51 protein-coding genes and 1 pseudogene (1 of these 52 running past the window's edge) are annotated in these 56651 nt (G+C 63.6%); 20 read left to right on the top strand and 32 right to left on the bottom strand.

Annotated elements, in window-relative coordinates; all coding sequences use genetic code 11:
- The 4 genes from hpnE to HY852_RS09180 all read right to left on the bottom strand — a co-directional run.
- A protein-coding gene (hpnE, locus tag HY852_RS09195; protein WP_291604196.1) for a hydroxysqualene dehydroxylase HpnE crosses the window boundary here: on the bottom strand, nt 1-1221 show its 5' portion. 39 nt of this gene lie to the left of the window's left edge; 1221 of the gene's 1260 nt are visible here — the first part of the coding sequence; its start codon is at nt 1219-1221; the stop codon falls past the left edge of the window.
- A gap of 9 nt (nt 1222-1230) precedes the next feature.
- Nucleotides 1231-2070 (bottom strand): presqualene diphosphate synthase HpnD, encoded by an 840-nt coding sequence (gene hpnD, locus HY852_RS09190; protein WP_291604195.1) that lies wholly within the window; start codon nt 2068-2070, stop codon nt 1231-1233.
- Nucleotides 2060-2944, bottom strand: coding sequence for a squalene synthase HpnC (gene hpnC / locus HY852_RS09185; RefSeq protein ID WP_291604192.1), 885 nt, complete (start codon nt 2942-2944; stop codon nt 2060-2062). The genes hpnD and hpnC overlap by 11 nt, the downstream gene beginning before the upstream one ends.
- 187 nt (nt 2945-3131) lie before the next feature.
- A complete protein-coding gene (locus tag HY852_RS09180; RefSeq protein WP_291604190.1) occupies nt 3132-3368 on the bottom strand; it encodes a hypothetical protein in 237 nt (78 codons plus the stop codon).
- A 450-nt stretch (nt 3369-3818) separates the two neighbouring features.
- Between HY852_RS09180 and HY852_RS09175 the strand changes: the two genes are divergently transcribed.
- Nucleotides 3819-4313: a hypothetical protein gene (locus HY852_RS09175; RefSeq protein WP_291604188.1), complete on the top strand. Its 495-nt coding sequence runs from the start codon at nt 3819-3821 to the stop codon at nt 4311-4313.
- Nucleotides 4314-4675: 362 nt separating this feature from the next.
- Here HY852_RS09175 and HY852_RS09170 read toward each other — a convergent pair whose 3' ends face one another.
- The 4 genes from HY852_RS09170 to HY852_RS09155 form a co-directional block, all read right to left on the bottom strand.
- The gene (locus HY852_RS09170; protein ID WP_291604186.1) at nt 4676-7048 is read right to left on the bottom strand and encodes an MMPL family transporter; all 2373 of its coding nucleotides are present in this window, start codon (nt 7046-7048) and stop codon (nt 4676-4678) included.
- 161 nt (nt 7049-7209) lie between these two features.
- On the bottom strand, nt 7210-8034 hold the full coding sequence (gene eutC, locus HY852_RS09165) for an ethanolamine ammonia-lyase subunit EutC (protein WP_291604185.1): 825 nt from the start codon (nt 8032-8034) through the stop codon (nt 7210-7212).
- Between the two features lie 4 nt (nt 8035-8038).
- Entirely contained in the window at nt 8039-9625 is a 1587-nt protein-coding gene (locus tag HY852_RS09160) for a B12-binding domain-containing radical SAM protein (RefSeq protein ID WP_291604183.1), read from the bottom strand.
- 158 nt (nt 9626-9783) lie between these two features.
- Nucleotides 9784-11166: an ethanolamine ammonia-lyase subunit EutB gene (locus HY852_RS09155; protein WP_291604181.1), complete on the bottom strand. Its 1383-nt coding sequence runs from the start codon at nt 11164-11166 to the stop codon at nt 9784-9786.
- 285 nt (nt 11167-11451) lie between these two features.
- On the opposite strand from HY852_RS09155, the gene HY852_RS09150 reads away from it, so the two are divergent.
- Entirely contained in the window at nt 11452-13188 is a 1737-nt protein-coding gene (locus tag HY852_RS09150) for a methyl-accepting chemotaxis protein (RefSeq protein WP_291604179.1), read from the top strand.
- An 18-nt stretch (nt 13189-13206) separates the two neighbouring features.
- On the opposite strand, the gene HY852_RS09145 is transcribed toward HY852_RS09150, so the two are convergent.
- From HY852_RS09145 to hpaR, 11 genes and pseudogenes are all read right to left on the bottom strand, one after another.
- Nucleotides 13207-14727 (bottom strand): FAD-dependent oxidoreductase, encoded by a 1521-nt coding sequence (locus HY852_RS09145; RefSeq protein ID WP_291604177.1) that lies wholly within the window; start codon nt 14725-14727, stop codon nt 13207-13209.
- Between the two features lie 27 nt (nt 14728-14754).
- Nucleotides 14755-15381, bottom strand: coding sequence for a GTP cyclohydrolase I FolE (gene folE, locus HY852_RS09140; protein WP_291604175.1), 627 nt, complete (start codon nt 15379-15381; stop codon nt 14755-14757).
- A 216-nt stretch (nt 15382-15597) separates the two neighbouring features.
- Complete coding sequence (locus tag HY852_RS09135; protein ID WP_291604174.1) at nt 15598-15828, bottom strand: LapA family protein; 231 nt, start codon at nt 15826-15828, stop codon at nt 15598-15600.
- A gap of 65 nt (nt 15829-15893) precedes the next feature.
- Nucleotides 15894-16499, bottom strand: a complete 606-nt coding sequence (locus HY852_RS09130) for an HdeD family acid-resistance protein (RefSeq protein ID WP_291604172.1) — start codon at nt 16497-16499, stop codon at nt 15894-15896.
- A 147-nt stretch (nt 16500-16646) separates the two neighbouring features.
- The gene (locus HY852_RS09125; RefSeq protein ID WP_291604170.1) at nt 16647-17168 is read right to left on the bottom strand and encodes a GNAT family N-acetyltransferase; all 522 of its coding nucleotides are present in this window, start codon (nt 17166-17168) and stop codon (nt 16647-16649) included.
- Nucleotides 17169-17342: 174 nt separating this feature from the next.
- Nucleotides 17343-18239, bottom strand: a pseudogene (locus HY852_RS09120) (3-hydroxybutyryl-CoA dehydrogenase); the annotation flags it as partial.
- Nucleotides 18240-18313: 74 nt separating this feature from the next.
- A complete protein-coding gene (locus tag HY852_RS09115; RefSeq protein WP_291604167.1) occupies nt 18314-19207 on the bottom strand; it encodes an alpha/beta hydrolase in 894 nt (297 codons plus the stop codon).
- Nucleotides 19208-19533: 326 nt separating this feature from the next.
- Entirely contained in the window at nt 19534-21057 is a 1524-nt protein-coding gene (locus HY852_RS09110; protein WP_291604165.1) for a UxaA family hydrolase, read from the bottom strand.
- Between the two features lie 96 nt (nt 21058-21153).
- Entirely contained in the window at nt 21154-21930 is a 777-nt protein-coding gene (locus HY852_RS09105) for an aldolase/citrate lyase family protein (RefSeq protein WP_291604163.1), read from the bottom strand.
- Nucleotides 21931-22058: 128 nt separating this feature from the next.
- Entirely contained in the window at nt 22059-23144 is a 1086-nt protein-coding gene (locus HY852_RS09100) for a malate/lactate/ureidoglycolate dehydrogenase (RefSeq protein WP_291604161.1), read from the bottom strand.
- Between the two features lie 161 nt (nt 23145-23305).
- Nucleotides 23306-23833: a homoprotocatechuate degradation operon regulator HpaR gene (gene hpaR / locus HY852_RS09095; protein ID WP_291604159.1), complete on the bottom strand. Its 528-nt coding sequence runs from the start codon at nt 23831-23833 to the stop codon at nt 23306-23308.
- A 114-nt stretch (nt 23834-23947) separates the two neighbouring features.
- Here hpaR and hpaH point away from each other — a divergent pair, with 114 nt between their 5' ends.
- From hpaH to HY852_RS09070, 5 genes are all read left to right on the top strand, one after another.
- Complete coding sequence (hpaH, locus tag HY852_RS09090; RefSeq protein ID WP_291604157.1) at nt 23948-24754, top strand: 2-oxo-hept-4-ene-1,7-dioate hydratase; 807 nt, start codon at nt 23948-23950, stop codon at nt 24752-24754.
- Nucleotides 24755-24781: 27 nt separating this feature from the next.
- Nucleotides 24782-25180: a 5-carboxymethyl-2-hydroxymuconate Delta-isomerase gene (locus HY852_RS09085; protein WP_291604155.1), complete on the top strand. Its 399-nt coding sequence runs from the start codon at nt 24782-24784 to the stop codon at nt 25178-25180.
- A complete protein-coding gene (hpaE, locus tag HY852_RS09080) occupies nt 25173-26714 on the top strand; it encodes a 5-carboxymethyl-2-hydroxymuconate semialdehyde dehydrogenase (RefSeq protein ID WP_291604153.1) in 1542 nt (513 codons plus the stop codon). The genes HY852_RS09085 and hpaE overlap by 8 nt, the downstream gene beginning before the upstream one ends.
- Before the next feature lie 65 nt (nt 26715-26779).
- Entirely contained in the window at nt 26780-27649 is an 870-nt protein-coding gene (locus HY852_RS09075; RefSeq protein ID WP_291604151.1) for a fumarylacetoacetate hydrolase family protein, read from the top strand.
- Between the two features lie 28 nt (nt 27650-27677).
- Nucleotides 27678-29303: a thiamine pyrophosphate-dependent enzyme gene (locus HY852_RS09070; RefSeq protein ID WP_291604149.1), complete on the top strand. Its 1626-nt coding sequence runs from the start codon at nt 27678-27680 to the stop codon at nt 29301-29303.
- A gap of 17 nt (nt 29304-29320) precedes the next feature.
- Here HY852_RS09070 and alkB read toward each other — a convergent pair whose 3' ends face one another.
- Nucleotides 29321-29974 (bottom strand): DNA oxidative demethylase AlkB, encoded by a 654-nt coding sequence (gene alkB, locus HY852_RS09065; RefSeq protein ID WP_291604147.1) that lies wholly within the window; start codon nt 29972-29974, stop codon nt 29321-29323.
- A gap of 12 nt (nt 29975-29986) precedes the next feature.
- A complete protein-coding gene (locus HY852_RS09060) occupies nt 29987-30736 on the bottom strand; it encodes a 2OG-Fe(II) oxygenase (protein WP_291604145.1) in 750 nt (249 codons plus the stop codon).
- Between the two features lie 140 nt (nt 30737-30876).
- Here HY852_RS09060 and HY852_RS09055 point away from each other — a divergent pair, with 140 nt between their 5' ends.
- The gene (locus tag HY852_RS09055) at nt 30877-31626 is read left to right on the top strand and encodes a transglycosylase domain-containing protein (protein WP_291604143.1); all 750 of its coding nucleotides are present in this window, start codon (nt 30877-30879) and stop codon (nt 31624-31626) included.
- A gap of 13 nt (nt 31627-31639) precedes the next feature.
- Here HY852_RS09055 and HY852_RS09050 read toward each other — a convergent pair whose 3' ends face one another.
- Together HY852_RS09050 and HY852_RS09045 are read right to left on the bottom strand one after the other, a co-directional pair.
- Nucleotides 31640-32326 carry a DUF2848 domain-containing protein gene (locus tag HY852_RS09050; protein WP_291604141.1) on the bottom strand — a complete coding sequence of 229 codons (687 nt, stop codon included), beginning with the start codon at nt 32324-32326 and terminating at the stop codon, nt 31640-31642.
- Nucleotides 32319-33668, bottom strand: coding sequence for an amidase (locus HY852_RS09045; protein WP_291604138.1), 1350 nt, complete (start codon nt 33666-33668; stop codon nt 32319-32321). Before HY852_RS09045 ends, HY852_RS09050 begins: the two co-directional genes overlap by 8 nt.
- Before the next feature lie 199 nt (nt 33669-33867).
- Between HY852_RS09045 and HY852_RS09040 the strand changes: the two genes are divergently transcribed.
- From HY852_RS09040 to HY852_RS09025, 4 genes are all read left to right on the top strand, one after another.
- Nucleotides 33868-34281 (top strand): Zn-ribbon domain-containing OB-fold protein, encoded by a 414-nt coding sequence (locus HY852_RS09040; protein WP_291604136.1) that lies wholly within the window; start codon nt 33868-33870, stop codon nt 34279-34281.
- Nucleotides 34282-34286: 5 nt separating this feature from the next.
- Nucleotides 34287-35426, top strand: coding sequence for a thiolase (locus HY852_RS09035; protein ID WP_291604135.1), 1140 nt, complete (start codon nt 34287-34289; stop codon nt 35424-35426).
- Nucleotides 35427-35604: 178 nt separating this feature from the next.
- On the top strand, nt 35605-36519 hold the full coding sequence (locus HY852_RS09030; protein WP_291604134.1) for an SDR family oxidoreductase: 915 nt from the start codon (nt 35605-35607) through the stop codon (nt 36517-36519).
- Nucleotides 36520-36644: 125 nt separating this feature from the next.
- Nucleotides 36645-37817 carry an SMP-30/gluconolactonase/LRE family protein gene (locus HY852_RS09025; RefSeq protein WP_291604132.1) on the top strand — a complete coding sequence of 391 codons (1173 nt, stop codon included), beginning with the start codon at nt 36645-36647 and terminating at the stop codon, nt 37815-37817.
- Between the two features lie 67 nt (nt 37818-37884).
- Here the strand turns inward: HY852_RS09025 and ppc are convergent, their stop codons facing one another.
- From ppc to HY852_RS09005, 4 genes are all read right to left on the bottom strand, one after another.
- Entirely contained in the window at nt 37885-40665 is a 2781-nt protein-coding gene (gene ppc / locus HY852_RS09020) for a phosphoenolpyruvate carboxylase (RefSeq protein ID WP_291604131.1), read from the bottom strand.
- Between the two features lie 137 nt (nt 40666-40802).
- Complete coding sequence (locus HY852_RS09015; protein WP_291604121.1) at nt 40803-41618, bottom strand: enoyl-CoA hydratase-related protein; 816 nt, start codon at nt 41616-41618, stop codon at nt 40803-40805.
- Between the two features lie 57 nt (nt 41619-41675).
- Complete coding sequence (locus HY852_RS09010) at nt 41676-43223, bottom strand: acyl-CoA synthetase (RefSeq protein WP_291604119.1); 1548 nt, start codon at nt 43221-43223, stop codon at nt 41676-41678.
- A gap of 156 nt (nt 43224-43379) precedes the next feature.
- Nucleotides 43380-44192 (bottom strand): crotonase/enoyl-CoA hydratase family protein, encoded by an 813-nt coding sequence (locus HY852_RS09005; RefSeq protein ID WP_291604118.1) that lies wholly within the window; start codon nt 44190-44192, stop codon nt 43380-43382.
- A 107-nt stretch (nt 44193-44299) separates the two neighbouring features.
- Here HY852_RS09005 and HY852_RS09000 point away from each other — a divergent pair, with 107 nt between their 5' ends.
- Both HY852_RS09000 and HY852_RS08995 read left to right on the top strand, forming a co-directional pair.
- The gene (locus HY852_RS09000; protein WP_291604117.1) at nt 44300-45172 is read left to right on the top strand and encodes an SDR family oxidoreductase; all 873 of its coding nucleotides are present in this window, start codon (nt 44300-44302) and stop codon (nt 45170-45172) included.
- Nucleotides 45173-45368: 196 nt separating this feature from the next.
- Nucleotides 45369-46949 (top strand): fatty acid--CoA ligase, encoded by a 1581-nt coding sequence (locus HY852_RS08995; protein WP_291604115.1) that lies wholly within the window; start codon nt 45369-45371, stop codon nt 46947-46949.
- A 59-nt stretch (nt 46950-47008) separates the two neighbouring features.
- Here the strand turns inward: HY852_RS08995 and HY852_RS08990 are convergent, their stop codons facing one another.
- Complete coding sequence (locus HY852_RS08990; protein ID WP_291604113.1) at nt 47009-48283, bottom strand: acyl-CoA dehydrogenase family protein; 1275 nt, start codon at nt 48281-48283, stop codon at nt 47009-47011.
- Nucleotides 48284-48494: 211 nt separating this feature from the next.
- On the opposite strand from HY852_RS08990, the gene HY852_RS08985 reads away from it, so the two are divergent.
- Nucleotides 48495-49274 (top strand): enoyl-CoA hydratase-related protein, encoded by a 780-nt coding sequence (locus HY852_RS08985; protein WP_291604111.1) that lies wholly within the window; start codon nt 48495-48497, stop codon nt 49272-49274.
- Nucleotides 49275-49407: 133 nt separating this feature from the next.
- Here HY852_RS08985 and HY852_RS08980 read toward each other — a convergent pair whose 3' ends face one another.
- Genes HY852_RS08980 through HY852_RS08970 form a run of 3 tightly spaced genes read right to left on the bottom strand, consistent with a single transcriptional unit; the run spans nt 49408 to nt 51568 of the window.
- On the bottom strand, nt 49408-49791 hold the full coding sequence (locus HY852_RS08980) for a DUF6285 domain-containing protein (RefSeq protein ID WP_291604109.1): 384 nt from the start codon (nt 49789-49791) through the stop codon (nt 49408-49410).
- Between the two features lie 2 nt (nt 49792-49793).
- Nucleotides 49794-50780: a phosphotransferase family protein gene (locus HY852_RS08975; RefSeq protein ID WP_291604108.1), complete on the bottom strand. Its 987-nt coding sequence runs from the start codon at nt 50778-50780 to the stop codon at nt 49794-49796.
- Nucleotides 50777-51568 carry an enoyl-CoA hydratase/isomerase gene (locus HY852_RS08970; RefSeq protein ID WP_291604106.1) on the bottom strand — a complete coding sequence of 264 codons (792 nt, stop codon included), beginning with the start codon at nt 51566-51568 and terminating at the stop codon, nt 50777-50779. Before HY852_RS08970 ends, HY852_RS08975 begins: the two co-directional genes overlap by 4 nt.
- A gap of 164 nt (nt 51569-51732) precedes the next feature.
- Here HY852_RS08970 and HY852_RS08965 point away from each other — a divergent pair, with 164 nt between their 5' ends.
- From HY852_RS08965 to HY852_RS27900, 4 genes are all read left to right on the top strand, one after another.
- A complete protein-coding gene (locus HY852_RS08965; RefSeq protein ID WP_291604103.1) occupies nt 51733-52512 on the top strand; it encodes an SDR family NAD(P)-dependent oxidoreductase in 780 nt (259 codons plus the stop codon).
- A gap of 31 nt (nt 52513-52543) precedes the next feature.
- Nucleotides 52544-52921: a VOC family protein gene (locus HY852_RS08960; RefSeq protein ID WP_291604101.1), complete on the top strand. Its 378-nt coding sequence runs from the start codon at nt 52544-52546 to the stop codon at nt 52919-52921.
- A gap of 141 nt (nt 52922-53062) precedes the next feature.
- Nucleotides 53063-54337 (top strand): acyl-CoA dehydrogenase family protein, encoded by a 1275-nt coding sequence (locus HY852_RS08955; RefSeq protein ID WP_291604099.1) that lies wholly within the window; start codon nt 53063-53065, stop codon nt 54335-54337.
- A gap of 176 nt (nt 54338-54513) precedes the next feature.
- Nucleotides 54514-55239 (top strand): N-acetyltransferase, encoded by a 726-nt coding sequence (locus HY852_RS27900; RefSeq protein WP_367116354.1) that lies wholly within the window; start codon nt 54514-54516, stop codon nt 55237-55239.
- Nucleotides 55240-55256: 17 nt separating this feature from the next.
- Here HY852_RS27900 and yghU read toward each other — a convergent pair whose 3' ends face one another.
- Nucleotides 55257-56150 carry a glutathione-dependent disulfide-bond oxidoreductase gene (gene yghU / locus HY852_RS08940; protein ID WP_291604097.1) on the bottom strand — a complete coding sequence of 298 codons (894 nt, stop codon included), beginning with the start codon at nt 56148-56150 and terminating at the stop codon, nt 55257-55259.
- Between the two features lie 251 nt (nt 56151-56401).
- Here yghU and HY852_RS08935 point away from each other — a divergent pair.
- A partial coding sequence (locus HY852_RS08935) for a nitronate monooxygenase (RefSeq protein ID WP_291604095.1) occupies nt 56402-56651 on the top strand: 250 nt, incomplete at its 3' end.

Genomic DNA, 56651 nt, shown 5'->3' with positions numbered 1-56651 from the left:
GTCTCCCGATCGCACCGATCCTTCGATGGTTGCCGGCAGTCCGGTATCGGTCCAGTCGCCGGCGAGGAACAGGTTCTTCAGCCCGGTGACTACCGGCCCGGGACGCAGGCCATGCTGCTCGGGGGTGGCGGCGAAGGTGGCGCGGCGCTCGCGTACGATCTGCCATGCGGGCAATTCGCCGGCCACGCCCCCCGCCTTGCAGACATCCCGCCAGATTGCCTGCGCGAGCTCCTCGCGCGGCATGTCGACCAGCCGGTCGCCGTTGCTGATGGTCACGGAAAGCCGGTTCGGAAACGCGAACAGCCATTCGACCACTCCGCCGATCACGCCCAGAATCGGAGGCGCGCCAGGCGGCGGATCGAAGCGGAAATGCGCGTTCACAATGGCGCGAAACTTGGTCGGCGTCTTCAGGCCCGGAAGCAACGACGATGCGGCGCGCGGCGGAACGGCCATCACCACCGCGTCGTCGGGCCCGATCGCGACGGTATCGCCGCCGCCAAAATCGAGGGTGCCGATTCGCTCTCCCGAAGCCGCGAACTCGCGCAGCTCATGGCCGAACTGGACCGAGGCGCCCTTCTCCTTCAGCAGCTTTACAGCAGGCTCGATCAGGACCGCGCTCAAGCCGTCGCGCGCGATCAGCGGCCGGCAGGCCTGCCCGCCCGCGAGCAGCGTCTCCCTTACCACCGCGCCGGCAAGCCCGGCCGAGCCTTCCGGCGGATCGACATTGAGCGCAGCGAGCAGCAGCGGCTGTACCAGGCGATCATAGAGCGTGCCTTTGCAGGGAATGGCGTTACCCACCAAGGTGCTTTTCGATGCCCAGACCAGCGGTGCCAGGGCGAGATAGTCGCCCAGCGTCGTGTCGGGCACGCGCTTGGCCTCGTCAAACACCCACAGCGGCAAACGGCTGTCGCCGAGGTCGAGTTGCCAGCGCTGACCGGTCGTGAGGTCGACGAAGGGAAACTGGGCATGCTTTGGCCCGACCAGACCCGCCTCGCTGCCGATGGAGCGGGCATAAGCCAGGGCATGGCGGTTGCCGGACAACAGCAGGTGATTGCCGTTGTCGATGGTGAGATTGGTCGCGGCGTCAAAGTAGGACCGGCAACGGCCGCCGGCCTGCTGCGTCGCCTCGTGCACATGCACGTTGAAGCCGGCGTTGAGGAGCCGCACGGCAGCAGACAGGCCGGAAATTCCAGCGCCGATAATGTGGACGGATTTCTGCATCAGATGAAATCAGACAAAAGCATAACGGAGGATAATGCCGATGCGGGCGAACTTGCCGACGCGAACTGGAGGTCGCGGCGGCGCGAAGCCCCTTTCGATCAGGAGGTCGAGAATAGCATTGTAGTACTTGGACATGATCCGCGGCGCGCGTACGGCACGGCGCTTGTTGCGGTTCATGATCTCCTCGGCCTGTTCGAAATGCGATTGGGCGCGTTGGGCGAGCGGAATGCAGACCCGAGGCAGTGCGCGGTCGGCGATCACCTTCCTGGGATCGTCGCTGGTGATGCCGGCATGCAGCAGCGCCTCGCGCGGCAGATAAAGACGGCCGAGAAGGGCGTCTTCGTCAAGATCACGAAGGATATTCGTCAGTTGCAGCGCTCTTCCAAGGTGATGGGCGAGGAGGATGCCATCCTCCTCGGGCATGCCGAACACCCGTACTGACAGCCGCCCGACGGCGCTGGCGACGCGGTCGCAATAAAGGTCGAGCGTCGCAAGATCCGGCGCCCGGATGTCCTGCGGCACGTCCATTTCCATCCCATCGACGATGGCGAGGAAATCCTCGCGCTTGAGGCCGAACCTTTCCACGGAGGCGACATAGTCATTCAGGCGCGCGGGTGGGCGACCCTGATACAGCGCCTCGATATCGTCCCGCCATTGCTGGAGCGCGGCCAGCCGCTCCTGCCGCGGACCATCGGAATCGGCGATGTCGTCGACCTGGCGGCAGAAGCTGTAGATCTGGAACATTGCATCTCGCTGCGCGCGCGGCAGGATGCGCATCGCGGCATAGAAAGAGCTGCCGGATGCGGTGGTGCCGTAATCGGCACTCGGCTGTGCGACCTCAAGCGTCATGCGCCGGCCCCGGATTGGAAACGGGTCTGCGTCCCACCGCGCGGCGAATCACCTCGCCGCCGATGCCGCTGATGCTGAAGGCGAGCAACTCGGCGCCGTTGAGATGCACCCGCTCGCTCAAGGGATCGCGCGCCTGCAAGAGCCTCACGATGCGATCGGCGAACGCCTGAATGACCGAAATATCAATGGCAAGGCGGAAGTCCTTCACTTCCGCGCTGAAGGCTTTGCTTTGCTGAAGCAACTGCGCGTTGCGCGCGGCCACCGCATGCAGGCACTGCAGCAGGACCGGAGGCGATCTCTCGAGCGCGAGCTGCTCGACGGATGCGCCGGCGGCCTCCAGCGCCTCGCGCGGCAGATAGACCCGGTTGAGGTTCTTGTAGTCTTTTCCGCAATCTTGCAGGTGGTTGTTGATCTGCAATCCGGCGCACAGCGCATCCGAGGCCGCCCAGGTCGAGGCGCTCTCGCCATGGACGTCGAGCATGAAGCGGCCGACCGGCATGGCCGAATAGCGGCAGTAATGAATGACCTCGTCCCAGGTCTCGTACCGCAGCTTGGTCACGTCCATCCGGAACGCGGTCAACACGTCCAGCGCATGGCGCGGCGGCATGCCACGATCGGCGAGCGCATGACGGAGGGCAATAGCCTCCTTTTGTGTCTCGCCCCTGCCGAGCAATTCGGCTTCCAGCAAGTCGAGATAAGCAAGCTTCTTGTCTGGTGAGAGCGTGGCGTGATCGGCGACGTCGTCGGCGGTCCTGACGAAGTTGTAGAATGCCAGGATCAGCGCCCGGTGACGCGGGCGAATGATCCACGACGCGACGGGAAAGTTCTCGTCGCGGTCGGTCTTGCCGGATCGCAATTCGCTCGCAGTGGCCATCAAGAACTGATTACAATCGTCTGAGCAGAAAGATCTTTTCTCGCCGCAAGGTCTCGTACGGCGAAGCGGTCGCGGACCCCATATAGGGGAATACGACCGCAAAACCAATCCTGCCGGCGACTACCGTTCCCTCCCGGTCGGCCTCAGAACGGACCGGGCCCCCCCCGCAAAGGCGCACCAATGGGGCCTATTGCCCGTTATTTTTCAAGACCTGGTTGCACTCGGCCGAGATCTTCGAGCGATTTTCCTTCAGGCACGCCAGAATGGTGAAATCGCCCTGGTCGATCACCGCGCGGCAATGGCGCTGTACGTCGCGTGTGCAGGCCTTCTGCTCTTCCGGAGTACCGCTGCGCTGGGCTTGGGCAGATGCCGCGGATGCAACCGACAGCGACGCGAGTGTAAGTGCCAGGATGTACTTGCGCATTTCATTCCTTCCGTATCGGGGCAGAATCGCTCCGATCCCGGACAGCACAGGGCAGACGCCGGAACGGATTGTTCTGATTGCAGGTGCCGCGATGTGCGGCAGCCAGGTTGATACAAGCGCTGGCAAATGCGGCCAAATTTTCGCCGAACGACCAAATCACACTTGTTCTTTGCGATTCAATGGCAGATGCAAGCACTTGATGCCATGACATTATTCGAGGTGCCGGCGTTTTGCTATTTAGCTGTTGCAGACCTGCATCGCCCACCGTTAGATCGAGGTCCGCGCGGCGCTTTGCCTGGGTGAATGACAAGCCTGGGCGGCTTAAGAGAAGTGGCCGCGGCGAGCGTGTCGGCTTGAGATTTGAACCTCGCGTGGCATGGCAACACTAAACCTTCGATGCGGCGAGACGCCTCTAACAGACGGACGTCAATTCAAAACGGGATAGTCGACATGAAATTCTTCGGGCTCTCTGGACATGCGATCAAGGCGGCCGGAATCGGCGCTGCGCTGATCTTTTCTGTTTCGGCTAGCCATGCCCAGTCCGGCCCATTTGCGGGCTTCGCTGGCGCGTGGTCGGGCACGGGCACGGTTGCCCTTGCCGATGGCACGACCGAACGCATCCGCTGCAAGGCGGATTACAAAGTCGGCGGCGGCGGCCTCAACCTGAAGCAGAACCTGCACTGCGCCAGCGACAGCTACAAATTCGACCTCTCCAGCGACGTCACCAGCCAGGGCGACCGGATCTCCGGCAACTGGAGCGAGGCGAGCCGCAACGTCTTCGGCAATCTGCAGGGCACCGCCGGCGGCGGCCAGATCGACGTGTTCGTAGAGGCTGCCGGCTTTGCCGCCAACCTGACGCTGCGCACCAACGGCAGCAAGCAGACGGTGCAGATCAGTTCCAAGGGCGAAATCCGGGGGGTCAACATCACCATGGTGAAGAGCTGACGCTGTTCGCGCTCGGCTTGCCCGCAGTCAAAGGAAGGCCCACCCCTGGTTCTCGCGAACCGGGGGTTTTGCTTGCATGGATCGCAGAACTCTGCTGGCGGCAATGTTCTCGACCGGCATCTGGTCCCACGGAACCCACCCCGATTGGCCGGCACTTTGAACGGGCAGCTGCCATGTCACGATCCAGGGTAAGGCCGCGTCACGTCCTTTGCTTCATCGGCGACGACGATTTGTCGCACCTGTCGGAAGCGGCAGAAGCGGGGTATCGCCACCTTCTACGCAGAGGACGACTTCAAGTACAATCCCTAGGGGATCGTCCACATCGAGGCTTAGCCGCCCACAGACTTCGCGGTCGCCGCGCGCTATCTCGCCACTTCGCCCCGGCGGGCGCCACGGATGCGCTCCGACACATTGATCAGCCACATCGCCGTCGGCCGCAGGATGAACAGGTCGGCGAGAAGCGCGGCCACCATCGAGAAGGCGCTGAGCCAGCCGAACAGACGTAGCGAGGGCAGATCGGAGAAGACGGTCACCACGAGACCGCAGGCGAGCACCACAGTGGTCAGGATCAGCGCCGGACCGACGAGAACAGTGGCGCGCTCGACCGCCAGCGCCGAACCAACGCCCGGCTTGCTCTCCAGCCGCAAGCGGTTGAGGAAGTGGATGGTCGCGCTCAGGCCGAGGCCGAAAGAGACGGTCAGCGCCACCACGGAAGCGAACTGCAGCCCCTCCCCCAGTGCCCACAGCACGGTGCCCGAGAGCACCACCGGGAAGATGCCCGGCAGGATACAGGCGAACATCACGACCCAGGAACGGAATGCGAGCCCAATGAACATGGCGACGAGGGCGAATTCGATGGTGAGCCCGTGATTGAGCTTCGCGATCATGCTGGCCGAGTTGCGGGCGGCGATCGCTGAGAGACCGGTCACGGCGACCTCATAGCCCGGATGCTTCTTGCGTAGCGTGTCGAGCTCGTGATCGAGCTTCTCGATAACCGGCAGGAGCTGGCTGGAATCGAGGTCGGGCACGCGGCCCGACACCACCACGGCGTCCTGTTCCTTGGCGATGAAACGGCGCACCAGGTGCTCAGGGATGACGTTGACGTATTCCTGCAGAGTCGCAACGTCGCTCGATCCGGCCTTTTCCGCCAGCCAGCGCCGCAACGTCTCGACCGACCAAACGTTGCCGACACCAGCGGTCTTCTCGACCGTTGCATGCACGTCGGCGATCGTCTGCAGCGTCTCCGCCGAATAAAGCGCCGCACCCTGCGGGAACTGAATCAGCACGTCGATCGGGTTGGCGCCGGTCAGCTTGGCATCCAGCCGCCCGCTTGCCGCCACCGCCTGGCGCTTGTCCGGCACCTGGTCGGCGAGCCGGTAGCGCGGCTCAAGGCTGGCGTAGATGACGCCAAGGCTGCCCACGAACAGCACCGCGAGCAGGCTGAACAGCCCGGGCCGGCCGACCATGCGCACGGCGATCCAGTAACAGAAGTTGCGCAGCGCCTGGACGCCGGCATCGGCGCTCTGGAACTTGACGGCGAAGATCTTCTCGTTGCGCACGAACAGGACACCGAATACCGGCACCAGGGACAGAACCGCGAGCAGCGCGATGATGGTCGCGGCAAGGCCCGCCTCGCCGAATTTCCGGATCAGGTCGGAATCGGAGAACTGCAGTGCGATGAACGAAATGCCGGCGGTAGCGTGGGTCAGCACGCAGGCCGGACCCACCACCCGCACCGCATTGGTGAAGGCGGTGTACTTGTCCTGGCCCGCGATCAGCCGGTCGCGCGCGGCAAACGTGAGCTGCATCGAGTCGGAGAAGCTGATGACCATGATGAGCGGGGTCATCACGTTCAGGAACATGTTCAAATTGAAATTGGCCCAGCCGAGGGCACCCAGCGCCAGCAGGATCGCGATCAGCGGGGGAAAAGCTGCCACGACCATGAACGAAATCTTACGGAAGAAGATGATCGCAATGATGCAGCCGGCGAGAATGCCGAGGATGTTGTAGGTCAACCCGTCGCGCTCGACCGCGTTGCGGATCTCGAGTTGCATCACCGGAACGCCGGACAGCTGCACACTGAGACCGGTATCGCCGAGACCGTCCTTCATCAATTTGCGGATCTCGCCGACGGTCTTGCGGAGTTCTTTGCTGGCGACGACCTTGGGCTCGATCGACAACACGATCAGCGCCAGCGTGCCGTCTTCAGAGAGCAATTTGCCGCGGATGATCTCGTTGCTTTTGACGGTCTGGATGAACCTGTCGTAGTCCGCGCCCTGCGGCAGCTCCTGCGGGAACAGCGCCGCCGGCAATCGGCCCGGTGCCGGCGCCTGGCGCGCCGAGAACAGCGACACCAGTCCGCGGGTGCCATCGACGAGCTGCAGGTCGGTGACGAAGTCACGCAGCTTCTCCAGATTGTCGCGCGCCAGGAGGTTCCTGCCCTCGATCACGACCAGCACGTCGAACTCGGTCGCCGGAAAGCGCCTGGTGACCTCCTCGTACTGCCGGTATTCCTTCGAGTTGGAGCGAAACAGCTGGCTCAGAGAATCGTCGATCTTGATCCGCTCGATTCCGAAGATCGCCGCGATGATAAGGCCGACGAGGACGATGCAGGACAGGATGGGGGCCTGCACCGCGATGAGACCGATGCGCTCCAGCCCGAAGGCGATGCTCGACGCAGGCCGCTGCTCGACCTTGTCGACATGAACTTCGTTCTCGCTGTGCTTTTCGAGCATGCCCTGTCCAGTTCTACATCGCTCAGTTGTACGGCTTGTGACGCGGCGGGCCCGAGAAAGTCATATGAATCAATGTCTTGCCTTGAAAATAGGCAGAGAATGGCCACCGCCCGTTTAGCAGGTCTTCGCGCCGCCTCGCAAGCGCACCCCCACCACACCGATCATTTGTAGGTGATTCGGCCACAGGGGTTCGAAAAGTCCTGTTGTTCCGGCCCGGCCGCGATCCGCTGCGGCGCGCGCTCGCCGCTTTCATCCTTGAGTGCAACCCCACTGACCTCCCGCGCCAGACCCTCGCGGATCAACCAGGCGATCTTGAACGCGGCTTCCTCGTAGGTGAGGCCGGCGCGGTGAATGTTGGACACGCAATTGCGCTCCGCATCAAGGCGGCCGACCTTGGGCGCGAAGGTGAGATAGGCACCCAGACTGTCCGGCGCGGACAAGCCCGGGCGCTCGCCGATCAGCACCAGGACCATACGCGCGCCGAGGATCGCGCCGATTTCATCACCGAGCGCGACCCGCGCGCCCGCGGCAATGACGAGGTGACCGGCCTCGACCGGCTCGCTTGTTGCAAGCAAGGGCAGCAGGTTTCGCAGCAGCGCCGTCGCGTGCGCATGGACTGCGGTCGGCGACAGCCCGTCGCCTATCACGATTGCGAGCTGGCACGGCTTGCCGGCACGCTCGGCGAGAAGCCTTGCCGAGTCCGGATCGAGGCTGCGCCCGAGGTCCGGCCGTCGCAAGTAATCGGCCCGATCGCCGGCGCGACTGTTGACCTCGCAGGCATCGATACCGAACTCGCCGGCCTCATCGAGCAGCCGCCTCGCATCGAACGCGGCATGTACGGCATCGCGGGCGCGGGCATGGTCGAGCGTGAAATCGAGCAACGCCCTGGTCGGCAGGCTGGCCCCGCTGCGCCCGAGCGCCACGCGCGCCGGCGTGAATGCCTTCAGGTCCAGGGTTGCACGCGGCGGGGCGGAGGGCAACGTCACGGGATCACTCGGCCGGCATGGTAGCTTCGCGGAGCCTGATCGAATAGTTCGAGGCGTTGTGATGGCCGCGTGAGGCCCCGCGCGCGAACTCGATCAGATGGTGTGCGATGATCGCCGACCCGATCAGGCCTTCCATGTCGCCGCGCCGCAGGCGTCCGAGCGCGAATTTCCAGAACACCCGCTTGTAATCGCCGAGCACGCCGATCTGCCAGAAGATATTGCGCAGCATGATCAGGCCGCGCTTGATGTTGGCCCAGCTCTTCAGTTCGGGGCTGATCGGCACCTTGATGCGGTTCGCGTAGGTATACTCGCATTGATGCTGATAGCGCGCATAGAGCCGTTCCGGCTGGTAGGCGACCTCCATGCATCGCTTCCACGCACCGATGACCTGGTCGTAGGGCAACATGAACTCGACGTTGGAGTCGCGGCTTTCGTCGTGAACGAGACGCCCTTCCCGCTCCAGCCGATCCCACAGCGGCGTCTTGGGCAGCGCCTGCAGCAGATTGATGGTGAGCAGCGGAATCCGGGACTCCTCGACGAACTCGAGCAGCGAATCTCCGGTGTTCGGGGTGTCGGTGTCGAGCCCCATGATGATGCCGGAGACGACCTCGATGCCGTAGGAGTTGATGGTGCGGACTCCTTCCAGGATCGGCACCATCATGTTGTGGTCCTTCTGGATCGACCTCAGCGCCTCCGGATCGGGCGTCTCGATGCCGCAGAAGATCGTGACGAAATAGGCCTCTCGCATCTTCTCCAGGATCTCGGGGCGCTTGGCGATGTTAAGCGTCGCCTCGCAGGCAAGCCGGACCACGTAGCCGGTGCGCTGCTGCCATTCGACCAGATGCGGCAGAAGGTCCAGCGCCGCCTTGCGGTTGCCGATGAAGTTGTCGTCGACGAAATAGACCGTGTCCGTCATGCCGCATTCACGCAGGCGGTCGAGCTCGGCGATGATCTGCTGCGGCGTCTTGATGCGCGGGTTGCGGCCATACAGCCCCGGAATGTCGCAGAACTCGCACTGATAGGGACAGCCACTCGAATACTGGATGCTGCCGAGGAAGTACTTCTTCATCTCGGCAAGCTCGTAGGACGGTATCGGGAAATCCGTCATGGCCACGCGGTTGTTCGTCTTCAGCACGACCTGCCGGGCGGGACGCGCAACGTTGCGGGCGAGACGGGCGATCAACTCGTCCGTCGCATCCCCGAGCTCGCCGACATGAAGGTAGTCGAACGTTGGGTAATAGTGGGGACAGGTGCTGACCGACGGCCCACCGATCGCGACCGGCAGGTCAAAGGCATGGGCGCGGCGACAGATGTCGTTGAGCTGCTGGCGCTGGATATGCATGCCGCTGACGAACACGGCCTCCGCCCACTCGAAATCTTCGCTGGTCGCGGGCGCGATATTCTCGTCGATGAAGCGGACCGGCCAGTCCTCCGGGAGGTAGGCAGCAATCAGGAGCAGCCCCTGCGGCGGCATGAAGGCCTGCACGCCCACGGTCAGGGGATAAGCGTGCTCGAAGGTGCCGAACGCGGACGTGTAGCGCGGGAAGATGCAGAGAATGCGTCGGACCGTACCGTTACTCTCAGCTCTCATCAAACTTCCTCAGGCGACCCCCTGCCCCTGCAGAACACACAGCCTAACGGTGGGCCAGAAATTGCTCAAGATTGTGGCAACCGGGCCAAACGCTTAGACGCGCCGAAGGTTGCATCGGTTCACCTCGGGCGCGGGCGACCAACTGTCCTGGACGGGACTCATGCAATGAGGCGTGCCGCAAAATCGGGCAGCAGCCCCGCGTCGGCCACAAGTCGAAGGTCGGAGCGCGCGATCCCGGCACGGACCAGCCAGTCATCGAACTCCGGCGCTCGTTTCAGGCCGAAGACCTCGCGGACATACAGTGCATCATGAAATGAGGTGGATTGATAGTTCAGCATCACGTCGTCGGCTCCGGGCACGCCCATGATGAAGGTCACGCCGGCGGCGGCAAGAAGCGTCAGCAGGTTATCCATGTCGTCCTGATCGGCCTCGGCGTGGTTGGTGTAGCAAATGTCGACGCCAAGCGGCAGGCCCAGCAGCTTGCCGCAGAAATGGTCCTCCAGGCCGGCCCGGATGATTTCCTTGCCGTCGTAGAGATACTCCGGACCGATGAAGCCGACGACGCTGTTGACGAGCAGCGGATCGAAGGCGCGGGCCACTGCATAGGCGCGGGCCTCGCAGGTCTGCTGGTCGACACCGTGATGGGCATTGGCCGAAAGCGCGGAGCCCTGCCCGGTTTCGAAATACATGACGTTGCGGCCGACACTGCCCCGCTGCAGCGACAGTCCCGCCTCCTGCGCCTGCCGCAGCAGCGCCAGGTCGACCCCAAAGCTGCGGTTGGCCGCTTCCGTGCCGGCGATCGACTGGAATACCAGGTCGACCGGAACGCCCTGCTCGATCAGCCCGAGCGTCGTGGTCACGTGGGTCAGCACGCAGCCCTGCGTTGGGATCTGAAGCCGCGCGATGAGTTCGTCGAGCAGCCGCAGCAATCCGGCGATCACCGCCGGATCATCGCTCGCCGGATTGATGCCGATGCATGCGTCGCCCGAACCGAGCAGAATGCCATCGAGGATCGAGGCGGTGATGCCCTTGGCATCGTCGAAGGGATGATTGGGCTGCAGGCGCGTGCTCATCCGCCCCGAAAGCCCGATGGTGTTGCGGAAGGCGGTCACTACCTCGCATTTCCTGGCCACCAGAACCAGGTCCTGGTTGCGCATCAGCTTGGAGACCGCGGCCGCCATTTCCGGGGTAATGCCGCGCGACAATTGCCGCAACGCCTGCGTGCTGGCGGCCTCCGAGAGCAGCCAGTCACGGAAGCCGCCGACGGTGAGCGAAGCAACCGGCGCGAACGCGCGGGCATCCTGGGTGTCGATGACAAGGCGGGTGACCTCGTCGGCCTCGTAAGGAACGACGGTCTCCTGGAGGAACTGGGCCAGCGGGGTGTCCGCAAGCGCCATCCGGGCCGCGATCATCTGCTCGGCGCTGTCGGCCGCGATCCTCGCCAACCTGTCGCCGGAGCGCGCCGGCGAGGCCTTGGCCAACAGATCGCGCAGACTGGAGAAGGTGTATGTCGTGGCACCGATGGTGTGGCGATAGCCCATGGCTTCTCCGAAACGGCCGGCACCGAACTTCCCGATGTGGCTCTGTCGACCAAGATAGGCGCTTGCCGCTCCCGGTGCATGCCCATGGTTGCGGCAGTCGCGACCGGATCGCGCCCGTGGTAACGGTCCGTACGCCCAAGGTTCGCAATCCACTGATTATAAGGACGATTTTCGTTCAACGCAAAATTGCAGAACATTCGCGTATTAACCGGTCGTCCATAAAAGGATGCGCATAGTTTTCAGTAGCTTAGACGACCGAACTCACCGCTCTCTCGCGCAGACCCCATGACATTCAAACAGCCTGCAAACTCCAGCTTCGCATCGCGGCTGTCGCTTGCGACCAAGCTCTACTCGATCTTCGCGCTGTTCGCGCTGCTGACCGCGGCGATTGCCGCTCTGTCCGACTACAACAGCCGTCGTAGCGCCGAGCTGACGGAGGCGATCGAGACGGCGAACGCGGCCGCGCTCAATGTCGAACGCGCCAATTCGCTGGTTTATGCGGTGGTGATGGAATCGCGCGGCATCTACATGTCGACCGATCCCGCGGTCGTGAAGAAATACGGCGAGGGACTTCTCAAGTTCAACGACCAGATCCTTTCCGTGGTCAAGAAATGGGAAGGGATCGTCAAGGCCGACGACGCCGAACAATTCACGAGCTTCAAGAAGCGCATCGAGCAGTTCGTCGACTTCCGCAAGGAACTGGTCCGCCGCGCCAACGAGATCAGTCCGGCTGCCGGCCGCGAATGGGGCGACAACGACGCCAACCGCGCCGTGCGCTCTGCGCTGAACAAGGATCTCGAAGCGCTGTCCAGGGTCTATGCCGAGCGCGGCCGCGACATCGCGCGGCAGGCCGAGATGAATCGCATATTATCCTTCGTCCTGACCTGCCTTGGCGGTGTCGCACTGCTGCTGGTCATCGTGGGCGTGGTCATCATCGCACGCTCGATCGCCCGGCCGCTGTCGCTGATCACGGCGACGATCGAGCGAGTGGCCAACGGCGCCGAAAACGTCGAGGTTCCCCATACCGGCCGCGCGGACGAGATCGGCGCGTTGGCGCGTGCGATCCAGATCTTCAAGGACGCGATGGACCGCAACCGCAACCTCAATCTGCAGGTCTCGCGGGAATCGAGTTCGCGCGAGGAACGTGCCCGCCAGATCGAACGGGCGGTCGAGGAATTCGGCCAGACGATCGGGTCGGTGCTTCGCGGCCTCACCGACAATGCGGCGACAATGCGCGAGACGGCCCAGACCATTACCCGGGTTACGTCCGACGCCAACAACCGCGCGAAGACGGCGGCGGGGGCGACCGAGCAAGCCGCGCACAACGTATCCGCGGTCGCGGGCGCTGCGGAGGAGCTATCGGCGTCCGTCGAGGAGATCGGCCGTCAGGTACGGCAATCTGCCGGCGCAGTCGAACAGACCGAGCAACGCACCGGAAAATCAATCGCGGAGATCGAGAGTCTCGCCGCGGCGACGCAGCGCATCGACGGCGTGCTCAACCTGATCCAGGCGATCGCCGAACAGACCAACCTGCTGGCGCTCAACGCGACCATCGAGGCGGCCCGCGCCGGCGAAGCCGGGCGGGGCTTTGCCGTCGTCGCCCATGAGGTGAAGGCGCTGGCCGGCCAGACCGCGAAGGCGACCGCGGAAATATCCGAGAACGTCGGGCTGATCCAGAACTCGACCCGCAACGCGGTGGAAGCGGTGCGCGAGATCGGCGGCGCGGTGCGCGAGATCAACGCGGTCACGTCGAACATTGCCGGCGCGATCAGCCAGCAGGACGCGGCCACCCGCGAGATCTCCGTCAACGCGCAATCGGCGGCGCAAGGCAACGAAACGCTGGTGAACAACATCAGTTCGCTGCGTGACGCGATCCACGAAACCGACACCGCCGCAGCGTCAGTCCTGTCCGCCTCCGGCGATCTCACCGACACGGCCCAAACGCTGTCGCGCGAGGTGGAGAAGTTCTTCCATGACCTGCGCGCCGGCTCGGAAGGCCAACGCATTGCTAAGGCTTCCTAGTATCTGGGACCGAATGCCCTACGAGCCACCTCGCTCCATCGCAAGCTCCACCTCGAGATTGGCGAGGTCGCGATAGATCGAGGCTACGGCAAGCACGCGGCCGCCATGGCGGTATTCGAGCAGGCAGTCCCTTGCCTCGATGCTGCCGTCGATCTTGATCTCGTCCCATGCTTCAGCGTGGCCAAGATAGTTGATCGGGACATCGTAGTGCTGGCTCCAGAAGAATGGCACCGCCTGGTAGCGTTCGTGCTGACCCAGCATGTTTCGCGCCGCCGTCTGGCCCTGCCGCTCGGCAACCACCCAATGCTCGACCCGGATGTTCGAACCTGAATGCGGGTCGGGCCAGCGGGCGATGTCGCCGGCGGCGAAGACGCCGGGCGTGCTGGTCTCGAGATAGGCGTCGACGGTCACGCCGTGGTCGGTTGCAAGCCCTGCTTGTTCCGCCAACGCAACGCGTGGCCGCACGCCGATGCCGACCACCACGAGATCGGCTTCGATCACCTCACCACTCTTCAAAATCGCGCGCTTGCCGTCCAGCTGCGCCACGGTGTCCTTGAGGTGGAAGATCACGCCATGCTGTTCATGGAGCGCGCGGACGAAATCGCCCATCGCGGCGCCGAGAATCCGCTCCATCGGCCGCTCTTCGGGCGCGACCACGTGCACCTCGAGCTCGCGGGTCCGCAATGAGGCGGCTACTTCAAGTCCGATAAAACTGGCGCCGATAACCAGCGCCCGCTTCGCGCCCGCCGCCGCGGCGATGATCGCGCGGCTGTCGGCCAGCGATCGCAGCGTCTGAATGTGCGGCTGGTCGCTACCCAGGATTTGCAGCTTGACCGGCTCGGCGCCCGTCGCGAGCAGGAGGCGGTCGAACGACACGTTGCCGCCGTTCACCAGCGCAACGCTGCGGCCCTTTGCATCGATCGAGGCCACGGCGGTGTTGAGCCTGAGATCGATGCCGGAATCTCTGTAGAAATCATCCGGCCGCAGCGGAACCCAATCTTCAGGCGCAGTGCCGGCAAGATAATCCTTGGACAGATTTGGCCGGTCGACCGGTGCCGCACCATCGTCGCTGAGCATGGTGATGGCGCCGGCAAATCCTTCGCGCCTCAGCATCTCGGCCGCGGCAAATCCGGCCGCGCCGCCGCCGACGATCACTATTCTGTCGGGTGACGGTGTCGTGCGGCGCGTTCCGGCCGCCGATACCCCGCGCTTGCGCCGCACGACGATCCGGCCCTGTTCGAACTCGACCTCCCAGACCGAAAGTGCATTCAGCGCGGGTGGACGCACCGCCTCGCCAGTTCGCAGCGAGAAGCAGGCGTGATGCCAGGGACAGCGGACGGTGTCGTTGACCACGAGACCTTCGGCAAGCGGCCCGTGATAATGGCTGCAGTGGGCGTCGATGGCGAGCACTTCGGCGCCAAGCTGCACCAGAAGAACTTCTTCTTCACCGACATGGCCGAGCAGCTTGCCCTCGGTGAAATCGGAGAGCGACACGCCCAGCGTCAGATCCGGACCGCCCGGTTTCTTCTCGTCAGTCATGGCGTTTTCTCCCTTCGCAAGACCCCTTCAATCGTGCGAATTGGCAAGTCCCAACAGCTCCTGGCGCGTCAGCCCGTTGCTGCGGAAGACGCCAAGCATGCGGCTGGTGACGAGGTCGGTGCCGGGTTTATGCGTGCCGCGCGTCGTCATGCAATGATGGGTCGCCTTGATGATGACGCCGACGCCCTGCGGCCTGAGCACGTCGTTGATCGTGTTGGCGATCTGCGCCGTCATCTTCTCCTGGATCTGCAGACGCTTCGCATAGACGTCGACCACCCGCGCGAGCTTGCTGATCCCGACTACGCGTCCCTGCGGAATATAGGCGACCCATGCGCGGCCGACGATCGGCGCCATGTGGTGCTCGCAATGGCTCTCGAAGCGAACGCCCCGCAGCACGATCATCTCGTCATATCCTTCGATTTCCTCGAAGGTCTTCTGCAGGATTTCGGTCGGATCGTGCGTATAGCCGGAGAAGTACTCCCGGAACGCGCGCGCCACCCGGTCGGGTGTTTCGCGCAAGCCGTCGCGGTCCGGATCGTCCCCAGCCCAGCGGATCATGGTCCGGACCGCTTCCTCCATCTCCGCGCGGCTCGGTCTGGCGGTGGGCGCCTGCGCTACGGCTACCCGCTCCAGCGTCCTCACCTGTCCGCTCATTGGCATTCTCCCCTGTGACAAGCCGCAGGACGCCCGCGGCATCACAGCTTGGACGGTCGTGGCTGCGAAAGGTTCCCGAGATGACACGAAAAATCGAGAGCGCTGGCCGCGCAAATTCAGCGGAGCGACGTGCCGTCGCCGGCCAGCCGGCCGAACAGCAGGGCTCTTGCGGCATTCCTGCGAAAGATCCGGTACCAGCGTCTAGCGCTGGATCTCTTACGTGCCCATACCGCTTCGCCGCGATCCTTCATAGGATCGCCTCAGCAACGCAAACAGGCTGCCGCCCGTTGCGGCGCCGAGAAGGTAGACTACAATCGCCAGCAGTGCGAGCGGCGCGCTCGCGCTGAACCTGAAGAACGAGACGGTGACGACGTCGTAGTTCTGTACCGCGAAGATAATCGTCGCGGCGGCGAACAGAATGATGATGGCGAGATGAATCCAACGCATGCAGGTCTCCTTCTGCGGCGCCGCGCATAGCGCTCAGACCTCGCGACAAACGATCGGAGCCGATGCTACGTGGCCGGCGCCTGCGCCGTTGATGAGGACTGGCCGCGACGCAGACTGAACCCGACCCCGACCCAGCCTGCACCGGCGATGATAAGGTCGATGCCGAGAAACAAGCCGAGGATGTAGACGCTGTTGATCGGCCAGCGCGCCAGAATCAATATGCCGAGTAGCAGCGTGATCACGCCCGAGAGCGCCACCCACCCCCAGAATGTCCCGCGCTTCATGCTCAAAGCCAGGAAGATTCTCAGGATGCCGGAGACAACCAGAGACGCGCCGAGCAACAGGGTGAGCAGCACCGCGGCGAAAAGCGGATTCTGGAAGGTGACGAAACCGGCGACAACATAGAGCACACCGAGCAAGGCCCAGATCAGGAACTTGCCCCAACTCTTCATCTGGAAGGCGTTAATGACTTCCGCAACGCCGGCAATGATCATCATCACGCCGACCATGAGAACGCTTGCGACCGTCGCGAGGAACATGCTGCCAAGCGCAATCGTGCCGCCAAAGATGTAGACAACACCGAGTGCGACGATCCAACCCCACTTAGCCCGCAGAGGCGCGACGTTCGAACCAGCCTGAAGATTTTGCGAAACGTCCGAAGCATTTGTCATGACGGTCCTCCGTTAAGCGAAACCCATCTGACGTCGATGCACGCCAAGATAGCGCACCAGGGACATCGGCCACAATAGTGGAGGCCCGCTGGCGACCCGACGCCTGTTGAGCAGATCTGGAAGGCGCAGTTTGCTGCGGATGGCTGATTACGCCAGTCGCCGGACGAGATGAATCGTTTGCGGGTCCTGCGCGGGGGCGATCTCAAAACCCTGCTTCTTCAGCACGTTCAACATGCCGCCGTTCTCGGCCAGAACGTCTGCGACAAGCTCGTGAAGCCCGGATTCACGAGCAATCTGCACGAGATGCCGGGCCAGGATCGAACCGACGCCACGTCCTTGAAATGCATCGACCACGAAGAAGGCGACCTCGGCGCTGCCGGGACTGGTGACGATATATCGTGCACCGCCCACGATTGCGGGACGGCCATTCTCTTCCGAACAGCCGACCAGAGCCACCTGGTTCCTGAAATCGACGTTCATGAAAAAGGCGATTTCCTTTTCGGAAAAGTGCCGCCTCGCAACAAAGAAGCGCCTCCGCAGGGATTGCAGGCTGCTAGCGGCCAATACCGCAAGCATTTCCTTCTCGTCCTCGGGTCGGAGTGCCCGGATCACGATCTTGCGACCGTCGCGCAGAATTTCCGTAGCGGAGTAATGTGCTGCCTCTGCCATCACGATCTCCGGTTCCAAAAGGCACGGCGCGAGGGCTAGCGATGAAAGGTCGCCATTGCCTGACCGGCACCAACCGGCGCGCGGCCTGAGCGCGAGGCTCAGGTCCGCGCTCACACGGAGGTGCGACCAGCACTCTGTTCAGGATCGTCTTGTTAAGCCCAAGCACAAGACCGCTTAGCCGTAGTCGTAGAAGCCCTTGCCGGCCTTGCGGCCGAGACGGCCGGCATCGACCATTTCCTTCAGCAGTGGCGCCGGACGGTATTTCGGATCGTTGAAGCCGTTGTAGAACACCTCCATCACCGACAGCATGGTGTCTAGGCCGATCAGGTCGGCGAGCGCCAACGGGCCGATCGGGTGGTTGCACCCGAGCTTCATGCCGGCATCGATCTCCTCGGCGGTCGCGATCCCTTCCTGAAGCGCGAACACCGCCTCGTTGATCATCGGGCACAGGATGCGGTTGACGGCAAATCCAGGGCTGTTCTTGGCGGTGATCGGCACCTTGCCGACGCGCTTGGCGAACGCTTCGGCCTTGGCCTGGGTGTCATCGGAGGTCTGCAGGCCGCGGATCAGTTCCACGAGCGCCATCACCGGGACCGGGTTGAAGAAGTGCATGCCGATGAAGCGGTCCGGACGGTCGGTGGCGGCAGCCAGCTTGGTGATCGAGATCGAGGAGGTGTTGGTGGCGAGCAGCGCCCGCGGCTGCAAGCTCGCGCAAAGATCCTTCAGGATCTTCACCTTCAGTTCTTCGTTCTCGGTCGCCGCCTCGATGACGAGATCGCAGGACGTGAGCTTGGAGTTGTCGGTGGTCGCGGTGATGCGCGCAAGGGCGGCCTCGCGATCTTCCGCCGTCATCTTCTCCTTCTTGACCAGGCGCTCCAGGCTGCTGCCCACCGTCGCCAGCCCCCGCGACACCGCGGCGTCGGAAATATCGACCATCACAACCTTTACGCCGGCCGCCGCGCAGATCTGGGCGATGCCGTTACCCATGGTGCCCGCCCCGATGATGCCAACGGTGTCGATCATTGTTCCAATCCCTCTCATCTCCTGAGCCGCGTCACGCGGCCCGTTACCGGTTCGAAGATTGCGGCCGTGAGCCGCGCCGGGGTCTCTTTATCAGGATGGTCCGGCCGCCGATACAGCGCAGTTCACCGTTCCTGCGCCGCTCGCACGTCGAGCACGGCCTGAGCCCATTCGGCCGGGCACTCCTGCGGCAAATTGTGGCCCGCATCGCGAAAAACCCGCCGCTCGAAACGGCCCTCGAACATGCGGGCATGGTGGGCCGTGCCCGGATTAACCCCATCAGAACCCCCGTCGATAGCGACGGTGGGCACCCGGATCGGCGGCTGGGCCGCGAGGCGCTCCTCGATATCGGCATAGGCGGGATCGCCTTCGACGAGCCCAAACCGATGTCGGTAGGAGTGAATCACGACGTCGACGAAATCCGGGTTGTCGAACGATGGCGCCGTCTGCTCGAAGGTCGCCTCGTCGAAGGCCCATTTCGGCGACCACATCGACCAGAGCTGGCGGGCAATACCGCGCCGGTTCCGTTCCAGGCCGCGCCGGCCGCGTTCGGAATGAAAGTAGTACTGGTACCACAGCGCGGCCTCCTCCGGCGGCGAGACCGGCTCCATGGCGCGGGCGATGTTCTGGATATTGTAGGAATTGCCAGAGACCAGCCCCACGACCCGTTCCGGATGAAGTGCCGAGACAATGCAGGCGGCCCGCCCGCCCCAGTCATAGCCGCCGAGCACCGCGCGTCCGATCTTCAGGCCGTCCATGAACGCCAGCAGATCGGCGCCGAGCGCAGCCTGCTCGCCCGAACGCGGGGTGGACTCAGAGAGGAACCGCGTCGGCCCGTAGCCGCGCAGCCATGGCACCAGCACCCGCGCGCCTGCCCGGGCGAGAAGCGGCGCGGCTTCCGCATAGGCGTGAACGTCGTAGGGATAGCCATGGCCCATGATGCAGGGCCAGCCGTCCGCCAGACCGTATTCGAGATACGCAATCCTGAGAACACCGGTCGTTACCGTCTTCGGCTCCATGCGGGCCCTCCCTCGACACCTTTGAATTCCAGGCCGCACCAGTCCGGCGCGTCGAGCGCAACCGCGCATGAACCATCCCGCGGTTAGCCTCGCTGAACATCGTGGCAATTGGCATATGAGCAAACGGCATGTTCGTCACCAAAACCCGTTCGAGGCGACTGAGCTTTGGCGCGCTTGCGCTTGTCCTCGCTTTTCGCGCCCAGTCGCCTTGGGCCTGCTAGGAGCCGGCCGATATGATCGCATCCTCGCTTCGATTGGGGGGCATGTCCCGATCAGGCGGCCAAACGCTTTGGTGGCGCTATCAGAACGGCGGTCGGTTGGACGCCTCACATCGTCGCGCCCAGCACCCAGGGAGCGAACTCGGCGCCGCCGAAATCGAACATTTCGCTCTTGGTTGGCTGGCCGGACGCAGTCTTCAGCATCAGCTCGAAGATACGCTGGCCACATTGCTCGACCGTCTCCTCGCCGTCGAGAATGGTGCCGCAGTTGACGTCCATGTCATCTTCCATGCGCCGATACATCGGCGTGTTGGTCGCAAGCTTGATCGAGGGCGCCGGCTTGCAGCCGAACACGCTGCCGCGTCCGGTGGTGAAGCAGACGAGATTGGCCCCGCCCGCCACCTGTCCGGTCGCCGCCACCGGGTCGTAGCCCGGCGTGTCCATGAAGACGAAGCCCTTCTTGGTCACGGGCTCGGCATATTGGAGCACGTCGACGAGATTGGTGGTGCCGGCCTTCGCCATCGCGCCCAGCGACTTTTCCAGGATCGTGGTGAGACCGCCGGCCTTGTTGCCTGGGCTCGGATTGGAGTTCATCTCCGCGCCTTCGCGCGCGGTGTATTCCTCCCACCAGCGCATTAGGCCGACGAGCTTTTCGCCGACCTCGCGGCTCACAGCGCGCCGTGTCAACAGATGCTCGGCGCCATAGGTCTCCGGCGTTTCCGAGAGAATGACGGTGCCGCCGTGCCGGACGAGAAGATCGCTCGCGGCGCCCAGCGCCGGGTTGGCGGAAACGCCGGAATAGCCGTCCGAGCCGCCGCATTGCAGGGCCACCGTAAGCTCACTCGCCGGAACGGGCTCGCGCCTGGCATTGTTGGCATCAGCGAGCGCCTCGCGCACGAACGCAATGCCCGCCTCCACCGTCTTGCGCGTGCCGCCAACCTCCTGGATGTCCATCGCGCGAAGGCGGCCGGCCAGCTTCTGCTCCTCGATGAAACCTCCGATCTGATTGATCTCGCAGCCCAGCCCGAAAACGATCACGGACGAAAAGTTCACATGCCGCGCATAGCCGCCGAGGGTACGACGCAGTACCGCCAGCGGCTCGTTCTGCGTCATGCCGCAACCGGTCTTGTGGGTGAGCGCGACCACCCCGTCGACATTCGCAAAGTCGGCGAGCGGATTGTCCCCCGTGAACGGGTTCTTCTTGAAAACATCGGCGACCAGGCTAGCTACATGCGCGCTGCAATTCACCGAGGTGAGAATGCCGATATAGTTGCGCGTGGCGACGCGGCCGTCGGGACGGCGAATGCCGTCGAAGGTTGCCGGCAAATCGAAGTTCGGGGTCGGCTTCACATCGACGCAATACGCGTAATCCTTGGCGAAATCGCCCATCCCGCAGTTCTGCACATGCACGTGCTGGCCCGGCGTGATCGGTATGGTCGCAAAGCCGATGATCTGGCCGTAGCGCCTGATCGGCTCGCCCACCGCAATCGGCTTGATGGCGACCTTGTGACCGGCCGGAATGCGTTCGGCCGTCGTCACGCCCTTGGCGACCACCATGCCTGGCGGCAGGCTGGCGCGCGCGATCAATACACTGTCATCGGGGTGCAGGCGAATGACCGGAGCTGGAGTCATAGGAGTCTCCTTTTGGAGGCGAATAGCGAATGGCGAGCGGCAAGTGACAGAGGATCAAGAACTATACGCTACTCCCTATCCGCCATTCGCCGGCGATCACGCCTTTCCGCCGGAGTCTTTCCGCGTCTGCGCGACCTGCATCTTGGCATAGGTCATCATCAAGCCGCTCTCGTTGGAGAGCGTGACCAGCTTGAACCCCATGTTGATGGCGCGCACCGCGCCTTCGGCGCCGCTGCAATGAATGCCGGGGTAGAGATTGCGCTTGCCGCACTCCTTGATGATCTTCTCGTAGATCTTCAGGATTTCCGGCTCGTCGCGATCGAGCTTCGGCACCAGCCCGTAAGAGAAGCCGAGATCGGAGGGGCCGATATAGACGCCGTCGATGCCTTCGACGTCGAGGATCGATTCCATGTTCGCGACCGCGGTCCTGGTTTCCATCATCGGCAGGCAGACGGTGTCCTGGTTCGCGGTCTGCTGATAGGTGCCGGCCGAGCCATACATGCCGGCACGGATCGGACCGTTCGAGCGCGTGCCGCGCGGCGGATACTTGCAGTAGGAGACGAAGTTCTCGGCTTCCTGCCTGGTGTTGACCATCGGACAGATCACGCCATAGGCGCCGCCGTCCAGCACCTTGCCGATCATGCCTGGCTCGTTCCACGGCACCCGCACCATCGGCGTCACCGGATGCGCCTGCATCGCCTGGAAGCATTGCACCATGGACTGATAGTCCTGCACGCCGTGCTGCATGTCGACGGTGACGCTGTCGAAGCCGCACTGCGCGATCACCTCGGCCGAGAAGCCGGACGGAATCGCGAGCCACGCGTTCACCACGGCCTTGCCAGACGCCCAGATCTGTTTGACCTTATTCGCCACGTTGCTTTCCTTCCCTGTTGTCATCACTCTCCGTCATTGAGAGCGAAGCGAAGCAATCCAGGCATTTCGCCGCGGAAATACTCTGGATTGCTTCGTCGCTACGCTCCTCGCAATGACGGCCAAAAATGTTAAGCAGTTGCGCTTTGGATGCTGACCTCGCTCACGCCGACTTCGCGAGCGGTGTTCACTATCGCCGCCCAGGTATCATCGGGCAAGGGTATGCCGTTTCTGGTGCGCTCGGCCCGCGTCTTCCGCTCGGGATCGCCGGGGATCAGGACCTGTTCAACGCCGGCAACCGGCTTGGTCGCCCTGATGAAGTCGACGTAGCGCGAAACCTCGCAGTCGAAAACACTGCTGGTGTCGACCACCTTGGGATCGACGTAGAAGGCAAGCATGCCGTTGGCAAAGCGCCGGTTCGGCGCGGTCGCTCCCGTTCCGGTGAGCGCGCCGCCGAGCAGTTCGCAAATGAACGCGAGGCCCGAGCCCTTGTGCTCGCCGAAGGCGCGGATGGCGCCCGTCCCTTTGGTGTGGTCGCGAGGGCCGTCCGGCGTGTGGGGCCCGTAAAGCACAGTCGGATCCTCGCTCAGGGTCCCGTCGGAATCGATCAGTGCGCCTACCGGCAACTTCTTTCCGCCGCGGCTTGCGACCAGCACCTTGCCCTCGGCCACGATGGAAGTGGCAAAGTCGAGCACGATCGGATCGTGGCCCTGTCGCGGAATGCCGACACAATAGGGCGCGGTCGACAGCCGCTTCTCGACGCCGCCGAAAGGCGCGACCAGCAGCGAGCCCGCGGCGTTGACGAAATGCACGGATACCAATCCCTCGGCCGCGGCCATCTCCGCCCAGTCGCCGACGCGCCCGATATGGCCGGCGTTGCGGAGCGCGACCGCGGCGAGCCCCGCCTTCCTGCATTTCTCAATGCCTATTCTGACCGCTTGCGGCGCGACCGTCTGGCCGTAACCGAACTTGCCATCGACGACCGCGAGCGAGGGCGTGTCGACGACCACTTCGGCATTCTGATTGGGCACGACCGAGCCCATCTTCTTCCAGCGGATGTAGACCGGCACGCGGATCACGCCGTGACTGTCGTGCCCGGTGAGATTGGCCGTGGTCAGATAGGTGGCGATACGTCGCGCCTCCTCGGGTGAAGATTCCGCATGCGCAAACACCTCGGCGACAAAGTCGATCAGTTTCTGAACTTGAATCGTAACCATCTGGGGGTTTCTGCCTCTGCCTTGTTCCCTTGTCGCGGAGCGGGCCTAACCGACGTTGTCCGTCCCGGCGCCGATTTCATTGGATCGGCTTGGCAAACACTTTGAGCGAAAAACGGCTGCCATGTCCATGGTCCTCCGCGCATGGTCGCGCATATCTGCCTTCACTCGTCCGCTGTTGCGTCCGTCTCCTCCTGAGGCCTCAGTCCGGCGAGGCTATTCTCCAGTTCGCCCAGCATCTGCTGCAGCTCAGCCAACTTCCGGGCGCCGTAGCGCCTGGTGATGTCGGCATAGATGGCTTCCGAGCTCGGCGCGACGGCAGCCATCAGTTTCAGGCCCTTCTCCGAGATCGATACCGTGCTGCGGCGCTGATCCGTCTTGACGGTCCTCCGCTCGATAAGATGACGCGCTTCCAGATCGCGCAGGATCCGGGACAGGCTGGGGCCGAGCAGAAAGGCGGTGCGCGCGAGTTCCGTGACCTCAATGACCTCGATCGCCGCGAGCGCCCGCAGGATGCGCCATTGCTGCTCGGTCAGGCCGTGCTGGCGAAGCGAGGGCCGGAACTGGCGCATCACGGCTTCGCGGGCCCGCAGCAGCGACATTGGCAGCGAACGGGAAAACTCCCGCATCGGCACGCTGCGGCCGGCCGGCGCGCCGTCGTCGGAGCTGTCATGCGACTTCTTCTTTGCCATTTCAGCTATCCGTTGCGGCACCCGCAAGAGTTTGCACTGCAACAAGCGCGATTTCGATTTGACGGATACATTTAACATGTTAAGTATCGTTTGCCACCTGTTTAGTTGATCTCCATGACCCTTTCCAACGACGACATCCAGAGTTGTGCAAACCGCCTGCACCAGGCGGAAAAGACACGCACGCAGATCCGGCAACTGTCGCAGGACTATCCTTCGATCACCATTGAGGATTCCTATGCGATCCAGAAGGCGTGGATTGACCTCAAGCTCGCCGAGGGCCGCATCGTCAAAGGCCACAAGATCGGACTGACCTCGAAGGCGATGCAAAGCGCGCTGAACATTGACGAACCGGATTCCGGCGTGCTCCTCGACGACATGTTCTTTGCCGACGGCGGTCTCGTTCCCTCGGACCGCTTCATCGCCACGCGCGTGGAAGCCGAACTCGCCTTCATCATGAGCAAGCGTCTGGTCGGACCCGATTGCACGATGTTCGACGTGCTCAACGCTACCGATTTCGTGGTGCCCGCGCTGGAAATCCTCGACACGCGCATCGAACGGGTTGACCGTGAGAACAAGGCGACCCGAAGGATCTTCGACACCATCGCCGACAATGCGGCGAACGCCGGGATCGTGCTCGGCGGCCGGCCGATCCGCCCGCTGGAGGCAGATTTGCGCTGGATCGGCGCGCTGTGCTTCCGCAACGGCCAACTCGAAGAAACCGGGCTTGCCGCCGGCGTGCTGAATCATCCGGCGACGGCGGTCGCCTGGCTCGCCAACAAGATCGCCCCGCTCGGCTTAGCGCTCGAGCCCGGCCAGGTGGTTCTGGCCGGGTCCTTCATCCGCCCGATCGAGACGCGCAAGGGCGACACAATTCAAGCCGACTATGGAGCCTATGGCTCGGTGAGCTGTTACTTCGCCTGACCGCGCGAAGAGCGGGAGTCAACCGTCATGCCGCATTTCACGATCGAATATTCCGCCAATCTCGAGGACCGCGTGGATATGGGCGCGGTGTGCGAGGTGGTGCGCAAGGCGGCGACCGAGACCGGCGTCTTTCCGGTCGGCGGCATCCGCGTCCGGGCCATCAAATGCGAGCATTATGCGATCGCCGACGGCGGCACTCATTACGGCTTCCTGGCCATGCTGCTCCGCCTCGGCGAAGGCCGCGATCTCGCCACCAGGAAGAAAGCCGGCGAGCACGTTTTTCGCGCGCTTTCCAGCCATCTCGATCCGGTTTTCGCCTCCAGCAAGTTCGCCTTGTCGTTCGATATACAGATCAACGACAAGGAAACGAGCTGGAAGCGCAACAACATCCACGACGCCATGAAAGCGGAGGCCACCCATGGATAAGGTCACGCCCAAATCAGCCGATGTCTTCAAGGCCAACTGCGAGCGCGCCGAACCGCTGCTGAAGAAGCTGAAAGCCGACGGCATCGGTCACATGATCGACGGCAAGATCGTGCCGGCGATTTCCGGCGCCACGTTCGAAACCAGGTCACCGATCGACGGCTCGGTGCTGGCGACGGTGGCACGCGGCAACGCCGAAGACATCGACCGGGCCGCGACCGCAGCGGCGCTTGCCTTCAAGGCCTGGCGCGACATGTCGGCCGCGATGCGGCGGAAGCTGCTGCATCGCGTCGCCGACGCGATCGAGGACAATGCCGACGATATCGCGGTGCTCGAATGCATCGACACCGGACAGGTTTATCGCTTCATGGCCAAAGCCGCGATCCGAGCAGCCGAGAACTTCCGCTTCTTTGCCGACAGATGCGCCGAGGCTAGAGACGGCCTCAACATGCCGAGCGAAGAGCATTGGAACGTTTCGACGCGCGTGCCGATCGGCCCCGTCGGCGTGATCACGCCCTGGAATACGCCGTTCATGCTCTCGACATGGAAGATCGCCCCGGCGCTCGCCGCCGGCTGCACGGTCGTGCACAAGCCCGCGGAATGGTCGCCGGTCACCGCCGCTTTCCTCGCGAAGCTGGTCAAGGAGGCCGGCGTTCCGGATGGCGTCCTGAACACGGTGCAGGGGTTCGGCGAGGAAGCCGGCAAGGCGCTGACCGAGCATCCCGCCATCAAGGCGATCGGCTTTGTCGGCGAAAGCGCGACCGGCGCGGCGATCATGGCGCAGGGCGCGCCGACCTTGAAGCGCGTGCATTTCGAGCTCGGCGGCAAGAACCCGGTCATCGTCTTCGACGACGCCGATCTCGACCGTGCGCTCGATGCGGTGGTCTTCATGATCTACTCGCTCAACGGCGAGCGCTGCACCTCCTCCAGCCGCCTGTTGATCCAGCAGAGCATCGCCGAGCGGTTCATCGAAAAGCTGACCGCGCGGGTAAAGGCGCTGAAGGTCGGCCATCCCCTCGATCCCGCAACAGAGATCGGACCATTGATCCACGAGCGGCACCTTGCCAAGGTGTGCTCCTATTTCGACGTCGCCCGGCAGGAAGGCGCCGTGATCGCAGTCGGCGGCAAGGCGCATGAGGGACCCGGCGGTGGGCATTATGTAGAGCCGACCCTGGTCACCGGCGCCAACGCCAAGATGCGCGTTGCGCAGGAGGAAGTGTTCGGGCCGTTCCTGACCGTCATTCCCTTCCGCGACGAGAGGGACGCCGTCGAGATCGCCAACGACGTGCGTTACGGCCTGACTGGCTATGTCTGGACCAACGACATGGGCCGGGCGCTGCGGGTCGCCGACGCGCTGGAGGCCGGCATGATCTGGCTCAATTCCGAGAACGTCCGCCACCTGCCGACGCCGTTCGGCGGCATGAAAGCTTCCGGCATCGGCCGCGACGGCGGCGACTATTCGTTCGATTTCTACATGGAGACCAAGCACGTCTCGCTGGCGCGGGGCACGCACAAGATTCAGAGGCTTGGCGTTTGATGGAACGTCGTTCCGGGGGGCGCGACGAAGTCGCGAGCCCAGAATGACGAGCTGAGAGGAAGTACATGACACACCCTCGCCTCGCCGCTTACTCCATCAACGGCATCACCGGGTACGGCGCTGTGACCGACAGCGGCATCGTCGATCTGTCGGCGCGCCAGGGCAAGGACTATCCGAGCTTGCGCGAAGTGATCAGTGCCGGCGCACTGATGAAGCTCGCCGAAGAGGCCGCCCGGCATTCGCCCGACCATGCGCTTTCCGAGATCACCTGGTTGCCGCCGATCCCCGCGCCGGAAAAGATCATCTGTATCGGCGTGAACTATCCCGATCGCAACGCCGAGTACAAGGATGGCCAGGACGCGCCGAGATATCCGAGCATGTTCATGCGCACGCCGCGCTCCTTCGTCGGCCACGAGACGCCGCTGGTGCGTCCGCGCGCTTCACCGCAGCTCGACTACGAAGGCGAGGTCGTTCTCGTCATCGGCAAACCGGGCCGGCACATTCCGCAAGCCACGGCGCTCGACCACATCGCCGCAATCACGCTGTGCAACGAGGGCAGCGTTCGCGACTGGCTGCGGCATGCCAAGTTCAACGTCACCCAGGGCAAGAATTTCGACGCGAGCGGCAGCCTCGGGCCCTGGCTCGTGCCCTATAGCAGTGAATCGCAAATCGCCGACATCCGCCTGATGACGCGCGTCAACGGCGAATTGCGGCAGGATGACCGCACCTCGCGGCTGATCTTCGGCTTCCGTTATCTCATCAACTATATCTCAACCTTCACGACCCTGGTCGCGGGCGACATCATCGTCACGGGTACCCCAACCGGCGCCGGTGCGCGCTTCGACCCGCCGCGCTATTTGAAGCCTGGCGATCTCGTCGAGGTGGAAGCCGAAGGCATCGGCACCTTGCGCAACGGCGTGGTAGACGAAGCCTGAACCACACACTCACCGATTGGAAACTGCAATGACCTCCCAGACTGGCGGCGAAGCGATCGTAAGCGGCCTTGTCGCACACGGCGTCGACACGGTGTTCGGCCTGCCCGGCGCGCAGGTCTACGGCCTGTTCGACGCATTTCAGCAGGCCCAGCTCAACGTGATCGGCGCGCGCCACGAGCAGGCCTGCGGTTACATGGCTTTCGGCTATGCGCGCTCGAGCGGCAGGCCCGGCGTGTTCAGCGTGGTGCCGGGACCCGGCGTACTCAATGCGGGTGCGGCGCTGCTTACCGCCTTCGGATGCAACGAGCCGGTCCTTTGCCTCACGGGTCAGGTGCCGACGGACTATCTCGGCAAGGGCCGCGGTCATCTGCACGAGATGCCGGACCAGCTCGCAACCCTGCGCACCTTCGTCAAATGGGCCGAACGGATCGAGTATCCGGCCTCGGCGCCCACGGCGGTCTCGCGCGCGTTCCAGGAAATGCTGTCGGGCCGGCGCGGCCCGGTTGCGCTGGAAATGCCGTGGGACGTGTTCACGCAGCGCGCCGAAACCCGCTCCTCAGAGCTGCTCGACCCCTTCCCCGCGCCGGAACCGGATCCCGACCGCGTAAAAGCTGCGGCGGCGCTGATCGCCGCCAGCAAGACGCCGATGATCTTCGTCGGCTCAGGCGCGATCGACGCGCGCGAGGAAGTGCTCGAACTCGCCGAACTGATCGATGCGCCGGTGGTCGCCTTTCGCAGCGGCCGCGGCATCGTTTCCAACGCCCATGAGCTCGGGCTCACCATCGCTGCCGCCTACCGGATGTGGCCCACCACCGACCTGATGATCGGGATCGGCACGCGCATGGAATTGCCGACCACGTTCCGCTGGCCGTTCCAGCCGCAAGGCATCAGGTCGATCCGCATCGATATCGATCCCGCCGAAATGCGGCGCTTGAGCAGCGATGTCGCGGTCGTGTCCGACGCAAGGAGCGGCACCGGCGCATTGCTGGCCGCCTTGCGCAAGGCCGGCAATCGCAAGACGAACGGCCGCCGTGCGGCGATCCGCGAGGCTTCGGCCGCGGCCCTTGAGGAGATCCAGAAGGTCCAGCCGCAGATGGCCTATCTCAACGTCCTGCGCGAGGTGCTGCCGCACAACGCGATCGTCACCGATGAATTGTCGCAGGTCGGTTTTGCCTCCTGGTACGGCTTTCAGGTGTACGAGCCGCGCACCTTCATCACGTCAGGCTACCAGGGCACGCTTGGGTCTGGCTTTCCGACCGCTCTCGGCGCCAAGGTTGCCCATCCGGACAAGCCGGTGGTGGCGATCACCGGCGACGGCGGCTTCATGTTCGGAGTGCAAGAGCTTGCCACCGCCGTGCAGTACGACATCGGAGTCGTGACTTTGGTGTTCAACAACAACGCCTACGGCAACGTGCGGCGCGACCAGCTCCAGCTCTTCGATGGCCGCGTGGTGGCGGCCGATCTCGTCAATCCGGATTTCGTCAAGCTCGCGGAGTCGTTCGGCGTCGCGGCGTCGCGCGTCACCTCGCCCGATCATTTCCGTCCCGCACTGGAGAAGGCGCTGGCCCATGGCGGGCCTTATCTGATCGATATCGAGGTGCCGCGGGATTCGGAAGTCAGCCCGTGGGCGTTCATACACCCGGCTAAACCGTAAACCTGAGAGGCGCCCCGTCACCGCGCCTTGCGGAAAGTCAGGTTGATGCGCTGGCGGCCGAGCAGCGGATGTTCACCGTCGGCCAAAGGGGCGATGCCATGATAGGCAAGCCGCACCGGACCGCCCCACACCACCACATCGCCGTGCAGCAGCCGGAAACGGCGGGGCGTGTCGCTACGCTTCATGCCGCCGAACAGGAAAATCGCCGTCAGCCCCAGCGATACGGATACGATCGGCGCACCAAGATCCCTCTCGTCCTTGTCCTGATGCAGGGACATGCGCGAGCCCACCTCGTAGCGATTGATCAGGCAGGCATCGGGCAAGAAGCCGGGAAAGCCCACCTCCTCCGCAGCCTCGGTCGCGAATTGCCGCAGCCATTGCGGCATCGCCGGCCACGGCTTGCCCGATTGCGGATCGGTTGCGTCATAACGATAGCCGGCGCGGTCCGTGACCCAGCCACAATTCCCGCAACTGGTCATCGCGACCGACATCTGGTGGCCGCCCGGCGTGATCATCCGGCGGAAAGGCGCTTGCGCCGTGATGTCGCGCAATACAGTCACGAGCTGCTGCTCGAACGGCCGGGCGAAGCCACGCAGCAGCACGGCGCCCTCCGCGATCACCTCGCGCGAGGGGCCTTCATCCGCGATTCCTTCAAACAGATCCGCCGTCAAGAAAACTCGCACTCACTTCGAATCATGAAAGATGACACCCAGCGTGTGGCGACGGCCCGATCGAATCCGGCTGACGCCGTGGCGCATGTTAACGCGGTACGTCCCCCGCGTCCCCTGCACCGGCCGGTAGTGCACCGCAAAGACAACGCCGTCTCCTTGCGCGAGCGGCATGACCTCGGCGCGCGACTGCATGCGCGGGCGCTGCTCGGTCAGCACGAATTCGCCGCCGGTGAAATCGCGCCCGGGTTCAGACAGCAGGATCGCGACCTGTAAAGGAAAAACGTGCTCGCCATAGAGGTCCTGGTGCAGGCAATTGTAGTCGCCGGCTTCGTATTGCAGCAGCAGCGGCGTCGGCCGGGTCTGCCCCGCGTCGTGGCAGCGCTTGAGGAAAGCCTCATGGCGATCGGGATAGCGGATGTTGATCCCCATCGCTTCGTTCCAGCGATCGGCCACGTCCTTCAGTCGCGCGTAGATCAAAGGCCGCAGCCCTGCGATCAGTTCGGGAAGCGGATAGGAAAAGTACTTGTATTCGCCGCGGCCAAAGCCGTGGCGGCTCATGACGATGCGGCTGCGGAAGTGTGCATCGTCCGGATAGAGGGAGGCGATCGCGCGACATTCGTCGGGCGTCAGCAGCCTTTTCAGAAGGGCACAGCCGTGGGCGTCGAGTTCTTCGGTGATTTGCGGCCATTTCAGCGCGTCCACCCGCGCGCCAACGTTTGAGGACGGAACCGGTTGGGTTGGTTTTCTGACAGTTGCTCTCATGACTCAGAGATAATGCAAACGAAGCGCATTCGGCCACCCGATTTCCGACCGGATCTCGGTGGTCATTGAGTATTCCAGTCTCGATTTCCGATCGCATCAACTAGGATGATTCACCAAGATCGATTCAGGCTCCAACGGGCATGCAGAATGTTTTCGTCGTAATCGGCAAATCCGTGCTGGCCCTGCTCTCTGTCGCCGGCACTGCACTGCTCGTGTTCACCGGCTGGTTCGTCTGGCATTCTGAATATGATCTTGGACTTCCCGATGAGAGCAAATTAGCGGCACTTTCTTCCACGGAGCGCGTATGCTCGGCAGGTGGTCAGCGCTTGTACACTCCACTCGCCGAAATCCCGCCGCTGGTCCGCAAAGCAGTCCTCGCTTACGAGGACCCCGATTTCTACGAACGACCTCACGTGAACCCGCTGGCAGCCGTCGTGCTTGCCGCACATGCCAATCGCAGGCCATGGTCTTACATTTCAGTGTCGGTTACGTACTGCTTGATGCGGCTGAGTTCCGAATGCTGCAGAGGGCTCGACCGGCACCTCGGCAATCTGATCCTTATGGGCCGCATCGAGAGAGTCTTATCCCGAGACCGTATTCTCGAGATCTACCTTAACGAGAGGTATTTCGGTCGTGACGCATATGGCGTCAGTGCCGCGGCCGAGGCTTATTTCGGCAGGCCGCTTGGCGAGCTTGGGATCGAGGAGACGGCGTTCATCGTCTCGCTTCCCAGACACCCCTATCGACATCATGATGCAGGCCCACGAGACGTCGTTCTTGACCGCATGCTGAAGGCGGGTCTCATCAACGAGGCCCAGGCGCTATCGGCAAAGAGTCAGCCTCTGTACATCAAGCCGCTGAGCAGGCCGGGCAATTCCGATAGCTTGTGAACCGCGCGAGCCTTCAGCCCAGCACCGGCAGCGTGATTACGTCGTAGGCGTGGCGAATGCTGCGCCTCAGCACGGGATCCTCCAGCTCGAACTCGAAGCGTTCGGCGGGGCGGATGCCGCCCTTGGCCGCGAAGGTGCCGCCGAACATGGCGCAGCCGTCCGGCAGGCGCTTGCTCGCAAAGCCGCGCTCTATCAGTTCTGGAACCGGCAGCATGGCATCGAGGGTGCCTTCCTGGTAGAGCACGCGCGCGCCGCCGATCACCGCATGGGAGCGCAGGATCAGCTGGTCCCAGTGACCGGCGACCTCGTCGAATTCCCACAAGGTCGGCGCGACCACCTTGTCGCACATCTGCTTGGAAACCGTGACATTGTAGGCCTCGACCTTGCGATCGGTGTGATCGGAACCCACGCCGACGAAGATCCGGCCCTGCCAGCCAATCAGGACGAACTCGACCTCACCGCTGGAATCCCCGCCGCTGACCTCGATGCTGTCGGCCGTGGTCAGGCGCCTTGCCGCGACGCGATAATAGATCGGCGTCGAGGCCGGCCGAGCAATGCCGACGGCCTCAAGTTCCGCAATATGCTTGTCGCGCGCAATCGGATCGCGGCCGGTCCAGCCGGCGATGACGGCCTGGTCGATCGGAAGCGTCAGCGGCGTTGTCGTGCCTCGGACATCGACGGTGAAGGCCAGATCAAACACGGATCACGGCCTCCAAGCCGGCGGCAAGCTCGAAAATGCGACGATCCGATCCGCCCACTCCCGCCAGCATGAGGCCGACCGGCACCTCGCCCTCGCGATGCGCCGGCAGCGAGATCGCGCAGCCGTCAATCATGTTGATCAACGTGCAGTTGCGCAGCGAGCGCAGGTTCGCGGTGGTGAAGGCCTTGTCGTCGGCAAGATCGGCAATACGCGGCGGCGTGTTCGCCGTGGTGGGAAGAACCAGCGCGTCATAGGGCGCGAGCCGCGCATAGGTCCGCGCGATCAGCGAGCGTCGGGTGTTTATGAGATCGACATAGTCGGCCGCGCTTTGCGCCTCGCCGCGCATGATGCGCACCGCGACGCGGGGATCATAGACATCGCCCTTGCTGACGATGAGGTAGCGGTGCCAGGCATAGCTCTCGGCGGCGGCAAAACCGCCCTTGGCATTCATCGGCCCGATGTCGAGGAACTCCGGCACCTCGATGCGCTCGATGACGGCGCCGTGGCTGGAAAGGTTCTTGAGCGCGCGCTCGAAAGTCTCGGCAACGGCGGGATCGAGATCGTCGAGCGCGATGGTCGTCGGAACGGCGAGGCGCATGCCCGGAATCGGGCGGGGGTGCAGCGGCTGGATAGGCTCGCGTGCGAGCACGGAATCCAGCAGCGCGCAGCAGGCAACGCTGCGCGCCAGCGGGCCGATGCTGTCGAGAGTAAAGGACAGCGGTATGGACCCATCGAGCGGCACGCGGCGCTGCGTCGGCTTGAAGCCGACGATGCCGTTGTACGCCGCCGGGATCCGGCACGATCCGCCCGTGTCGGTGCCGATCGCGCCGTGCGCCATGCCGTCCAGCACCGAGACCGCCGCGCCTGAAGAGGACCCGCCGGGCACGTGCCCTTGGCTGCGATTCCAAACGCCCTTCGGCGTGCCGTAGTGCGGGTTGATGCCGATCCCGGAATAGGCGAACTCGGTCATGTTGGTGCGGCCGATCAGGACAAAGCCTGCCCCGCGCAGCCGCGATACTGCCGCGGCATCGCTCTCTGCCGGGGGCGAATCGTCGAGCGCGCGGGAGCCTGCGCGCGTCACCTGCCCCTTGATGTCGAAGAGGTCCTTGATCGAGATCGGAATACCGGCGTAGCGCGACGGCGCGGCATCGACCTTGCGCAAGCGGTCCATCGCGTCTGCTGCCGTGAGCGCTGCATCCTTGTCGACATGAACAAAGGCGCGGGCGCCCTCGCCGGCCGGATCGGCGATCTTCTCAAGGCACTTCTCGACCAGTTTGCGGGCCGTGGTACGGCCGCTGTCGAGATCATCGGCCAGCGTGGCAAGGCTCGGCGTATTGGGCATCTTCGTTCGTCCGGTTTGGGGCAGGCAATCTATCGCGCAAGGCTGAACGGGATACAAGCGCTGCAGGCTCAATTGTGCGCGTCATGGAATACTTACCATGCGCGCGCCTTGCTGGACCGTTGACGGGCGATAGTCAATTGTCGCATCAAGACCGCAACGATCGGGCTTGGCGGCCCGAACTCCCGGAGGAAATGGCAAGATGGCCGAACCGCAGCGTGCGCGACCTAAACCGACACCCGAAACCCAGCATTTCTGGGACGGCACCAAGGCGGGCGAACTCCGCCTGCAGCGCTGCGACGCCTGCGCCCACGTCTATTTCCCGCCCCGCCCGTTCTGTCCCTCGTGCGCCTCGCGCAAGGTCAGCATCTTCAAGGCGAGCGGCAAGGGCATGCTCTACAGCTACGTGATCAACCACCGGCCTCCAGCCCCCGGTTTCACGCCGCCCTACGCCATCGCGGTGGTCGAGCTGGACGAGGGGCCGCGCATGATGAGCAACATCATCGATTGCCCGCAGACGCCGGAGGCGCTCGAGCTCGACATGAAGCTGGAGGTCGCGTTCGAAAATCTCGACGACAAGATCACCCTTCCCGTGTTCCGTCCGGCGAAGGGATAAGCGAGATGCGCAGGAACCAGGTTGCCGTCGTCGGCGCGGCCGAAACCACCGAGCTCGGCGTCATCCCCAACATGTCGCAGATCCAGCTGCATGCGGACGCGGCGCTCAATGCCATCGCCGATGCCGGGCTGAAACTCTCCGACATCGACGGCTTCGCCACCGCGGTCGAGACGCCGCAGCAGGTCTGCCACTATCTCGGCATCAAGCCGACCTGGGTCGACGGCACCTCGGTCGGCGGCTGCTCGTTCATGCTGCACGTCCGCCACGCCGCGGCGGCAATCGAGGCCGGCCTGTGCAAGACCGTGCTGATCACCCATGCCGAAAGCGGCAAGTCGATGATCGGCAAGCAGCCGCGCTATACGCCGCCGGACAGCCTGAACGGCCAGTTCGAGTCGCCGTTCGGCGTGTTCGGGCCGCCCAGCATGTTCCCGATCCCCGTGCTGCGCTTCATGAAGACCTACGGCATCACCCACGAGCAGCTTGCCATGGTCGCCGTGGTGCAGCGCGAATGGGCGGCGAAGAACCCGCGCGCCTCGATGAAGGACCCGATCACCGTTTCCGACGTGCTCAACTCGCGGATGATCGCCTATCCGTTCCGCCTCCTGCAATGCTGCCTCGTCACCGACGGCGGCGGCGCCCTGATCCTGACCTCGGCCGACCGCGCCAGGGATTTTCCGCGCAAGCCGGTCTACATTCTGGGCACCGGCGAAAGCGTCGAGACGCCGATGGTCAGCCAGATGGAGACCTTCAACTCCTCGCGCGCCTTCAAGGTGGCGGGTCCCCTCGCCTTCAAGGAGGCCGGCATTACGCACAAGGACGTCGACCATCTGATGATCTACGACGCCTTTGCCCATCTGCCGCTGTTCGGCCTCGGCGACCTCGGCTTCATGCCCTATGAGGAGACCGGCAAGTTCATCGCCGACGGCAACACCCGGCCCGGCGGCAAGCTGCCGCTCAACACCAATGGCGGCGGACTCTCCTACATGCATTCGGGCATGTACGGCATGTATGCCTTGCAGGAGAGCGTGCGGCAGATGCGGGGCATCGCGCCGGCGCAGGTGCCCAACGCGAAGATCTCGGTGTGCCACGGCGTCGGCGGCATGTTCGCCGCCAGCGGCACGATCATCTTCACGAACGAGAGATAGCAGCCGTCATTCCGGGGCGGAGCGGAGCGATGAGCCCGGAATCCATACTCCCGATCGTGGTTATGGATTCTCTGATGTGCAATTGCACATCATAGCCTGCGCCTTCGGCGCATCTACGATGCGCAATTGCGCATCGGAGAATGACAGCAGAAATTGGGATCGATAGCGGAGAAACAAAATGGCAAGATCACTCGAAGGCAAATCAATCGTCGTGACCGGCGCAGGGCGCGGCATCGGCCGCGAAATCGCGCTGCTGTGCGCCGCCGAAGGCGCCAAGGTCGTGGTCAACGATCCCGGCGTCGCCGCCGACGGCTCGGGTTCGAACGCGGCACCCGCCGAGGAGGTCGTCGAAGAGATCAAGAAGCGCGGCGGCACGGCAGTCGCCAATTTCGAAAGCGTGGCGGACGCGATCCCGGCCAGCAAGATCGTCAAGGCCGCGGTCGATCATTTCGGCAAGCTCGACGGTGTCGTGAACAACGCGGGCATCCTGCGCGACATGATCTTCCACCGCATGAGCGTGGAAGCCTTCGAGGCCGTGATCAAGGTCCATCTCATGGGCTCGTTCTACGTCAGCCACGCCGCCGCGCGCCTGTTCCGCGAACAGGAAAGCGGCTCTTTCGTGCACTTCACCTCGACGTCGGGCCTCGTCGGCAATTTCGGTCAGGCCAACTATGCGGCGGCCAAGCTCGGCATCGTCGGCCTGTCGAAATCGATCGCGCTCGACATGAACCGCTTCAACGTGCGCTCGAACTGCGTCTCTCCCTTTGCCTGGAGCCGCCTGATCGGCACCATCCCGACCGAGACCGAGGAGGAGAAGGCGCGTGTTGCGAGAATCCAGCAGATGGGCCCGGAGAAGATTGCGCCGATCGTAGCCTATCTGCTCAGCGATGCGTCCAAGGACGTCACCGGTCAGATCTTCGCGGTGCGCATGAACGAAATCTTCCTGATGGGCCAGTCACGCCCGTTGCGCTCGGTGCATCGCGGCGAGGGTTGGACGCCGCAAACCATCGCCGAGCACGCCATGCCGGCGCTGAAGGGCTCGTTCTACAAGCTCGACCGCTCGGCCGACGTGTTCTGCTGGGATGCGATCTAGCATGGCCTGGTAAGAAGCTGTCGTCCCGGATTCGCCGGGACGGCAGAACTATCTCAGGTTGCTCGCCCGCTTTATGCCGGAATGCGGGCCGATGGTTTGCTCCCAACTATAAGTGGGAGGAAACCATGACAAAATCCCTGACCTATCCCGGCGACAATAATGAATCGGAACCGACCGGTGTCGATCGCCGCGGCCTGTTGAAGGGCGCGGCGGCGTTCGCTGCAACCGCTGCGACCATGACCGCGGCCTCCGCCGCGACCGTAACGCCCTTCGGCCAAACGGCCGCTCCAACCCGGTCAACCGACCGGCTGCCATTGGGACCGCTCCCGGGGAGCCGCTATCCGGATTCGCATTTGGAATCGATGAAAAAGCCTGGCGTTTCGTTCGGGCCTACCGGCTTTCCGGCCTTCGCCGGCACGATGGCGGTAGAGCGCGTCGCAACGGGTTTCCGCTGGGCCGAGGGCCCGGTATATTTCGCGGCTGGACGCTACGTGCTGTTCAGCGACATTCCCAACAACCGCATCATGCGCTTCACGGAGGATGACGGTCACCTCAGCGTGTACCGCCAGCCGTCGATGAACTCGAACGGCAACACCATCGATCGGGAAGGACGCCTGATCACTTGCGAACACAGCGGTCGACGGGTCACCCGGACCGAACTCGACGGCTCGATCACGATCATCGCCGACAAGTACAACGGCAAGAGGCTCAACTCGCCGAACGATGCGGTTGTCACTTCCGACGGCGCGATCTGGTTCACCGATCCGGTCTACGGCATCGGCGGCTATTACGAAGGCATCAAAGCCGAGCCTGAGCAGGAAAAGCGCAACGTCTACCGGGTCGATCCCAAGTCCGGCGACGTCAAGGTTGTCGTCGATGACTTCGTCGAGCCCAATGGCCTTGGCCTCTCGCCCGACGAGAGGAAGCTCTACGTCTGCGACACCGGATTCACGGACGGGCCGGACAATCCGTCGCATATTCGCGTGTTCGACCTGGATGTTGCGGCCGGAAAGGCGTCGAACAGCAAGGTCTTTGCGGACATGCCCAAGCCCGGCATTACCGACGGGGTGCGCTGCGACACCGCCGGGCGTGTCTGGTGCTCCGTCGGTTGGGGCGATCCGAACGAGGACGGTGTGCGCTGCTACACGCCGGAGGGCGATCTGCTCGGCAAGATCCACATCCCGGAAACTGTCGCGAACCTGTGCTTCGGCGGTCAGCAACGAAACAGGCTTTATATCTGCGGCTCGACATCGCTCTACGCCGTCTACACGAGTGTGCAGGGCGCGATGAAGCCGTGACAAAAGCGAATAGCGAGTAGGGAGTGGCGATCGTTGGCAGCTGACATCCTACTCGCTACTCACCTCCTCACCCCGTATTCCTCAGTCCCGCCGAGATACCGTTGATGGTGAGCTGGACGCCGCGCAGGACCTGCTCGTCCCCATTCTGCGCGCGGTGTTCCTTCAGAAGCTCGACCTGCACATGGTTGAGCGGATCGAGATAGGGAAAGCGGTTGCGCACCGAACGCTCCAGCAAGGGATTACCCTGCAGCAGCCGATTCTGCCCCATGATGTCCAACAGCGACTCGATGGATGAATGCCATTCGCGGCGGATGCGGGCGAAGATCTTCTCGCGCAGTGCCGCATCCGGCACGAGTTCCGCATAGCGCGAGGCGATCGCGATCGAGCTTTTCGCCAGCACCATGTCCATGTTGGACAGCAGGGTGCGGAAGAACGGCCATTCGCGATAAAGCTCCTTCAGGAACGGCATGCCCTTGTCGGGATGCTGCGCGATCCACGCCTCGACCGCGCTGCCGAAGCCGTACCAGCCGGGCAGCATCAGGCGGCATTGCGCCCAGGAGAACACCCAGGGGATGGCGCGCAGGTCTTCGATCGCGCGGGTCTTCTTGCGCGATGCCGGACGGCTGCCGATGTTCAGCGTCGCGATCTCGTTGATCACGGTGGAGCACCAGTAATAGTCGACGAAGCCGTCGGTCTCATATACCAGGCCGCGATAGGCCTTGAACGCCAGCGCCGAAAGTTCTTCCATCGCGGTGAGGTATTCTCGGCTCGGTGCGCCCTGACGCGGATGCAACAGGCTCGCCTCCAGCGTCGCCGCCGCCAGCACTTCGAGATTGGCGCGGCCGACTTCGGCATTGGAATATTTGCTGGAGATGATCTCGCCCTGCTCGGTGATCCGGATCTGGCCGTTCACGGCCCCGCCCGGCTGGGCGATGATGGCGTCATAACTTGGGCCGCCGCCGCGGCCGACCGAGCCGCCACGGCCGTGAAACAGGCGCAGGCGCACGCCGTGGCGCTCGAACACTTCGACCAGATTGATCTCGGCCTTGTACAGCTCCCAGCCCGAAGTGACGAACCCGCCGTCCTTGTTGCTGTCGGAATACCCGAGCATCACCTCCTGCACGCCACCGCGGCTGTCGACCAGGCGCCGGTAATCGTGCAGCGACAGCATCCGGTCCATGATGGCAGAAGACGCCTGCAGGTCCTCGATCGTCTCGAACAGCGGCACGATGTTGATGGCGCTGCGGCCGGAGGGATGAACCAGGCCGACCTCCTTCAACAGGACCGCCACCTCGAGCATGTCGGACATGCCTTTGCACATGGAGATGATGCATTGGGCGATCACATCACCGCCGAATTGGGCGTGGGCCTCGGCGGCGGCCCGGAACACGGCCAGTTCGCTTAGCGTTTCGTCGCTGTATTTCACGAATTGCGATGCGAGCTGACGCGTGTTGCCCAACTCGCTGGATAGCAAGGCGACGCGCGCCTCTTCGCCAAGCGACAGATAGGACATGCCGGGCATCGCGGCATCGATCAGCTCGGCAAGGGTGCGCTCGTGCACGGCCGAATTCTGGCGGATATCGAGCCGCGCCAGGTGAAAGCCGAAGCAATCGGCGGCGCGGCGCAGCAGCCGCAGCCGACCGCGGGCGATCACCCGCGCATTGTTCGCGATCAGCGAGCGATGCAGCACGTCAAGATCGGCCTGGAATTCACTGACTCGGGCGTACGGAGCGGCCTCGCCGACCGGCCGTCGCGTGATCTCGACTTGGAGCTTCTCGGCGGTGGCTGCAAGACGCGCATAGATGCCCGATACCGCGAGCCGGTAGGGCTCGTCACGGCGGTGCGGCGAGATATCGGGCGAGCGCTCGGCGAGCGCTCGCAGATCGTCGGAAAAGTCGGCGAGGTGCCCCGCGATCGACAGCTCCGAGCCGAGCACATGCAGTTCCTCAAGGTAGAACTGCATCACCCGACTGGACTGCAGCCGCAGCGTGCCACGCATCACCTCGGCGGTGACGAAGGGATTGCCGTCGCGATCGGCGCCGATCCAGCTTCCCATGCGCAGGAAGGACGCGAGTTCGCCTGCCGCCTCATCGACCTCGTTTAGCCCGTCCTCCAGCGCGTTAATGAGCCGCGGCACCTCGCGGAGAAAGGTGTAGTCGTAGAAGGCGAGTCCGTTGGTAACCTCGTCGAGCACGGTGAGCTTGGTCCGGCGCAACAGATTGGTCTGCCACAGCGTCAAGACCTCCCGCCGCAACTGCTCGTCGCTCGCAACGGCCTCTTGCGGCGTCAGTGCGACGCGCTCGCGCCGGTCGAGCAGCGCGGCGATCTCCATCTCGCGATCCATCGTGCTCTTGCGCCGAACTTCGGTCGGATGCGCGGTTAATACCGGGCTGACCAGCGCATCCTTGAAGAAGGAGCGCAGATCAGCCGCGGTGAAACCCGCGGCCCGGGCGTGGCCCAGCGTCTCGGCGAGCGTACCGGCACCTCTCCCGTTCGCTGCGCTGCGCGCGCGCATCTGTCGGATGTTGTTGTGGTCCTCGGCGATGTTGGCAAGATGCGAGAAATAGCTGAAGGCGCGCACGATGCGCACGGTGTCGGAGGTCGACATGCTGTCGAGGATGGCTTCGAGCTCGCCCCTCGCGAGCCGATCCTCGTCGCGATGGAACCGGATCGAGGTCTGGCGGATGCGCTCGACCAGATCGAAAACACCCTCGCCCTCCTGATCGCGCACGGTATCCCCCAGGATGCGCCCGAGCAGCCGGATATCATTCCGCAGCCTGGTGTCTTCCTCGATCGCCAGCGCTTCCTCGGCGCGATCGGCATCTGAAGGCATGGTTTCGGCGGACATGGGTTCCTGCTAGCAAGAGTGCCCGACTTTATCGAGTGTGCAATAGTTTTGCACCTGCGCAAGATGAAGAAAGAAGCGTCCGGTCCACCCGGATGCCTCTTGTGAAGCAGGTGTCGCTGTCCTGAAGCTGAGGACCTCTAGCGGCCTTCGAACTTTGGCTCGCGTTTCTCCATGAAGGCCTTCATGCCTTCGGCCATGTCCCTGGTCTTGAACAGCGGCAACAGCTGCAGATAGACGTGGTGCACGTGATCGGGAAACGTCTCGTTCAACCCCATACGCATCATCCGCTTGGAGGCCTGCACCGCGAGCGGGGCATTGGCGGCGATCTCGCCTGCCAACGCCCGGGCGCGGTCCGTCAACTCGCTGTCCGCGACGACCTCATTGGCAAGTCCCCAGTCGAGGCATTCCCGGGCGCTCAAGGTGCGGCCGGTGAAGATCAGTTCCGAAGCCTTGGCCCAGCCGATCATCCTGGGCAGCAGCCATGTACCGCCCGATTCGGGCACCACGCCGCGCTTGACGAACGCCGCGGCAAACTTGGCCGACTCCGCCATGAGGCGGATATCGCAGCCCAGCGCCGTGTCCATGCCGTAGCCGGCCGCCCCGCCGTTCACGGCGCAGATCGTCGGCTTGTCCATCGACTGCAGAACCGTCGGCGGCGTATTGCGCAGGTTGAGCGTCGTCGGCGAGGACGCCAAGCTGAGCCCGTTACCATCTCGCTCCTGGCGCAGGTCGAGACCGGCGCAGAACGCCCGTCCCTTTCCGGTCAGGATGACACAACGGACCGCCGGATCCTCGTTGGCCTGGATCAATAGCCGCGCAAGCTCGCTGAGCATCGGACCGGAGATCGTGTTCATCCGCTCCGGGGCATTGAGCGTGATGGTCGCGATGTGGTCGGAGACCTCGCAGAGAACCTCACTCGCTTCGACTTCCCCGGCCCCTGCCGCATCACTCATGGCAACCTCCTCCGCTTCTCAATTGGTGCTGGCCGAATTTCCCTTCAGCCGGAGAGATCAGATCAGCCGGCCCGCCTGCTCCCAATACGGGTCACGCAGACGGCGCTTGAAGATCTTGCCGGAATCCTCGCGCGGCAGTTTGCTCCGGATCTCGATGTGCTTGGGAACCTTGTAGTCGGCGAGCGAGGTCTTCAGCCGCGCCCTGATATCGTCGACCTGGAGCGTGATCCCTGGCTGCGGCTCCACCACGGCCATCAGCGCCTCGCCGAACTCGGCATCGGGAATGCCGAACACCGCGCAATCCTGCACGCCCGGCAGGGCATGGAGCACCGCCTCGATCTCGGCGGGATAGATGTTGACGCCGCCCGAGATCACCATGTCGCGCTTGCGGTCGCAGAGGAACACATACCCGTCCTCGTCGATATAGCCGACGTCGCCCGACGTAATGAAGCCGTCCCGGTCGATCTCGGCGCGCTTATCCGGCCTGTTGTGGTAGGTGAAGTCGGGATTGGCCGCGATGCGCGAATAGATTTCGCCGACATGCCCCGGTCCCAGTGCGCGTCCGTTCTCGTCGATAAAGCGAAGCTCCGCGCCCGGCGAGATCTTCCCCACCGTGCCCGGCTTCCTCAAGGCGTCCTCGGACGTTGCAAAGGTGACAGCGCCGGATTCCGTCGAACCGTAGAATTCGTAAATCACCGGCCCCCACCATTCGATCATGGCGCGCTTCACGTCAGCCGGACACGGCGCTGCGGCGTGGATCACGTGGCGCAGCGAAGACACGTCGTATTTCCGGCGCACGGCCTCGGGAAGCTTCATCAGGCGAATGAACATGGTCGGCACCATGAAGATGGTGTCGATCCTGTGCGCTTCGATCAGGCCCAGGAACTCCTCCGCATCGAAGCGCGGCATCAGCACCAGCGCGCCGCCGAGGCGGCCGGAGCGGATGCCGAATGAATTGGGCGCGGAATGATAGAGCGGCCCCGGCAACAGCGCGCGGGCGCCGGGCTTGAGGCCATAGATCATCGCGCGCATGCGCTCGGCTGCGGCGCCCTGTTCCGCCGTCGGTGCATCCCGCCGCACGCCCTTGGGATGGCCCGTCGTGCCCGAGGTGTAGATCATGTTCTGCGGCTGGGGCACGGCCGGGCCGTCGTAAGGCTGGTACTGACGCAGCCAGGCTTCGAAATCGATGGCGTAATCCGGCGTCACGAGGTGCTCCGGATCGATTTTGTAGCTTGAGAGGATCTCGGACGGGGTTGGCACACTGAGCACGGTTACTCCGGCCGGGATCGCCCCACGCAGCCCATGCAGCAGATCGGCATGCGCGATCAGCACGGATGTTCCGGAATCCTTCAGAATGTAGTCGATCTCATCCGGCTTGAAGTGCCAGTTGATCGGCACTCCGTAGGCGCCGAGCCGCATGGCCGCATAGGCCGCCTCAAGAAAGGCGATGTCGTTACGCATGAGCATGCAGACGCTGTCGCCCTGCTTCACGCCGAGTTGCTTCAGTCCCATCGCGATGCGATCGGCACGGTCGGCGACTTCGGCGTGGCTGCGACGCCGCTCGCCACTGATGATGCCAAGGAAGAGTTCTGGCGTTTCACTCATTTTTTGCTTGGTTCTGGTTTGTGGTCATCACCGGAGTTGTTGCATTCCGTCCTCATCCCGAGGAGCCGCGCAAGCGGCGCCTCGAGGGAAGGCAACGGGCCTCACGGTTCGAGGCGGCGCTGCGCGCCTCCTCACCATGAGGGGACGGTGGTCGCTTCACGCGTCGGCAAAGTGCGGCGGGCGCTTCTCGAGATTGGCGCGCACGGCTTCGGTCTGGTTGGCGCTGCCGATCAGCTTCTGCTGCTCGACGGATTCGGCAAGCAGCGCGGGTCCCGGATCGAACGACAGATTGTTCAGCATGCGCTTGATCGCTCGGATAGCGTCGGGACTCTTGCCGGCGATTTCGCGGGCGGTCTCCAGGGCCGCCGCACGCGGGTCGTCGCAGATCCGCGTAGCTAGGCCGTAACTCATCGCCTCCTGGGCCGAGAAGATCCGGCCCGTATAGGCCAGCTCGCGCAGGATGTCGTCGCGTACCAGCGTCGCGAGGATCGGCGTGCCGGCCATATCCGGCACCAGACCCCATTTGATTTCCATGATCGACATCCGAGCGTCGGGCGCCAGGAAGCGCATGTCGGCGCCGAGCGCGAGCTGAAAGCCGCCACCGAATGCGACCCCATGCACGGCGGCGATGACCGGGACCGGCAACTGGCGCCAGCCCCACACCGCCTGCTGGGCGAAGTTGGCCTTGCCATGGGTGCGAACGCTCAGGTCGCGATTTTCACCGCCCGGAATTCCGTTGCCGCCCTTGTCCTTCATGGCGGCGAAACGGCCCATGTCGAGGCCGGCGCAAAACGCCTTGCCCTCGCCGGATAGAGCTACCGCCCGCAGCCCTTTTTCCTTGGCGAGCCGTTCGGAAGCGGCCACCAGCGCCTCGAACATGGCGAAATCCAGTGCGTTCATCTTGTCCGCCCGCACCAGGCGGACGTCGGCGACGCCCTCCGAGATCGTGATCGAGACGCGCTCTTCCATGGACGAATTCTCCCTGCACTTTTGTTCGGGTTGCCGCTTTACAGAAAGCCGGCGGCCAGATTTAGTCAATCGAGCAATTAACAGACAATCCCTGCAGGCGGAAACCTATGTTCCAAGAAAATCTTCTGCTCGGACGGCGCATCCTGGTGACCGGCGGCGGAACCGGGCTCGGAAAGTCCATGGCGGCGCGCTTTCTCCAGCTCGGCGCCGAGGTGCACATCTGCGGGCGCCGGAAGATCGTTTGCGACGAGACCGCGACCGAGCTGATGGACCTCTATGGCGGCCGCGTCACCAGCCACGGCGTCGACATCCGCAACGTCCTTGCGGTCGAGGAGATGATCGAGAACATCTTTCGCGAAGCTCCCCTCACCGACCTCATCAACAACGCCGCCGGCAATTTCATCTCGCGTACGGAAGAGCTGTCTCCGCGCGGCTTCGACGCGGTCGCCAACATCGTCATGCATGGTACGTTCTACGTGACGCATGCGGTGGGCAAGCGCTGGATCGAGGCCAAACAGCGCGGTAACGTCGTATCGATCACCACGACCTGGGTGCGCAACGGCTCGCCCTATGTAGTGCCGTCGGCCATGAGCAAGTCGGCCATCCACGCCATGACCATGTCGCTCGCAGTCGAATGGGGCAAATACGGCATCCGCCTCAACACCATCGCGCCCGGCGAAATCCCGACCGAGGGCATGAGCAAGCGCATCAAGCCGGGCGATGAAGCCGGCGCCCGGACCAAGGCGGTCAATCCCATGGGCCGCGTCGGCACGATGGAGGAGCTGCAGAACGTCGCAGTGTTCCTGATCTCGGGCGGCTGCGACTGGATCAATGGCGAGACCATTGCCATGGACGGCGCGCAGGCGCTCGCCATGGGCGGCAACTTCTATCAGCTCCGGGAGTGGAGCGACGCCGATTGGCAGACGGCTCGGGAATCGATCAAGGCGCAGAACGAGAAGGACCGCGCCCAGCGCGGGTGATCTCGTCCCTGCGGATCCTGCGCAGCACGAGCGACGTGCTGCGCTACTGACTTGCAGGCTGGGCCCCGGGCTCTGCGGCGCACTGCTCCGCAAACCGCGTCCGGACACGAACGCGCTGCTCTCCCACCGTATTGTCTTTGTGGTTGGATGACCCCACTATCGCATCAACAACAAACAAGACTTTACGAGGAGGAACATGTCGGATTTGGCAATCCCGTCCACGCTTGCCGAAATGGTGCGGTTACGCGCGGAAAATCGCGGCGAGGCGACGGCGTTTGAGTTCGAGGGCCGCGCAACCAGCTTCGCCGATTTTGATCGCAAGACCAACCAGGTTGCCAACGCGCTGAAGGCTCTCGGCATCAAGCCCCGCGAGCGCATCTGCTATCTCGGCAAGAACAGCGACTTCTATTTCGAGCTGCTGCTCGGCGCCATGAAGGCGAATGTGGTCATGGCACCGGTCAACTGGCGCCTGGCCGGTCCCGAGGTCGCCTTTATCGTGGAGGACTGCAAGGCACCGGCTCTGTTTGTCGGGCCTGAATTCGTGACGCTGGTCCGCAACATTCGCCCGCAACTGCCGAGCGTTCGTACCATCATCACCACCGAGGGCGGCGCGCCGGAGTGGCCCGACTATACGGCCTGGCGCGATGCCCAGGGCGCACAGGATCCGCGGGTCGAAGTCACGCCGAAGGACATCGCCATCCAGCTCTACACTTCGGGCACCACCGGAACGCCCAAGGGCGCGATGCTGTCGCACGCCAATTTCCTCAATCTGGTGCAGACCGGCAGCGAGGCGGAAAAGCCGGAGTGGAACAAGTGGACCAGCGACGAGGTCTCGCTGGTGGCCATGCCGATCTTTCATATCGGGGGATCAGGCTGGGGCGTCATGGGGCTGTATCACGGTGCCAAGGGTGTCATCGCCCGCGAATTCGATCCCACCAAGGTGCTGGACTTCTTCGATCAGTCCGGCATCACCAAACTCTTCATGGTGCCCGCGGCGATGCAGTTCGTGGTGCGGCAGCCGCGTGCAAAGCAAATCGATTTCTCGCGGCTGAAGTACATGCTGTATGGCGCCTCCCCGATTCCGGCGGCGCTGCTCAAGGAATGCATCGAAGTGTTCAAGTGCGGCTTCGTGCAGATGTACGGCATGACCGAGACCACTGGCACGATCGTGGCGCTGCCGCCGGAAGATCATGTCGAAGGGCTGGAGCGGATGCGCTCGGCCGGCAAGGCGCTGCCCGGCGTCGAGATTGCGATTCTCGATCCCGAGGGCAACCGCTTGCCGCCGCGGCAGGTCGGCGAGATCGCGACGCGTTCCGGCTCCAACATGGCCGGCTACTGGAACCTGCCCGACGCCACCGCAAAGACGCTCGGCCAGGACGGCTGGCTGCGCACGGGAGACGCCGGTTACATGGACGAGGACGGCTATCTCTACATTCACGACCGCATCAAGGACATGGTCATTTCTGGCGGCGAGAACGTCTATCCGGCCGAGGTCGAAAGCGCGATCTGCGATCATCCGGACGTCGCCGAAGCCGCCGTGATCGGTGTTCCCGACGACAAATGGGGCGAGGCGGTCAAGGCGATCGTGGTGATGAAGCCAGGCAAGACGGCAACGGCGTCAGACATCATCAACTTCACACGCAAGCGCATCGCCGGTTACAAGACGCCAAAGACGGTGGAATTCATTCCTGCCCTGCCGCGCAATCCCTCCGGCAAGATTTTGCGGCGGCAATTGCGCGAGCCGTATTGGGCGGGCAAGGACAGGCAGGTGAATTGAGCGCCATCTCTCGAAGCGACCCAGCAGATCCGGGTTGCTTCGCTCGCAATAACGCCGAGCTAGCGTTTCCCCGGCCCCATATAGCCGAACAGGAAGCCCGCAACCTTCCTCATCTGGATCTCTTCGCTGCCCTCGGTGATTCGGTAGCGGCGATGATGGCGATAGATGTGCTCGAACGCCTTGTGACGCGAGTAACCCATGCCGCCATGCACCTGCATGGCGCGGTCGGCGGCCTCGCAGCACAACCGGTTCCCCCAGTAATTGCACATGGAGACCTTGTCGGAGAGCGTGCGCTCGATCTGCTCCTCGGTGAGCTGGTCCATCTCCCAGGCGGTCTTGCGGATCAATAGCCGCAGCATTTCGGCTTGGGTCGCGAGCTCCACCAGCGGAAACTGGATCGCCTGGTTCTCCGCCAGCGCCCGGCCGAACGGCTTGCGCTCGCGCGCATACCTGACGCTTTCGTTGATGCAGTAGACCGCCGCCCCCAATGAGCTTGCCGCCTGGCGAATGCGGTTCTGGTGCACGAAGCACTGGGCAAGCGACAGCCCCCTCCCCACCTCGCCAAACAACGCATCTTCCGTCACGAACACGTCGGTGAAGCTGACCCGCGGGTGGTCGGTCGGCATGTTGAAGGTCCACATATATTCTTCGACCTTTACACCGGCGCTCTTCGCCGGCACCAGGAAGCAGGTGATGCCGCGCGCATCGCCGTCATTGCCCGAGGTTCGCGCGAACAATGCGCAATGGGTGGCGACATGCATGCCGGTCGTCCACATCTTCTCGCCGTTGATGATCCAGCCCTTGACGTTGTCGCGGTTCGCGGGGACCGCCCTGGTTTCCATATGGGTCGCGTCCGAGCCGTGATGCGGCTCGGTCAGGCCGAAGGTGATCCGGTACTTTCCTGTTATCGAGCCGTCGATCATCGCCTTCTGGTCGTCGCGGCCGTAGCGGTCGAGCATGGTGACGATCGGGAAATTGCCGACGATCGAGTGCTCGTTCTGCAGGTCGTTGTGAAGGCCCAGGCCTTTCGAGGCAAAATGCTCGCGGATGACGGCCATCCAGAGGTTGGAACCATCCTTTCCGCCATAGCGCTTGGGCACGGCGAAGCGCAGATGTCCGGCGGCATCAGCAAAATCCTTCGCCTTGCGCAAGAGCGCTTCCCACTCATGCCGCGGCAACCCGCCATTTTCGAAATCGGTCCTCGCCCATTCGCGGCGATGGTCGAAGAAGCGGATGTTGTCATCGGCCTCCTCCAGCGGCTTGATCTTTTCTGCGATGAAACGGTCAAGCTCGCCGAGATAGGCGACAAGATCGGGCGGCAGCGAGAAATCCAAGGCAGTCTCTCCCGGAAAGTTGTCGTTTTGCGTTAAGGCGCTACGCGCATTTGCTCGGGTCGATTTAGGTGAGAAGTCGAGGGGCAAGTCAAGCAACCGGACAGGGCCTGGACGCGCAGGCGCCTTGCGTAATTCAGGTGGTACCCGACGGCGAGAGCGCGCTACTATTGCCGGCATATTCTTCGCCACAGAAAACACAGCGGGAGCAAACATGGAGCTGAACTTTTCGAAAGTGGAGCGCAAGGGGCCGATCACCATCGTGACGATGTCGCGCCCCGAGGTTTACAACGCGCTGCATATCGACGCCCATTTCGAGCTCAATAAGATCTTTGACGATTTCTCTCGGGACCCCGAGCAATGGGTCGCGATCGTCACCGGCGCCGGCGACAAGGCGTTCTGCGCCGGCAACGACCTGAAATGGCAGGCCGCCGGCGGCAAGCGCGGCTGGGACATAGGCGGTTTTGCCGGCCTGACCTCGCGCTACGACTGCGACAAGCCGCTGATCGCCGCCGTGAACGGCGTCGCCATGGGCGGCGGCTTCGAGATTGCGCTTGCCTGCGACCTCATCATCGCCTCAGAAAACGCGACCTTCGCCCTGCCCGAGCCGCGTGTCGGACTTGCTGCGCTGGCCGGCGGCCTGCACCGGCTGCCGCGGCAGATCGGGCTCAAGCGCGCCATGGGAATGATCCTGACCGCGCGGCACGTCAGCGCCAAGGAGGGCCTCGAACTCGGGTTCGTGAATGAAGTCGCACCTCAGGGCGAAGCGGTCGCGGTGGCGCTACGCTGGGCGGAAACCATCTGCAAGAACTCCCCGATGTCGATCCGTGCCTCCAAGCAGGCCATCCACAAGGGCCTTGCCGTTTCGCTGGAACAGGCGATCGAGGAGCAGCGGGACTACCCGGCCGTCAAGGCCATGCTCGCCTCGCAGGACTTCATCGAGGGCCCCAAGGCGTTCGCCGAGAAGCGCCCGCCGAAATGGCTGGGGCGATAAACATCGTCATTCCGGGGTATCGCGCGGGCGACCAACCCGGAATCCGTCGCGATGCTCGGTTAGCGACGTTGGGATGAATGGATTTCCGGGCTCGCGACTTCGTCGCGCCCCGGAATGACGAGTCGGGAAACGGCTACGCGCCCTTGTCTCGCGCCAGCTCCCGCTTGTACGACGCATAGTTCGGCTGATCGACGGCAAGCTTGTCCATCGTCGTCTGCCACAGATGGGCGGCAAGTCCCGGCGTCTGAAGATCGAGCTTTCCGGCGGCAATGCCTTCGGCAAGCGCGCGGTTGAGTTCCATCAGCGAGCCTTCGTTCCCGAGCAGGCGCGTCAGCCGCGCGAGTTCGGCGGCATCGCTCCCCTCTTCCAAGGTCAATTGCCGCGTGACGACGTCAAGCACGTTGATCGCGACCCGCAGCTTGAAGGCGTGATGCCCGGTGATTTGAGGCGCGATGTCGTTGCGCAGGAAATCGGCAACGGCCTTGGTCAGCTCGACGGGTGTGGGCTCGTCCTGCATGGTCATGTCCCTCGCGGCGCTAGCAGCCTGAGCAGATCGATCTCGGTTTCCGAGGCACGGCGGCCGATCATGGCGCGCTCCAGGGAATGGTCGGGCGAAGCACGGAAACGCTGCATCATGCCGCAGCACATCAGTCCCCAACGCAGCGTGCCCATCACTTCCCAGAACTGCACGCGGGCGGGATCGACGCGGCGGCCGGCAGCCTCGTAGCCGGCGAACAGTTCCTCGCGCGAGCCGAAGCCGCCCACCGGCTTGTCGATTTCGCCGAAGCGCCAGGAATTGACGCAGACCCAGCCCAGATCCTCCATGGGATCGCCGACATGAGCTAGTTCCCAGTCAAGTACCGCGCGAACGCCGTCGGGACCGATGATGAGATTGCCGTTGCGGAAGTCACCGTGCACCAGCGTCACTTCCGCCGATGGACCGGGATCGCGTTCCCGCAGCCAGCGCAACGCCAGCTCGAACACAGGCTTCGGCCAGCCGAGGCTGCGATAGTCGCGTTCGAACTCCTTGAGCTCCCTGGTCGCGGTCATGCGGCGAAGCGCCGGCAGGTTCTGCAGCGGCAGCCCATGAATGCCGGCCAGAACCCCGCCGATCTGCCGCGCCAGGATCGGCCGCGCATTGGCGAACTCATCGTCGCGCAGGATCTTGCGCGCGATGGTCTCGCCCTCGACCCGCTGCATGATGAAGCCGGTTCCAAGCCCCTCATCCGGCGTCAGCACGTGCAGCACGCGCGGCGACGGCACGCCGGCCTCATAGGCCAGCTGCATCAGCCTCGCTTCGGCGTCGAGGCCGGCCGCGCGCTCCGGCGCCGCGCTATAGCTCGCCGGTGCCCGCCGCAGAATCGCGCCCATATTGCCGCTGGGATGGACGATGTCGAAGCGCCAGGTCTCCTGACTGGCGCCGCCGGACAGCTTGGCGGCACCCGTGACCCCGGTGGCTCCGGGGCACCACGCGACGACGCTGCGCGAAAGCTCGCTCTCGATCATTTGCCCGCAAACTTTGCCGGACGCTTCTCAAGGAATGCCGTCACGCCCTCCTTGAAATCGCTCGTCGCCCCGGCAAGGCGCTGGCATTCAAATTCGAGATTGAGTTGGTCCTCGAAGGAGTTCTCCGGGCTATCCCAGTACAATTTGCGGATCAGCGACAGCGAAACCGTCGGCCCGTTGGCGAGTTCATGCGCCAGCTTCATCGTCTCTTCGATCAGCGCCGCATCGTCATAGACCCGGTTGACGAGGCCCCATTCCAGTGCCTTTTCCGCCGGCAGACGCTCCCCGAGCAGCGACAATTCAACCGAGCGCGCCTTGCCGATCAGCCGAGGCAGCAGCCAGGTCGAGCCGCAGTCCGGCACAAGGCCGATGCGACGGAAAGCCTGCAGAAAATAGGCCGAGCGCGCGCACAGGATGATGTCGCCCATTAGCGCAAAGCTCATGCCGGCCCCCGCCGCCGGCCCGTTCACCGCGGTCACCAGCGGGCAGTGCAGGTTGCGCAGCCGGCGCAGGAACGGATGGAACGCGGTCTCGAGCGCTGAACCGGCGTTGCTCTTGCCCGGCTTCTGGTTGTTGCGGCCCTGAAGGTTCGCACCGGTACAGAACGCTCGCCCTGCCCCGGTCAAGACGACACACCGCACCTCGGCCTTTTTCTCCTCGATCCCGTCAAGCGCTTCGGACAGGCCGCCCAGCATGTCCATCGAGACCGCGTTCATGACCTCCTGATGGTCGAGCCTCAGAATTGCGACCGAGCCTTCGATATCGAGCGTGGCGTGCTTGAACTGCATTGTTTCCTCGTCGGTTGTGATCCGCGGTCCAAATCCCGCGAAGTGGAATTGATTAAGAGGCATATTTGATTTTTGCCGCAGCCTTGTCCATGGTTGAAACGATCCATCGACCTGTCTTGCGCACACCGGCTGATGCGCGTCATACCGAATACGGGAAACGCTCCATGAACATCTTCGACCTCACCGGCCGCGTCGCCGTCGTTACCGGCGGCAACGGCGGTATCGGGCTCGGTATCGCCCAGGCCCTCGCAGCGCAAGGCTGCAATGTCTCGATCTGGGGCCGCAACGCGGAAAAGAACAAGAGCGCCGCGGCCTCCATGGCGGGCAGCCCCGGCAAGGTCGATACCCGCGTCTGCGACGTCACCGATCCGGCTTCGGTCAACACGGCCATGAAGGCGACGCTCGACACCTTCGGTCGTGTCGACGGCTGCTTCGCCAACGCCGGCATCGGCGGCGGCGGCCGGCGCGCCTTCATCGACCGCACCGAGGAAGAATGGCGAACGATGTTTGCCACCAACCTCGACGGCGTCTTTCACGCGTTCCAGGCCGCCGCGCGTCACATGACAGACCGTGCCAATGCAGGCGATCCCTTCGGCCGGCTGGTGGCGACATCGAGCATCGCCTCGATCTTCGGCACCGCCCGCAACGAGCATTACGCCGCGAGTAAAGCCGCAATCAACGCGATGGTGCGCGCGCTCGGCGTGGAACTGGCGCGTTTTGGCATCACGGCCAATGCCATCCTGCCCGGCTGGATCAAGAGCGAAATGACGGCCGGTATCATGGCAAACGAGAAATTCGTCGCGAACGTCATGCCGCGCATTCCGATGCGGCGGTTCGGCGAGGCTTCCGACTTCGGCGGCATTGCCGTTTATCTGATGAGCAAGGCCTCGTCCTATCACACCACCGATTGCTTCGTGATCGATGGCGCCTACGCGGCGTATTAATTTCATCGTTGAGAAAAGGGGGAACAGAGCAATGTTTTCGCACGTGATGATCGGCACCAATGACCTGGAAAAGGCCAAGGCGTTCTATGACGCGCTGCTCGGTACGCTTGATGTGCGGCCGGCCAAGGTGGACGGTCATCGTATTTTCTACTTCACCAAGACCGGCGTGTTCTCGGTGACCAAGCCGATCGATGGCAAGCTGGCGACCCCGGCCAACGGCGGCACCATCGGCTTTGCCTGCAACTCGCCCGAGCAGGTCGAGGCGTGGCATGCGGCCGGCGTCGCAAACGGCGGAAAGCCGTGCGAGGATCCGCCGGGTGTTCGGCAGGGTTCCGCGGGCAAGCTCTATCTCGCCTATTTGCGGGATCTCGACGGCAACAAGATCTGCGCGATGCACCGGATGGGCTGAGCCCATCCGCGTTCTTTGTCGCTCTGGAATTCCGTGGCACGGCAAACGCATGCGCCGCGATGGCCTAAATGTGCGCTCGCGGTCCGAATTTGCCGAGCATAAAGTCGGTCGCGACGCGCTTTGCGAATGGGAGGAAGAACAATGATGCACGCCTACGTGCCCCGCACGACATCCTATACTCTCAGTCCCGGCGATGAGCTGAATGACCTGCGCATGTCCGAGCAGGTCCGTCCCCTCTACGACCATGTCAAGAAGTTCATCCGCGACACAGTCGACCCGATGTCGGTCGACTTCATGCGCCTCGGCAAGAACAGGCAGGATCGCTGGAGCTTCACGCCGGGCCAGCTCGAGGTGCTGGAGACGGCCAAGACCAAGGCCAAGCAGGAAGGCCTGTGGAACTTCTTCCTGCCCGACGCCGAGACCGGCGAAGGCCTGAAGAATCTCGATTACGCCTACATCGCCGCAGAGCTCGGCAAGAGCCCGCTGGCCTCGGAGACCATGAACTGCTCGGCGCCCGACACCGGCAACATGGAGGTCTTGGAGCGCGTCGGCACGTCCGAGCAGAAGGAGAAGTGGCTGAAGCCGCTGCTCAACGGCGAAATCCGATCGGCTTACGCCATGACTGAACCCAACGTCGCCTCATCCGATGCCAAAAACATCTCGACCACGGCAAAGCTCGTCGGCAACGAATGGGTAATCAATGGCGAGAAGTACTACATCTCCGGCCTCGGCGACCCCCGCTGCAAAATCATGATCGTGATGGTCAAGACCAATCCGGACGCGGCGCCGAGCAAGCAGCAGTCGCAGATCCTGGTGCCGAAGGACACGCCCGGCGTGGAGATCATCGGTCCCATGCACGTCTTCGGCCAGGATCACGCGCCGCGCGGTCATATGCATTTGCGCTTCAACAACGTTCGCGTGCCGAAGGAGAACATGCTGCTCGGCGAGGGCCGCGGCTTCGAGATCTCGCAGTTGCGCCTCGGTCCCGGCCGTATCCACCACTGCATGCGCACCATCGGCAAGGCGGAAAAAGCGCTCGATCTGATGGTGACGCGCGGACTGACGCGCGAGGCCTTCGGCAAGAAGATCGCCCAACTCGGCGGCAACCTGCAGATTATCGCGCAGGCGCGCTGCGAGATCGAGGCCATGCGGCTGATGGTCCTGAAGGCGGCCAAAGCCATGGACGTGCTCGGCAACAAGGAGGCGCGCGTCTGGGTCAGCATGGTCAAGGCCATGGTACCAGAGCGCGCCTGTCGGATCATCGACCAGGCGATCCAGATGCACGGAGCGACCGGCATCTCGCAATGGACTCCGCTCGCCGAGATGTACCAGGACGTCCGGCACCTGCGCTTTGCCGACGGTCCGGACGAAGTGCACTGGATGGTGGTCGGCCGTCACGAACTGAGTATGCCGTAAGCTTCTCCTTCTCTCCTCTTGCGAAGAGAAGGTCGGGATGAGGGGGCTCTCGACAGGGGCGTTCTAAAAGAGTCCCCCTCACCGGGATCGCTTCGCTTTCCGGCCTCTCCCCGCAAACGGGGCGAGGTGGACCGGAAAGCGTGAGGGGGAAAGGGCTCAACAACAGGAGCGGAAGAATGCCGGATACATTTCGCGACAACGAAGAGCGCAACCGGTTCGAGCTTGAGGTGGACGGCACCATCGCGTTCGTCACCTACCGGAAGTCGCCGGAAGCGATCACGCTGGTCCACACCGAAGTGCCGCCGGAACTAGGCGGACGCGGCATCGGCTCCAGGCTCGGGCGCGCGACGCTTGACGCGGTAAGGACGCAAGCACGCGCGCTCACGGTCGAGTGCGACTTCATCCGAGGCTTTATCAAGAAGAATCCCGAATACAAGGATCTGCTGGCGCAGGGCGAGGACGCGCTTGCGGAGGCCGCAGCCACCTACAAGGCGAGCTGCTTCTGCGGCGCAGTCGAAGTCGAGGTAACGGGCAAGCCGGTGTTCGCGGGCTATTGCCACTGCCGCGACTGCCAGGAATGGTCGGCCGCTCCCATCAACGCCTTCAGCCTCTGGAAATCGGACGACGTGCGCATCACCAGGGGAGCGGCGGACGTTGGCACGTTCCACAGGACCGATAATTCCTACCGCAAGTTCTGCAAGATCTGCGGCGGGCATGTCATGGCCGATCATCCGCGGATGCGGCTGACCGACGTCTACGCCAACCTGCTCAAAGGTTACACCCACCAGCCGACGCTGCATGCCAACTACGGGAGCAAGATGGTCACCATCCGCGACGGGCTGCCCAAATACAGGGATCTCCCCGCAGAGCTCGGCGGCTCCGGGGAGATGCTGCCGGACTGACTGCTGATTGAACAGCGCTAGGATGCGGGCGCTCCGATCTTTTCCTGCGTCCTGGTCTCGAAATCGCCAGCGTCGTGGCGCTCGTGCAGCTGGCTTGCGGGGTCACCCCAGGTGCGGTTGACCATGCGCCCACGCTGCACGGCCGGCCGTTTGGCGATGGCATCGGTCCAACGCTGCACGTTCTTGTATTCCTGCACCGACAGGAATTCCCCGGCGCCATAGAGCAGGCCCTTTGCCAGCGCTCCGTACCACGGCCACACCGCGATATCGGCGATCGAGTAATCGCCGCCTGCCAGGTACTCGCTCTCGGCAAGCCGCCGGTCGAGCACATCGAGCTGGCGCTTTGCTTCCATCGCGAAGCGATCGATCGCATACTCGATCTTGGTCGGCGCATAGGCATAGAAGTGGCCGAACCCGCCACCGAGATAGGGCGCACTGCCCATCTGCCAGAACAGCCATGACAGGCATTCGGCACGCGTCTTGACATCCCCGGGCAGGAACGCTCCGAATTTTTCGGCGAGATAGAGCAGGATCGAGCCGGACTCGAACACCCGGATCGGCTCGGGCCCGGAGCGGTCCATCAATGCCGGAATCTTGGAGTTAGGGTTGACGGCAACGAAGCCGCTGCCGAACTGCTCGCCGTCGTTTATGTTGATCAGCCAGGCGTCGTATTCCGCACCCTTTTGGCCGAGCGCCAACAGCTCTTCCAGCATCACCGTGACCTTCACCCCGTTCGGTGTGGCGAGCGAATAGAGCTGCAGCGGATGGCGGCCGACCGGCAGTTCCTTTTCGTGCGTCGACCCGGCAATCGGGCGGTTGATACTGGCAAACCGCCCGCCGCTTGGCTTATTCCAGGTCCAGAGATTGGGCGGGGTATAGCCAGACGGATCGGATTGTGGCGCGTCGGTCATTCGTTCCTCCAAGGGGAAGGGCGTGCGGATGGTCGCTAGCCCCGGATGGTAGATTGGCGAGGGTGCAAGTGCGAGGGGCATTCCACGCATATTTTGCGTAGCGGAATGCACCCTCGCCGCCCCGGCTGTGCGGCGCCTGCGCGCAAGATTCGCGAAGGGAAACCCGTTGGCATCGCTGCCGACCATCGGCTAGCGTCGGGCGCCGTATCCAAAGCAATAAAGCAGCACCAGGCTGCCGCCGGGAGAGAAACATGAGATCGCCGATCTGCGACATGCTTGGAATAGAGTTTCCCCTGTTCGCCTTCAGCCATTGCCGCGACGTGGTGGCGGCCGTCAGCCGCGCGGGAGGCTTTGGCGTCCTGGGTGCCACGGTGCACACGCCCGAAACGATCGAGCGCGAGCTGAAGTGGATCGACGACCACGTCGACGGCAAGCCCTATGGCGTCGACGTGCTGATTCCCGAGAACATCTCCACGGCAGGCGAAAAGGACGTGACCTGGA

Source organism: Bradyrhizobium sp., assembly GCF_016213215.1.
In the GTDB taxonomy this organism is placed as follows: Bacteria; Pseudomonadota; Alphaproteobacteria; order Rhizobiales; family Xanthobacteraceae; genus Bradyrhizobium.
The sequence above is the reverse complement of the archived record's forward strand: the minus strand, read 5'-3'. Positions and strand labels throughout refer to the sequence as shown.

Bases quoted from the DNA above. Each gene is read 5' to 3' on its own strand.
- HY852_RS09025 (WP_291604132.1), top strand. From the start codon at position 36,645: ATGACAAAATCCCTGACCTATCCCGGCGACAATAATGAATCGGAACCG.
- HY852_RS08955 (WP_291604099.1), top strand. From the start codon at position 53,063: ATGATGCACGCCTACGTGCCCCGCACGACATCCTATACTCTCAGTCCC.
- HY852_RS09075 (WP_291604151.1), top strand. From the start codon at position 26,780: ATGACACACCCTCGCCTCGCCGCTTACTCCATCAACGGCATCACCGGG.
- folE (WP_291604175.1), bottom strand. From the start codon at position 15,381: ATGAGCGGACAGGTGAGGACGCTGGAGCGGGTAGCCGTAGCGCAGGCG.
- HY852_RS27900 (WP_367116354.1), top strand. From the start codon at position 54,514: ATGCCGGATACATTTCGCGACAACGAAGAGCGCAACCGGTTCGAGCTT.
- HY852_RS09180 (WP_291604190.1), bottom strand. From the start codon at position 3,368: ATGCGCAAGTACATCCTGGCACTTACACTCGCGTCGCTGTCGGTTGCA.
- hpnD (WP_291604195.1), bottom strand. From the start codon at position 2,070: ATGACGCTTGAGGTCGCACAGCCGAGTGCCGATTACGGCACCACCGCA.
- HY852_RS09170 (WP_291604186.1), bottom strand. From the start codon at position 7,048: ATGCTCGAAAAGCACAGCGAGAACGAAGTTCATGTCGACAAGGTCGAG.
- hpnC (WP_291604192.1), bottom strand. From the start codon at position 2,944: ATGGCCACTGCGAGCGAATTGCGATCCGGCAAGACCGACCGCGACGAG.
- HY852_RS09115 (WP_291604167.1), bottom strand. From the start codon at position 19,207: ATGGAGCCGAAGACGGTAACGACCGGTGTTCTCAGGATTGCGTATCTC.
- HY852_RS08980 (WP_291604109.1), bottom strand. From the start codon at position 49,791: ATGCAGGACGAGCCCACACCCGTCGAGCTGACCAAGGCCGTTGCCGAT.
- HY852_RS08995 (WP_291604115.1), top strand. From the start codon at position 45,369: ATGTCGGATTTGGCAATCCCGTCCACGCTTGCCGAAATGGTGCGGTTA.
- HY852_RS09005 (WP_291604118.1), bottom strand. From the start codon at position 44,192: ATGGAAGAGCGCGTCTCGATCACGATCTCGGAGGGCGTCGCCGACGTC.
- HY852_RS08970 (WP_291604106.1), bottom strand. From the start codon at position 51,568: ATGCAGTTCAAGCACGCCACGCTCGATATCGAAGGCTCGGTCGCAATT.
- HY852_RS09015 (WP_291604121.1), bottom strand. From the start codon at position 41,618: ATGAGTGATGCGGCAGGGGCCGGGGAAGTCGAAGCGAGTGAGGTTCTC.
- yghU (WP_291604097.1), bottom strand. From the start codon at position 56,150: ATGACCGACGCGCCACAATCCGATCCGTCTGGCTATACCCCGCCCAAT.
- HY852_RS09110 (WP_291604165.1), bottom strand. From the start codon at position 21,057: ATGACTCCAGCTCCGGTCATTCGCCTGCACCCCGATGACAGTGTATTG.
- HY852_RS09070 (WP_291604149.1), top strand. From the start codon at position 27,678: ATGACCTCCCAGACTGGCGGCGAAGCGATCGTAAGCGGCCTTGTCGCA.
- HY852_RS09130 (WP_291604172.1), bottom strand. From the start codon at position 16,499: ATGACAAATGCTTCGGACGTTTCGCAAAATCTTCAGGCTGGTTCGAAC.
- ppc (WP_291604131.1), bottom strand. From the start codon at position 40,665: ATGTCCGCCGAAACCATGCCTTCAGATGCCGATCGCGCCGAGGAAGCG.
- HY852_RS09135 (WP_291604174.1), bottom strand. From the start codon at position 15,828: ATGCGTTGGATTCATCTCGCCATCATCATTCTGTTCGCCGCCGCGACG.
- HY852_RS09145 (WP_291604177.1), bottom strand. From the start codon at position 14,727: ATGACTGACGAGAAGAAACCGGGCGGTCCGGATCTGACGCTGGGCGTG.
- HY852_RS09160 (WP_291604183.1), bottom strand. From the start codon at position 9,625: ATGAGAGCTGAGAGTAACGGTACGGTCCGACGCATTCTCTGCATCTTC.
- HY852_RS09175 (WP_291604188.1), top strand. From the start codon at position 3,819: ATGAAATTCTTCGGGCTCTCTGGACATGCGATCAAGGCGGCCGGAATC.
- hpaE (WP_291604153.1), top strand. From the start codon at position 25,173: ATGGATAAGGTCACGCCCAAATCAGCCGATGTCTTCAAGGCCAACTGC.
- hpaR (WP_291604159.1), bottom strand. From the start codon at position 23,833: ATGGCAAAGAAGAAGTCGCATGACAGCTCCGACGACGGCGCGCCGGCC.
- HY852_RS08965 (WP_291604103.1), top strand. From the start codon at position 51,733: ATGAACATCTTCGACCTCACCGGCCGCGTCGCCGTCGTTACCGGCGGC.
- HY852_RS08975 (WP_291604108.1), bottom strand. From the start codon at position 50,780: ATGATCGAGAGCGAGCTTTCGCGCAGCGTCGTCGCGTGGTGCCCCGGA.
- hpaH (WP_291604157.1), top strand. From the start codon at position 23,948: ATGACCCTTTCCAACGACGACATCCAGAGTTGTGCAAACCGCCTGCAC.
- HY852_RS08985 (WP_291604111.1), top strand. From the start codon at position 48,495: ATGGAGCTGAACTTTTCGAAAGTGGAGCGCAAGGGGCCGATCACCATC.
- HY852_RS09150 (WP_291604179.1), top strand. From the start codon at position 11,452: ATGACATTCAAACAGCCTGCAAACTCCAGCTTCGCATCGCGGCTGTCG.
- HY852_RS09035 (WP_291604135.1), top strand. From the start codon at position 34,287: ATGCGCAGGAACCAGGTTGCCGTCGTCGGCGCGGCCGAAACCACCGAG.
- HY852_RS09010 (WP_291604119.1), bottom strand. From the start codon at position 43,223: ATGAGTGAAACGCCAGAACTCTTCCTTGGCATCATCAGTGGCGAGCGG.
- HY852_RS09055 (WP_291604143.1), top strand. From the start codon at position 30,877: ATGCAGAATGTTTTCGTCGTAATCGGCAAATCCGTGCTGGCCCTGCTC.
- HY852_RS09085 (WP_291604155.1), top strand. From the start codon at position 24,782: ATGCCGCATTTCACGATCGAATATTCCGCCAATCTCGAGGACCGCGTG.
- HY852_RS09100 (WP_291604161.1), bottom strand. From the start codon at position 23,144: ATGGTTACGATTCAAGTTCAGAAACTGATCGACTTTGTCGCCGAGGTG.
- HY852_RS09125 (WP_291604170.1), bottom strand. From the start codon at position 17,168: ATGGCAGAGGCAGCACATTACTCCGCTACGGAAATTCTGCGCGACGGT.
- HY852_RS08960 (WP_291604101.1), top strand. From the start codon at position 52,544: ATGTTTTCGCACGTGATGATCGGCACCAATGACCTGGAAAAGGCCAAG.
- HY852_RS09155 (WP_291604181.1), bottom strand. From the start codon at position 11,166: ATGGGCTATCGCCACACCATCGGTGCCACGACATACACCTTCTCCAGT.
- HY852_RS09040 (WP_291604136.1), top strand. From the start codon at position 33,868: ATGGCCGAACCGCAGCGTGCGCGACCTAAACCGACACCCGAAACCCAG.
- HY852_RS09000 (WP_291604117.1), top strand. From the start codon at position 44,300: ATGTTCCAAGAAAATCTTCTGCTCGGACGGCGCATCCTGGTGACCGGC.
- HY852_RS09045 (WP_291604138.1), bottom strand. From the start codon at position 33,668: ATGCCCAATACGCCGAGCCTTGCCACGCTGGCCGATGATCTCGACAGC.
- HY852_RS09060 (WP_291604145.1), bottom strand. From the start codon at position 30,736: ATGAGAGCAACTGTCAGAAAACCAACCCAACCGGTTCCGTCCTCAAAC.
- HY852_RS09030 (WP_291604134.1), top strand. From the start codon at position 35,605: ATGGCAAGATCACTCGAAGGCAAATCAATCGTCGTGACCGGCGCAGGG.